This window comes from Pseudarthrobacter cremeus (assembly GCF_051857465.1).
Classification (GTDB): Bacteria; Actinomycetota; Actinomycetes; order Actinomycetales; family Micrococcaceae; genus Arthrobacter.
On sequence record NZ_JBPZHC010000002.1, the window covers coordinates 280,438 to 337,007 of the forward strand.

The 56,570-nt window shown below is 64.6% G+C and carries 54 protein-coding genes (1 of these 54 running past the window's edge); 23 read left to right on the forward strand and 31 right to left on the reverse strand.

Annotated elements, in window-relative coordinates; genetic code table 11:
* The 9 genes from ACS5PJ_RS04960 to ACS5PJ_RS05000 form a co-directional block, all read right to left on the reverse strand.
* Positions 1–37 carry the 5' portion of an aldolase gene (locus ACS5PJ_RS04960; RefSeq protein ID WP_439433801.1) on the reverse strand. It extends 836 nt beyond the left edge of the window, so the window shows 37 of its 873 coding nt (coding positions 1–37); it begins with the start codon at positions 35–37; its stop codon lies off the left edge, out of view.
* Positions 27–977 (reverse strand): PfkB family carbohydrate kinase, encoded by a 951-nt coding sequence (locus ACS5PJ_RS04965; protein WP_439433802.1) that lies wholly within the window; start codon positions 975–977, stop codon positions 27–29. The genes ACS5PJ_RS04960 and ACS5PJ_RS04965 overlap by 11 nt, the downstream gene beginning before the upstream one ends.
* Positions 978–1,080: 103 nt before the next feature.
* Entirely contained in the window at positions 1,081–1,950 is an 870-nt protein-coding gene (locus tag ACS5PJ_RS04970) for an SMP-30/gluconolactonase/LRE family protein (RefSeq protein WP_439433803.1), read from the reverse strand.
* On the reverse strand, positions 1,950–2,873 hold the full coding sequence (locus tag ACS5PJ_RS04975; RefSeq protein ID WP_439433804.1) for a dihydrodipicolinate synthase family protein: 924 nt from the start codon (positions 2,871–2,873) through the stop codon (positions 1,950–1,952). Before ACS5PJ_RS04975 ends, ACS5PJ_RS04970 begins: the two co-directional genes overlap by 1 nt.
* Complete coding sequence (gene dgoD / locus ACS5PJ_RS04980) at positions 2,867–4,036, reverse strand: galactonate dehydratase (RefSeq protein ID WP_439433805.1); 1,170 nt, start codon at positions 4,034–4,036, stop codon at positions 2,867–2,869. Before dgoD ends, ACS5PJ_RS04975 begins: the two co-directional genes overlap by 7 nt.
* The gene (locus ACS5PJ_RS04985) at positions 4,033–4,896 is read right to left on the reverse strand and encodes an SDR family NAD(P)-dependent oxidoreductase (protein WP_439433806.1); all 864 of its coding nucleotides are present in this window, start codon (positions 4,894–4,896) and stop codon (positions 4,033–4,035) included. The genes dgoD and ACS5PJ_RS04985 overlap by 4 nt, the downstream gene beginning before the upstream one ends.
* A gap of 66 nt (positions 4,897–4,962) precedes the next feature.
* Positions 4,963–5,793, reverse strand: coding sequence for a carbohydrate ABC transporter permease (locus ACS5PJ_RS04990; protein ID WP_439433807.1), 831 nt, complete (start codon positions 5,791–5,793; stop codon positions 4,963–4,965).
* Positions 5,790–6,722 carry a carbohydrate ABC transporter permease gene (locus ACS5PJ_RS04995; RefSeq protein ID WP_439433808.1) on the reverse strand — a complete coding sequence of 311 codons (933 nt, stop codon included), beginning with the start codon at positions 6,720–6,722 and terminating at the stop codon, positions 5,790–5,792. Before ACS5PJ_RS04995 ends, ACS5PJ_RS04990 begins: the two co-directional genes overlap by 4 nt.
* A 79-nt stretch (positions 6,723–6,801) precedes the next feature.
* Positions 6,802–8,052, reverse strand: a complete 1,251-nt coding sequence (locus ACS5PJ_RS05000) for an ABC transporter substrate-binding protein (RefSeq protein ID WP_439433809.1) — start codon at positions 8,050–8,052, stop codon at positions 6,802–6,804.
* Between the two features lie 230 nt (positions 8,053–8,282).
* Between ACS5PJ_RS05000 and ACS5PJ_RS05005 the strand changes: the two genes are divergently transcribed.
* The 3 genes from ACS5PJ_RS05005 to ACS5PJ_RS05015 all read left to right on the forward strand — a co-directional run bounded on the left by ACS5PJ_RS05005 (position 8,283) and on the right by ACS5PJ_RS05015 (position 10,702).
* Positions 8,283–9,422, forward strand: coding sequence for a Gfo/Idh/MocA family protein (locus tag ACS5PJ_RS05005; protein ID WP_439433810.1), 1,140 nt, complete (start codon positions 8,283–8,285; stop codon positions 9,420–9,422).
* 108 nt (positions 9,423–9,530) lie between these two features.
* Positions 9,531–10,313: a DeoR/GlpR family DNA-binding transcription regulator gene (locus ACS5PJ_RS05010; RefSeq protein ID WP_439433811.1), complete on the forward strand. Its 783-nt coding sequence runs from the start codon at positions 9,531–9,533 to the stop codon at positions 10,311–10,313.
* 116 nt (positions 10,314–10,429) lie between these two features.
* Positions 10,430–10,702, forward strand: coding sequence for an ArsR/SmtB family transcription factor (locus ACS5PJ_RS05015; protein ID WP_439433812.1), 273 nt, complete (start codon positions 10,430–10,432; stop codon positions 10,700–10,702).
* Positions 10,703–10,853: 151 nt separating this feature from the next.
* Here ACS5PJ_RS05015 and ACS5PJ_RS05020 read toward each other — a convergent pair whose 3' ends face one another.
* The 3 genes from ACS5PJ_RS05020 to ACS5PJ_RS05030 form a co-directional block, all read right to left on the reverse strand.
* On the reverse strand, positions 10,854–11,678 hold the full coding sequence (locus ACS5PJ_RS05020) for an alpha/beta fold hydrolase (protein ID WP_439434115.1): 825 nt from the start codon (positions 11,676–11,678) through the stop codon (positions 10,854–10,856).
* 111 nt (positions 11,679–11,789) lie between these two features.
* On the reverse strand, positions 11,790–14,660 hold the full coding sequence (locus ACS5PJ_RS05025; RefSeq protein WP_439433813.1) for an ATP-binding cassette domain-containing protein: 2,871 nt from the start codon (positions 14,658–14,660) through the stop codon (positions 11,790–11,792).
* Positions 14,657–15,214, reverse strand: coding sequence for a hypothetical protein (locus tag ACS5PJ_RS05030; protein WP_439433814.1), 558 nt, complete (start codon positions 15,212–15,214; stop codon positions 14,657–14,659). The genes ACS5PJ_RS05025 and ACS5PJ_RS05030 overlap by 4 nt, the downstream gene beginning before the upstream one ends.
* Positions 15,215–15,384: 170 nt before the next feature.
* Between ACS5PJ_RS05030 and ACS5PJ_RS05035 the strand changes: the two genes are divergently transcribed.
* Positions 15,385–16,881, forward strand: coding sequence for an HNH endonuclease signature motif containing protein (locus tag ACS5PJ_RS05035; protein WP_439433815.1), 1,497 nt, complete (start codon positions 15,385–15,387; stop codon positions 16,879–16,881).
* Between the two features lie 87 nt (positions 16,882–16,968).
* On the opposite strand, the gene ACS5PJ_RS05040 is transcribed toward ACS5PJ_RS05035, so the two are convergent.
* Positions 16,969–17,892, reverse strand: a complete 924-nt coding sequence (locus tag ACS5PJ_RS05040; protein ID WP_439433816.1) for a LysR family transcriptional regulator — start codon at positions 17,890–17,892, stop codon at positions 16,969–16,971.
* 102 nt (positions 17,893–17,994) lie between these two features.
* On the opposite strand from ACS5PJ_RS05040, the gene ACS5PJ_RS05045 reads away from it, so the two are divergent.
* A complete protein-coding gene (locus ACS5PJ_RS05045; protein WP_439433817.1) occupies positions 17,995–18,426 on the forward strand; it encodes a CBU_0592 family membrane protein in 432 nt (143 codons plus the stop codon).
* 251 nt (positions 18,427–18,677) lie between these two features.
* The gene (locus tag ACS5PJ_RS05050) at positions 18,678–18,800 is read left to right on the forward strand and encodes a hypothetical protein (protein WP_439433818.1); all 123 of its coding nucleotides are present in this window, start codon (positions 18,678–18,680) and stop codon (positions 18,798–18,800) included.
* Here the strand turns inward: ACS5PJ_RS05050 and ACS5PJ_RS05055 are convergent.
* Positions 18,797–20,410 (reverse strand): phospholipase D family protein, encoded by a 1,614-nt coding sequence (locus ACS5PJ_RS05055; protein WP_439433819.1) that lies wholly within the window; start codon positions 20,408–20,410, stop codon positions 18,797–18,799. The genes ACS5PJ_RS05050 and ACS5PJ_RS05055 overlap by 4 nt on opposite strands.
* Before the next feature lie 197 nt (positions 20,411–20,607).
* On the opposite strand from ACS5PJ_RS05055, the gene ACS5PJ_RS05060 reads away from it, so the two are divergent.
* The 7 genes from ACS5PJ_RS05060 (at position 20,608) to arfA (ending at position 27,723) form a co-directional block, all read left to right on the forward strand.
* Complete coding sequence (locus ACS5PJ_RS05060) at positions 20,608–21,081, forward strand: SRPBCC family protein (RefSeq protein ID WP_439433820.1); 474 nt, start codon at positions 20,608–20,610, stop codon at positions 21,079–21,081.
* A gap of 129 nt (positions 21,082–21,210) precedes the next feature.
* The gene (locus tag ACS5PJ_RS05065; RefSeq protein WP_439433821.1) at positions 21,211–21,696 is read left to right on the forward strand and encodes a RidA family protein; all 486 of its coding nucleotides are present in this window, start codon (positions 21,211–21,213) and stop codon (positions 21,694–21,696) included.
* A gap of 71 nt (positions 21,697–21,767) precedes the next feature.
* A complete protein-coding gene (locus tag ACS5PJ_RS05070; protein ID WP_439433822.1) occupies positions 21,768–22,769 on the forward strand; it encodes a LacI family DNA-binding transcriptional regulator in 1,002 nt (333 codons plus the stop codon).
* Between the two features lie 184 nt (positions 22,770–22,953).
* Positions 22,954–24,288, forward strand: coding sequence for an extracellular solute-binding protein (locus ACS5PJ_RS05075; protein ID WP_439433823.1), 1,335 nt, complete (start codon positions 22,954–22,956; stop codon positions 24,286–24,288).
* Positions 24,289–24,315: 27 nt separating this feature from the next.
* Positions 24,316–25,218 (forward strand): carbohydrate ABC transporter permease, encoded by a 903-nt coding sequence (locus ACS5PJ_RS05080; protein ID WP_439433824.1) that lies wholly within the window; start codon positions 24,316–24,318, stop codon positions 25,216–25,218.
* A 2-nt stretch (positions 25,219–25,220) separates the two neighbouring features.
* Positions 25,221–26,117 (forward strand): carbohydrate ABC transporter permease, encoded by an 897-nt coding sequence (locus ACS5PJ_RS05085; RefSeq protein ID WP_439433825.1) that lies wholly within the window; start codon positions 25,221–25,223, stop codon positions 26,115–26,117.
* A 67-nt stretch (positions 26,118–26,184) separates the two neighbouring features.
* A complete protein-coding gene (gene arfA / locus ACS5PJ_RS05090) occupies positions 26,185–27,723 on the forward strand; it encodes an arabinosylfuranosidase ArfA (protein WP_439433826.1) in 1,539 nt (512 codons plus the stop codon).
* Between the two features lie 79 nt (positions 27,724–27,802).
* Here arfA and ACS5PJ_RS05095 read toward each other — a convergent pair whose 3' ends face one another.
* The 7 genes from ACS5PJ_RS05095 to ACS5PJ_RS05125 all read right to left on the reverse strand — a co-directional run bounded on the left by ACS5PJ_RS05095 (position 27,803) and on the right by ACS5PJ_RS05125 (position 35,566).
* Positions 27,803–28,657 carry a fumarylacetoacetate hydrolase family protein gene (locus ACS5PJ_RS05095; protein WP_439433827.1) on the reverse strand — a complete coding sequence of 285 codons (855 nt, stop codon included), beginning with the start codon at positions 28,655–28,657 and terminating at the stop codon, positions 27,803–27,805.
* Between the two features lie 53 nt (positions 28,658–28,710).
* Entirely contained in the window at positions 28,711–29,892 is a 1,182-nt protein-coding gene (gene rhmD / locus ACS5PJ_RS05100) for an L-rhamnonate dehydratase (RefSeq protein WP_439433828.1), read from the reverse strand.
* On the reverse strand, positions 29,889–30,935 hold the full coding sequence (locus ACS5PJ_RS05105) for a zinc-dependent alcohol dehydrogenase (RefSeq protein ID WP_439433829.1): 1,047 nt from the start codon (positions 30,933–30,935) through the stop codon (positions 29,889–29,891). Before ACS5PJ_RS05105 ends, rhmD begins: the two co-directional genes overlap by 4 nt.
* Complete coding sequence (locus tag ACS5PJ_RS05110) at positions 30,935–32,275, reverse strand: MFS transporter (RefSeq protein ID WP_439433830.1); 1,341 nt, start codon at positions 32,273–32,275, stop codon at positions 30,935–30,937. The genes ACS5PJ_RS05105 and ACS5PJ_RS05110 overlap by 1 nt, the downstream gene beginning before the upstream one ends.
* 102 nt (positions 32,276–32,377) lie before the next feature.
* Positions 32,378–33,220: an IclR family transcriptional regulator gene (locus ACS5PJ_RS05115; protein WP_439433831.1), complete on the reverse strand. Its 843-nt coding sequence runs from the start codon at positions 33,218–33,220 to the stop codon at positions 32,378–32,380.
* 113 nt (positions 33,221–33,333) lie between these two features.
* Positions 33,334–34,521: an acyl-CoA dehydrogenase family protein gene (locus ACS5PJ_RS05120; RefSeq protein WP_439433832.1), complete on the reverse strand. Its 1,188-nt coding sequence runs from the start codon at positions 34,519–34,521 to the stop codon at positions 33,334–33,336.
* A 136-nt stretch (positions 34,522–34,657) separates the two neighbouring features.
* Complete coding sequence (locus ACS5PJ_RS05125; RefSeq protein WP_439433833.1) at positions 34,658–35,566, reverse strand: LysR substrate-binding domain-containing protein; 909 nt, start codon at positions 35,564–35,566, stop codon at positions 34,658–34,660.
* 161 nt (positions 35,567–35,727) lie between these two features.
* Here ACS5PJ_RS05125 and ACS5PJ_RS05130 point away from each other — a divergent pair, with 161 nt between their 5' ends.
* From ACS5PJ_RS05130 to ACS5PJ_RS05160, 7 genes are all read left to right on the forward strand, one after another.
* Positions 35,728–36,975: a CaiB/BaiF CoA transferase family protein gene (locus ACS5PJ_RS05130; protein ID WP_439433834.1), complete on the forward strand. Its 1,248-nt coding sequence runs from the start codon at positions 35,728–35,730 to the stop codon at positions 36,973–36,975.
* Positions 36,968–37,432: an acyl-CoA thioesterase gene (locus tag ACS5PJ_RS05135; protein ID WP_439433835.1), complete on the forward strand. Its 465-nt coding sequence runs from the start codon at positions 36,968–36,970 to the stop codon at positions 37,430–37,432. Before ACS5PJ_RS05130 ends, ACS5PJ_RS05135 begins: the two co-directional genes overlap by 8 nt.
* The gene (locus tag ACS5PJ_RS05140; protein ID WP_439433836.1) at positions 37,429–38,625 is read left to right on the forward strand and encodes an acyl-CoA dehydrogenase family protein; all 1,197 of its coding nucleotides are present in this window, start codon (positions 37,429–37,431) and stop codon (positions 38,623–38,625) included. The genes ACS5PJ_RS05135 and ACS5PJ_RS05140 overlap by 4 nt, the downstream gene beginning before the upstream one ends.
* Positions 38,626–38,685: 60 nt before the next feature.
* On the forward strand, positions 38,686–39,462 hold the full coding sequence (gene fabG, locus ACS5PJ_RS05145; RefSeq protein WP_439433837.1) for a 3-oxoacyl-ACP reductase FabG: 777 nt from the start codon (positions 38,686–38,688) through the stop codon (positions 39,460–39,462).
* A complete protein-coding gene (locus ACS5PJ_RS05150) occupies positions 39,462–40,655 on the forward strand; it encodes a thiolase family protein (RefSeq protein ID WP_439433838.1) in 1,194 nt (397 codons plus the stop codon). The genes fabG and ACS5PJ_RS05150 overlap by 1 nt, the downstream gene beginning before the upstream one ends.
* On the forward strand, positions 40,656–41,108 hold the full coding sequence (locus ACS5PJ_RS05155) for a MaoC family dehydratase (RefSeq protein ID WP_439433839.1): 453 nt from the start codon (positions 40,656–40,658) through the stop codon (positions 41,106–41,108).
* A gap of 88 nt (positions 41,109–41,196) precedes the next feature.
* Complete coding sequence (locus tag ACS5PJ_RS05160; protein WP_439433840.1) at positions 41,197–42,573, forward strand: MFS transporter; 1,377 nt, start codon at positions 41,197–41,199, stop codon at positions 42,571–42,573.
* 92 nt (positions 42,574–42,665) lie between these two features.
* On the opposite strand, the gene ACS5PJ_RS05165 is transcribed toward ACS5PJ_RS05160, so the two are convergent.
* The 10 genes from ACS5PJ_RS05165 to ACS5PJ_RS05210 form a co-directional block, all read right to left on the reverse strand.
* Entirely contained in the window at positions 42,666–43,394 is a 729-nt protein-coding gene (locus ACS5PJ_RS05165; RefSeq protein ID WP_439433841.1) for an amino acid ABC transporter ATP-binding protein, read from the reverse strand.
* A gap of 8 nt (positions 43,395–43,402) precedes the next feature.
* Entirely contained in the window at positions 43,403–44,092 is a 690-nt protein-coding gene (locus ACS5PJ_RS05170) for an amino acid ABC transporter permease (RefSeq protein ID WP_439433842.1), read from the reverse strand.
* Positions 44,085–44,756: an amino acid ABC transporter permease gene (locus ACS5PJ_RS05175; RefSeq protein ID WP_439433843.1), complete on the reverse strand. Its 672-nt coding sequence runs from the start codon at positions 44,754–44,756 to the stop codon at positions 44,085–44,087. Before ACS5PJ_RS05175 ends, ACS5PJ_RS05170 begins: the two co-directional genes overlap by 8 nt.
* 85 nt (positions 44,757–44,841) lie before the next feature.
* Positions 44,842–45,681 (reverse strand): transporter substrate-binding domain-containing protein, encoded by an 840-nt coding sequence (locus ACS5PJ_RS05180; protein WP_439433844.1) that lies wholly within the window; start codon positions 45,679–45,681, stop codon positions 44,842–44,844.
* 151 nt (positions 45,682–45,832) lie between these two features.
* A complete protein-coding gene (locus tag ACS5PJ_RS05185; RefSeq protein WP_439434116.1) occupies positions 45,833–46,582 on the reverse strand; it encodes an SDR family NAD(P)-dependent oxidoreductase in 750 nt (249 codons plus the stop codon).
* A gap of 14 nt (positions 46,583–46,596) precedes the next feature.
* Positions 46,597–47,439 (reverse strand): fumarylacetoacetate hydrolase family protein, encoded by an 843-nt coding sequence (locus ACS5PJ_RS05190; protein ID WP_439433845.1) that lies wholly within the window; start codon positions 47,437–47,439, stop codon positions 46,597–46,599.
* Positions 47,436–48,656: a fumarylacetoacetate hydrolase family protein gene (locus tag ACS5PJ_RS05195; protein WP_439433846.1), complete on the reverse strand. Its 1,221-nt coding sequence runs from the start codon at positions 48,654–48,656 to the stop codon at positions 47,436–47,438. The genes ACS5PJ_RS05190 and ACS5PJ_RS05195 overlap by 4 nt, the downstream gene beginning before the upstream one ends.
* Positions 48,653–50,140, reverse strand: coding sequence for an aldehyde dehydrogenase (NADP(+)) (locus ACS5PJ_RS05200; protein WP_439433847.1), 1,488 nt, complete (start codon positions 50,138–50,140; stop codon positions 48,653–48,655). Before ACS5PJ_RS05200 ends, ACS5PJ_RS05195 begins: the two co-directional genes overlap by 4 nt.
* Positions 50,137–51,483 (reverse strand): L-fuconate dehydratase, encoded by a 1,347-nt coding sequence (locus tag ACS5PJ_RS05205; RefSeq protein ID WP_439433848.1) that lies wholly within the window; start codon positions 51,481–51,483, stop codon positions 50,137–50,139. Before ACS5PJ_RS05205 ends, ACS5PJ_RS05200 begins: the two co-directional genes overlap by 4 nt.
* A 137-nt stretch (positions 51,484–51,620) precedes the next feature.
* Positions 51,621–52,349, reverse strand: coding sequence for a GntR family transcriptional regulator (locus tag ACS5PJ_RS05210; protein ID WP_439433849.1), 729 nt, complete (start codon positions 52,347–52,349; stop codon positions 51,621–51,623).
* A gap of 220 nt (positions 52,350–52,569) precedes the next feature.
* Here ACS5PJ_RS05210 and ACS5PJ_RS05215 point away from each other — a divergent pair, with 220 nt between their 5' ends.
* From ACS5PJ_RS05215 to ACS5PJ_RS05225, 3 genes are all read left to right on the forward strand, one after another.
* Positions 52,570–53,907: an MFS transporter gene (locus tag ACS5PJ_RS05215; protein ID WP_439433850.1), complete on the forward strand. Its 1,338-nt coding sequence runs from the start codon at positions 52,570–52,572 to the stop codon at positions 53,905–53,907.
* A gap of 266 nt (positions 53,908–54,173) precedes the next feature.
* Positions 54,174–54,770, forward strand: coding sequence for an RNA polymerase sigma factor (locus ACS5PJ_RS05220; protein ID WP_439433851.1), 597 nt, complete (start codon positions 54,174–54,176; stop codon positions 54,768–54,770).
* Entirely contained in the window at positions 54,733–55,758 is a 1,026-nt protein-coding gene (locus ACS5PJ_RS05225) for a CU044_5270 family protein (RefSeq protein ID WP_439433852.1), read from the forward strand. Before ACS5PJ_RS05220 ends, ACS5PJ_RS05225 begins: the two co-directional genes overlap by 38 nt.
* The last annotated feature ends 812 nt before the right edge of the window (positions 55,759–56,570 follow it).

The window sequence follows — 56,570 nt, forward strand, 5'->3', positions numbered from 1 at the left end:
GTCGCGTCAGCTGCGCCAGGTGTGAATTATTCAGCATGGGTCTGCCCCTGCGTTCTGTTGGTCGGGACCGTCCACGACATTCCGGCGGGTGTCCGGCGCGGTATCCCGGAGCGTCCGTCCAGGGCCTCACAGGATTTGGCGGCAGCTTCGCCCGCGTATTCCATCGCCTCCTGCAAGCCGGTCCCGGCCGCCAGCGATGTGAGCAGGATCCCGTGAAAAACGTCCCCGGCGCCAAGGGTTGAACGGATATTTGCCGCGGACGCCGGAACGTGTATGACGGCTTTGTCCGGACCGAGTCCCCAGCAGCCTCGGGAACCCTGCGTGGCCACCACCATCGCGGCGCCGGCGTCTTTGGCGAGACGAAGGAGAACATCCGGATCGGAAGAGCGGCTGTCCGCAAATCTTGCCGCCAACCGGTCAAGGGACGGGACGTAAAGGTCGACGCCGCGCAGGTTGAGCTCAGGGATGGGGTTGCCTTCGTCCACGCTGAGCCGGAGGGCTCCGGCGCCGTCTGGGAGGGTTTTGAGTGCGGGCCAGCCCATATGGTCTGCATGGACCCAGGCGGCCTCGGACAACAGGGCCCGGGCGTTGTTCCCACCCAGGTCCAGGGGAGGTCCCGGGCGGGTGATGATCGCCCTGCTGCTCCCGCTCCGGGTAACGACAATGATGCTCGTCCCGGACGGATGGCCGGTTGAACGGCTGACAGCACTCACATCGACGCCCTCGGCTGAGAGGTCCGCGATGATGCGGTCCCCGTCCGCGTCGGCTCCAACACTTCCGATGAAAGCGGCGCGTGCGCCTGCCCTGGCTGCGGCCACTGCGGCGGTGGCTGCCGGACCGCCGCCGGCGTGGACGAGTTCTTCCGCCACTGTCCTGCTGTCCGGGTGCGGATATTTTTCAACCAGGGCAATGGCATCGGTCGTGGCGGCGCCCACGAACACCAGAAGTGGCGGTCCGTCTGACTTCGGCGCATTCATGGGAATCCCCTCATGGAGTCGGGCTAGAGCTACTAGAAAGAAGTATCACAGAAAATGTGCGAATATCAACAATCAGTGTTGAAAAACGTGCATTCTGTAGTGGTCAACCGCCGAAGCGGTGAGCTGGGAGACCTCGGGCGCCCGTACCGACCACCCGGAAGACGGCTCCGGCGTGGGGGTAGTCGTCCAATTGGTCTGTTGTAGCGGGCCATTCGCCGGTGGTGATGTAAAGGTCGGCGAGGTCTGGTCCGCCGAAGGTGCAACTGGTGGCGATGGGTGCCGGGATCGGGATGAGATGCTTCAGGCGGCCGTGGGCGTCGTAGCAGCGGATGGTTTTGCCTTGAGCCATCGCGACCCATAGGTTGCCGTCGGCGTCGATGGTCAGCCCGTCCGGCCGGCCTGGAATTTCGTTCAGGTCCACGATGGTGCGCCGGGCCGTGAGGGTTGCGGTGGTGATGTCGTAGTCGAAGGCATCGATCCGTTCAAGTACCGTGTCCACGAAGTACATCATGGCTCCGTCCGGGGTCCAGGCCAGTCCGTTGGAGAGGGTCACGTTGGGGAGTATTTCGCGTGTTTGGCGGGATGCGGGGTCCAGAACGTAGAGGGATGCCGCCCCGGGGACCAGTCCGTTGGTGAGGGTTCCGGCCAGGAACCGCCCGGCAGGGTCGCAGGCTCCGTCGTTCATGCGGTCTCCGTGGGCAACTGCGGTCCACTCGGTGTATTGCATGGAGTCTTCATCCAACTCGCCGAAACCCATCCCGACGGCGGCGACAAGGCCGCTGCCGTTCCGAAGGGCGACTGCGCCGGGAGGTTGGTCCAGGACGATGCGCCGGTCGGCTCCGGTGGTGGGGCAGAGGCGGTGGATTTCGTGGCGGTGGATGTCGATCCATACCAGTGTTCCGGTACGATCGTCCCACACAGGGCACTCACCGAGAATGGCGTGTGCGTCGAGGGCGACCTCCAATGCCTCCATCAACTGATGTTCCTTAGATCAGGTTCGAAAACACCGGCACGTTGCAGGTCCTCCCAGATTTGCGCGGCCTGGTCATCGTCAAGGGCCGCCGCAGGGGGAACGAGCGAGCGGCCGCAGATGCCGGCAAGCGAGAGCGCCGTCTTCCATCCTGCGGGCGGGCTTCCTTTCCGGCAGGCTGCCACGACCATCGCAAGTTGCTTTTGGAGGATTATCGCCTGGGGCAGGTCTGTGGAGACGAGGCGTAGGATGCGGACGCCCAGTTGTGGGACGAGGTTGGCGCTGGCCGCGATTGTTCCGTCGGCTCCGGCCAGTGCGCTGGCGACGAGCAGCGTATCGGTTCCCGTGTAGATGCGGAACTTACCGGTCATCCGCGCATCCTCAGCAGCATGGATGATGTTTTGCAGGTATTCCAGGTCGCGGCTGCTGTCTTTGAGGCCGACGATGTTCGGGTGGCGCATGAGCCGCCCAACAACGGAAGGACTTACGGGGGCATTGGTGAAAGCCGGGATGTTGTACAGCACAAGGGGGATCGGGGACTGGTCCGCCAAACGGACGTACAGGTCTTCGGTTTCAGCGTCGGTTGAGGGGAAGTACGATGGCGGTGCGACCAGGGCTGCGGTAGCACCGAGATCGGCGATGGCTGCAAGTTCACAGTGGGCCTCGGGCAGGGATGTGACGGCCACCCCAGGGATGACCGGCAGCCCGGGGGCATGTTCCGTGACCTGCCGGGTGATGCGCAGGCGCTGGTCTGAAGTAAGCCGTGCTCCTTCGCCGGTGGAGCCGCAAGGAGAGATTCCTGCGATCCCGCCGGAGATGACGCGGTCCAGGAGCCTTTCCAGGCCCTGCGGATCCGGTGACCCGTCCTGGGTCACTGGCGTGGCGAGGGCCACCATGGCTCCTGCGGGCAGGGTCGAGGTCACCATTCTGCTGTCCTTCCGTCGGCGTGGCGCCAGTCCGGGTCGCGCAGCGACCACGGTCGGGAGTCTTTGACGGCCGCTTCATTCACGGTGATCCCGAGGCCCGGGCCGGTGGTGAGGGCCAGGTGGCCATCGAGGGGTGTCAGAGGTGCCGGGTCGGAGAGGTAATCGAACATTTCCGCTGCTGGCAGACCGGCATAGCCTTGGTTGTAGTGCAGGCCCACGCTTTGTTCCTGAACGACGACGTTACTGGCAGCGAAACCTACTTGGAGGGAAGCGGCCAGGGAGATGGGACCGTTGGGGCAATGCGGGGCGACGGCGACGTCGTAGGCTTCGGCCATGTGGCCGATTTTCGCCAGTTCGAAGATCCCTGTGAGCGAGACATCGGGTTGAATGATATCCACAACGCCTTGCTGCAGGAGTCGGCGGAACTCAGTTCTGTGGGTCAGCCGCTCTCCGGTAGCGATGGGGATGGAACAGTCCGGCGAGATCAGGTGGACAAGTTCGCTTTCATACCCGGGCGCGACCGGCTCCTCGATCCATGCCAGGTGGAACGGCTCGAGCTCACGGATCAGGACCTTGACCATGGCACGGTGTACACGGCCGTGAAAGTCCAGAGCGATCTCGACCTTATCGCCGACCGCGTCCCGGATGGACCCGACCCGGTCGATCACCTCTGAGACCCGGGCCCGCGTCTCGATGAAGTCCAGTTCTTCCGTGGCGTTCATTTTCACCATGGTGAAGCCCTGGTCGATCCGCTGGTGCACATGTTCGACAACCCCGCTGGGGCGGTCCCCACCGATCCATGCGTACAGCCGGGTCCGGTCCCTGACAGCGCCGCCGAGGAACTCGTAGATGGGGAGTCCGTAGCGGTGGCCTTTGATATCCCAGAGTGCTTGTTCGATGCCGGCGGAGGCGGCTGCCAGGACGGAACCGTCCCGGAAGAACCCTCCGTTGCGCATCCGCAGGGCCAATTCCTCGATCCGGTCGGGATCGCAACCGACGATGTTGTCAGCGAGGTCGGCGACTGCGCCTGCGACAGCGCGGGCTCGCTTGGGCACGATGGCTTCTCCCCAGCCGACTAGTCCCTGCTGCGTCTCGAGCCGGATGAAGATCCAACGGGGGGCCACGGGGTGGCATTCAACGGACAGGATCTGGTCGGCGCTCACTGGGCGGCTCCTTGGGGCGTTGCCGGCCGCGTCTGCTGCCGGCTGGGGGACGGGCGGTTGAACAGGCCGGCGGCCAAGGGATCGGGTTTACGGCTCAGGCTTCGGCCACCGTCAACCGTGAGTGTCGAACCGGTGATGAAGGACGCTTCATCGGAAGCCAGGAACGCCACGGCGGCGGCAACGTCCTCAGGCAGTCCCGTACGAGGCAGCAGGGTCGGTGCGCTCTCGGAGCCTGGGTCTGATTGCAGGCCGACGTGCAGGCGCTCCCCGGCCATTCCTTCAGTCTGAATCACACCGGGCACCACGGCGTTGACGCGGATCCCGAAGGGTCCAAGTTCGATGGCATGGGAACGGGTGAGGGCCGTTATGCCGCCCTTGCTGGAGATATAGGAGACATGGGCGGGCAACGGCAGGCGTTCCTGGATGGTGGCCATGTTGATGATGGCACCGCTGCCGGCTGCTGTCATCTCCCGGGCAGCGTCCCGGCTGAGAAACGCGGTGGCGGTCAGGTTCGTTTCGATGACCGAATCCCAGTCGTCCTCGGTGAGCTCCAGAAGACTCAGGCGTGTGCCGACCACGGCGGCGTTGTTCACCAGAAGATCAATGCCACCCCACGCCTCTACCACCGAGCTGACGAGTGTTCCCCGCTGGGCACGGTTGGCCAGGTCGACATGGTGGAACCGGCAGGCCCCTCCCCCGGCATTGATCCTGCGCGCCAACTCGGTTCCTGCCCCGTTGTCGATGTCGGCGAACGAGACGGCCCATCCGTCGTGGCAGAGCCGTTCGACAACCGCCTTACCGATGCCGGCCGCGCCGCCGGTGACGAGGGCGGAGCGGTCCCGTGCCGTCGGGGCGCCCATCAGCTGTGCTCCGGCATCGATGTCAGGGCAGCGTCCTGTCGATACGAGGACTTTGCACCATGGGATCTATTTTTCCGCACCGGCGACCATACCTTTCATAAAGAATTTCTGGAGGAACAAGTAGGCGATAAGTACCGGGGTGAGCGCCATCAGGGAGGCTGCGGCAGCCGCGCCGAGGTTGCTGCTTTCCTGGGAGAAGAAGGCTCCTACCGCAGGTGCGATGGTGCGGACCGCCGGATCGGTCAGGATGAATACGGACAGGGAATAGTCGTTCCAGATGGACACTCCTGCCAGTATCGCGACTGTTGCGGTGACGGGTTTGAGCAGGGGGAACACGATCCGAAACAGGGTCTGGATGAGGTTGGCACCGTCGATGGTCGCCGCTTCCTCGAGGGACAGAGGAATGTTGCGGAGGAAGGATGAATACAGGAAGACGCTCAGCGGCAGATGCCCCGTGACCATGACGAGAATGATGCCCCAATAAGTGTTTACCCCGTGCAGCTGGGTCAACATGGCATAGAGCGGAACCATGATGCTCAGCGGAGGGATCATGAGCAGGCTGAGGATGAACAGCATGACCCCTTTGTTCAGCCGGGTCAGCCTGCGGGCCAACGGATAGGCCGCCAGAGCGCCGAGGAAGCAGACCAGCACCGTCGAGATCCCGGTGACGAGGATGCTGTTGAGTACCGCCTGCACGATGTTGCCCTCCGCCATTGCGGTGGAGAAATTGCCGAGGTAGATCTCGGCGGGCATGAACAGCTGCGGGGACAGGTCGGTCATCGGTTTGAGGGCGGTGGTGAGGGCTACCCAGAACGGCAGAAGCTGGAGGACAACCATTAAGAGCAGGCCAAGTACGGCTGCCGCGGCGCCGAGACGCTTTTTGGTGAGCTGCATCATGCCTCCACTCGGTTGCGGTTCAGTGCAGCGTTAACGCTGAGACTGACCAGGATGATCAGGATGAACAGGACGACCCCCATCGCGGAGGCATAGCCTGCTGTCTGGTCCTCAAAGTAGGCGACGCTGATCAGTGTCGAGACTGAGTTGGTGGAATACCCTGGGCCGCCTGAGGTCAGGACCTTGATGACGTCAAAAAGCTTCAGGCCGCCGATCAGGTTCAGCACAATGCTGGCAGCGAATGCCGGCTGCAGTAGAGGTACCGTGATATTTGTGAATTGCTTCCAGCCGGTGGCACCGTCCAGGCTGGACGCTTCGTAGTATTCTCCCGGGATGGACTGCAAACCGGCCAGGTAGATGATCATCGAGATCCCGGTGAACTGAAGGCTGTTGACCGCCACGATGATGCCGGTCGCCACGCCGGGGTTGCTCAGCCAGGCGGTGCGTTGACCCCCCAAGGCAACCATGATGTCGTTGAACGTGCCGTCGTTGTATTGGAAGAGGAGGTAATACATCGTGCCCATGATCACCGGTGAGACCAGTACCGGCAGGTAGATGATCGCCCTTGCTGCGTTTCGGCTTCGTGATGGGCGGTCGAGGGCGACTGCGAGGGCCAGACCCAGGATCTGCTGGATGATCGTGCTGCCCACGCCGTAGATAAGGGTGTTGAACAAGACCGTGTGGAAGGTGGAGTCACTAAGCAAGCGCAAATAGTTGGTCATGCCGACGAAGGCCTGGTCGGGGCTGTACCCATCCCAGTTCGTGAAAGACAGGCCGACACCGCGAAACAAGGGGTAGACCGTGAAGACGGCGAACAGAAGCAGGACGGGCGCGTACAGAAGATTGACCAGCCCGCCGCGCCGACGCGGTTTCCGGGGAGCGCGGCCAGACTGATGGTCCTGAGGGGTTCGTGCGGCAAGAACTTGAGTCATGCGACTTTCCTTCGAATGATCGGTCACGGCGGGGAGGGACGTCGCCCGACGCCCCTTCCCGCCAGGAGAGAGACTGAGCCTACTTGCCCTGACCGTAGAGGCTCTTATAGGTAGCTTCCATCTGCTGGACCGCCCCGTTGACGTCCGACTGTTTCGTGATGATGGAATCCGAGTTGGTGCCCATTGTGCTCCACGCGCCGTTAGGCAGGTAAACCCGGTCGAAGTACGGAACTGCCGGCGTCTTGGCCTGGGTTACGTAAGTGTCATAGCTCGAGTTGAGGGGTCCGTCTGACATCTGTGCATCAGCCAGTCCCGGAGGAGCAGCAGACGCGGCCGCCATCTTGGTTTCGTTCTCGGGCTTGGCCAGGAACGCCAGGAAGGCTTTCGCCCCCGCCGGGTCCTTGGTGGTCTTGGAGACGCCATAAGCTGTTCTTTCCCCGGTGTCCAGGTACGACGGCCCGCCGTTCAGCGTGGGAATCGGGATAAACCCGACCTTGGCCTGGGGGTTGAACTTCAGTGCGTCGTTGGCAATCGGTGAGGGCCCGAACTCGAACAGGGCCTGGCCCTGTGCCAGGGCCTTGGACATGTCCGTCTTGGTGGCCGAGGAGTAGTCCGGGTTGAAAAGTCCGGCATCGCGCCACTGGGCGATCAGCTCCAAAGCCTTCCCGTACTTGTCACCAACGAACGTCCCGGACTTCATCTTCGACAGATCGTCTTCACTGTAAGCGCCCGAAATCACGTGATCCAGGATCGTGCCGGCCATCGACTTTCCGCCTGCGTAAATGGCCGAGGCCCCGTTTGCCTTTGCTTTCAAGGACGCTTTCATGAAGTCATCCCAGCTCTTGATGTCCTCCGGCTTGAACCCGGCCTTTTCGAGGACGTCTTTGTTATACATGATGCCCGTGATGTCCACGTTGGTGGGCATGGCATACAGGGATCCGTCTTTGTCCCTCATGACGGGGTCCAGCGCCGGAACGACGTTCTTGGCCCAGGGCTCGTCCTGCAGGGGAGTAAGGAACTTACTGTAACGAAGCAAGGACCACCCATGGGTCATCCAGATGTCGGGCACGTTTCCCGATGACAGTCGGACCTTGATGTCATTCTCGTAGTTGGTCCCGGCAGCAACGAGGTTGATTTTCTTGCCAGGATTAGCCTTTTCGAAATCAGCGGCAATGGACTTCAAGGTCGTCATCTCGCTGGTGTCGGCAGCGACTCCGGTCTGAAGTTCCAGCGTGGACGACGCCCCGGAGTCAGAACTTCCGCCTCCACAGGCGGCCAACGAGATGGAGAGAGCGGCAGTGGCCGCGACGAACGCTAATCGAGACTTCATTGTCATTCCTTACATACGGGAGCACGGACATACACCTACAGTTCAGTCGCGACGGAGTGTGAGTGTGCCGCACCGCTCACTGGGAGCAATGCGTATCTCAAGCCGCTTCGACGCGTGACCTGCAACACATAAGTTATGAATATCACACTTTGTGTTGGAGAACCAACATTTTTTGTGTATATCTAGATATGTGAGCTGGACCACGCCAGCCGACAACCAAGGAGACAGGAATGGCAATGCCTACCGCACCCAAAACTGAGGAACAGGCGCGAACGCTGAGGTACGGCCTGATCGGCGTCGGAAACATGGGGCAGGAACATATCCGCAATCTGGCACTGATTCCAGGTAGTGAAGTTGTTGCGGTTGCGGATCCCGCCGAATCATCCCGGGCTGAGGCAGTCCGCCAGCTCGGCCACCCAGTTGCTGAGTACTCCGGCCATCTGGAGATGCTGGATTCCGAAGCTGTGGACGCGATCGTCATTGCAACTCCAAACGACACCCACTGGGGAATCTTGAAGGACATCTTCGCCAGCGGCAAGAAGCTCCCGATTCTCATCGAAAAGCCGCTGTGTTCCTCCACAGAGGACTGCGATGCCCTAGAGAGGGCCGTAGAGGGGTATGACGCGCCGGTATGGGTTGCCATGGAGTACCGCTACATGCCCCCGGTCCAGGCCATGCTCGAAGCCGTGAAGAAAGGTGAGGTCGGAAAAGTCCGCATGTTCACCCTTACCGAGCACCGGCAGCCGTTCCTTGACAAGGTCGAACAATGGAACCGTTTCAACGAGCGAACCGGAGGCACCCTGGTCGAAAAGGCATGCCACTTTTTCGACCTGATGCGCTATGTCCTTGGCGACGAGCCTGTTCGCATCTATGCCTCCGGCTCCGCCGACGTTAACCATCAGGACGAAAGCTACGACGGCCGCGTGCCTGACATCATCGACAACGCCTACGTGATCGTAGACTTCGAACACGGCGCCCGTGCGATGTTCGACCTCTGCATGTTTGCAGAAGGTTCGGAATTCCAGGAGCACCTGTCAATCATTGGAGACAGGGCAAAAGTCGAATGCTTCGTCCCTGTATCCCCCGAGCACTGGCCCGGCCATGAGGATGTGCCAGCCGAAGTCGTGCTCAGTCCGCGCAGCACCCTGAACCCGGTGCGCCAGGCCATTGAGGTGGACGCGAAGATCCTCGCCGCCGGCGGCCACCATGGCTCGACCTACTACGAGCACCTCGGGTTCCGCAATGCAGTCCTCGGTGCAGGGAGAGTTGAGGTGACCGTCCAGGACGGGCTCCGTGCCGTTCGGATGGGGCTTGCCGCGGAGCAGTCAGCACGTGAAGGCAAAGCAGTGGAGCTCAATTTTTCGCGCTAGAACACCCTTGCGACGTAACGGCCGATCAACAGGGAATGTTGCATACCGAACATTTCCTGTTGATCCGGCTATCCTAAAACTAATACCCACACGAGACGGAGCGTCAGTATGAGCAACACGGTTGGACTAAGCTCCCGGCAGACCGAGATCATCAACCGCCTCGGCAGAAACGGTTTCGTCTCAACCGCCGAGCTGGCGACTTCACTCGCCGTTTCTGACATGACCATCCGGCGTGACACGCGTGACTTGGCGGCACGCGGTATCGTCCGGGTCGTGCATGGGGGCGTCAGTCTGCTCCATGGGGCGCTGCACACCACCGATTTCGCGGAACGCGCCGACCACGAATCATTGGCCAAGGAGGTTATAGCAACGGCCTGCCAGGCCCTCATTTCCCCTCGTGAGACGATCATCATCGACGCGGGGACGACCGCATTCGAGGTTGCGCGCTGCCTGCCTAACGACTTTCGCGGCACGATCATCACCAACTCCGCACCGGTGATCCAACAGGGGCTACGCCTAAGATCAGCGCGGACCATCTGCCTCGGCGGTGAACTGTTGCAGGACAGCCATGCCTTCGCGGGCGAAATGACACTCGCCGCCGTGAATCACCTTCGCGCCCAGAAAGCCTTCATGGGGGTCGCCGCCCTGCATGCAGACGGACTGTACGTGGACAGGGATCTGGAACTACCGGTCAAGAGAGCATTGATTCAGGCGGCAGACGAGGTCATCGTCGTTGCAACAAGTGGCAAGATGAACCACTCTGCAATCGTTCACCTCATGGACTTCAACGCAGTCGACGTCCTCGTCACAGACGCCCCGGTCCCCGCCGCGATCGCGAAGGCACTCGAACGGGCCTCCGTCCGGGTAATTGTCGCCGGGCCTGCCGCCTGAGCTGGCAACGTCAAGCCGGCCCGCCTCAGCCCCGGGAACCGCATGGACGGACGGGCCCCGACCCCTGCGGCAATCTATGCCCGCAACAGCGATCGATCCCGACAATGGAGGACTCTTTGGACGACTACCCTGATTACGTATCCGAGCGGATCCTGGTCAGCCCGCAAAAAATCCGCATCCTTCAATTGCTGGCGGAAAACCCGGCCACACCGTGCTCACTCGCCGTGGCCCTCCGAGTTGCACCGGCAACGGCGTCAAATCATCTGGCCGCCCTTCACGGACTCGGCACCGTCACCTCAATAGCCAGGGGCAGACACCGGATCTATTCCATTTCTTCCACCGAATTCGTGGCTAACCTGCAGCAGAAACTGGACAAAAACAAACGATGACCCTGGTACGCGCAGCACCCACGGCATCCCAATGCGGTTGCTGTGCGCATCTAGAGCTGCTCGGCAAATCGGCCGGGCAAATCCTTGATACATGCCCATGGCATCCAGCGACGAGCCTTCATCCGCGAAGCAGATTTTCCAGTGCCGCCTGTCACGAGCGGGTGTCGAGGTAGTGCCGAATCGCCCGGGCCGTTTCCTCCGGAGCGCTGACGTGGGGGCAGTGCCCGGTGGCGTGGAGCTGCACCAGGGTGCTGTGATCCAGATTCGTGTGCAGGTAGGCGCCCACTTCCGGCGGGGCAAGGCGATCGTCGGAGCACTGCAGAATCAGGCAGTTGGTGTGCAACTTTTTCAGTGCAGGGCGGGTATCGGAGAAAAAGGTTACCCCGGCGAAGTGCCGTGCGATGGTCGGATCTGTCCGGCAGAAGCTGGCACGCAGGTCCTCCGCTAATTCCGGCTCCTGCGGGTTGCCCATGACCACGGGCGCCAAGGCCGCGGCCCAGGCGAAATAGTTGCTGTCCAGAGATGCCAGCATGCCCTCGATGTCTTCCCGCGAAAACCCGCCCACGTAGCCGTCGTACGGGTCATCCGTATGACGGGGCGAAGGAGCAAGCAGGACCAGATGGGAGAAACGGTTGGGCTCCTGCACGGCGGCGATCACCCCGATCATCGTGCTGACACTGTGGCCCACCAGGATGACGTCCTCCAGTTCAAGGGCGGCGCAAATCTCCAGCAGGTCCGACGCGTACCCATTCAGGGACCCGTACTTCTCCCAGTCATAGGCGCTGATATCGGAGTGCCCTGCACCAACATGATCAAAAAGCACCAGCCGGTAATCATCAGCGAAATAGGGCAGCAGCTTCCGCCACATAGCCTGATCGCAGCCAAAACCGTGGGCAAACATCATCACAGGCCCATCATCCCGGCCGGATATGGTGACGTTGTTCCGGCCGATTACCGCAGCAACTGCTTCGATCACGTTCTCACTGACCCTCCATTGGGTGGCGTCCTGTCCCAGACTATCCACGGGAAACAGCGAATCCTAGGGATCCTCCCACTGTGACCGTCAAGGTATTCACGGAAGGTGTCCTCAGACTCCGAGATGTAGCCGGTCCCGGGCCTGATCGGAGTGATCCTGCGCGGCCTGCCCGCCCGTGCTGGATACCGGCTTCACCCGCCGGAGGGCGGCGAGAATGGCCCGGCCAACCACGGCGATTCCGATGATGGTGGTGATAGCACGCAGGGTGTCCCAGCCCGCCGTCGACGTCACCAGCGAGTAGAGCAGGAAGCTGCTGAGGTTGGTGCCCAGCGGCGCGCCGGGCATGTAGGAGATGCCGGTGCCGGCGCCCACCGCGAAGGGCCAGAACCACAGGTTGGTCAGCAGGCCGAACAGGTAGGACGCCACGATCCCGTAGCCGGCCAGCATCCACAGTTCGGCTTTGCCCCGCACGCTGCGGGGGAGCAGGCCGGCCCCCGCGCCCACCCACGCGCAGGCGAAGATCTGGAACGGTGTCCACGGCCCGATGCCGCCCCACAGGGCGCTGGAGAGGGCGATCGTGGCGGCGCCAAGGAGCATGCCGAAGCGCGGACCGAAGGCCCTGCCGGCCAGGATCAGCAGGATAAACACTGCTTCAACGCCCCCGACGCCGGTACTCGCCACCCGCACCGCGGAACCTACTGCGGCCAGGACACCTAGCAGCGCCACCGTGTGCGCGGAGCGCACGGAACCGTCGAGGGACACGACGACGGCGACGGCGGCGAGCGGCGCGATGGCCAGCGCCGCGTAGGGGAGCGCCGCGGCGGCATCCTGTGGAAGGGCGGCGGCGAGCAGCGGCCAGCAGAACGCCGCGAGGGCCACAAGGTTTGCGGCAGCGAGGACTGCAAGCTCGACGCCCCGCGGCATCCGGAGGCGGTGCTGCCTTGCCGGGTTCTGGATGTCTGTTGGTTCGCTGGCCCTCGGTGTTGGTCCGGCATGTGCCTGCCGGGTGAGTAGGAGGTCTGGCTCCGGTGTATGGGCCGGGACGGAGGAAGGCGCGACGCCGTCCCGCATCGGGAGGATCCGGGCGCCGAGGCCGTGGGCAAAGTCGAGGTCGTGCGTGGCGATCAGGACCGCCGCGCCGGAGTCCGCTGCCGCCCGCAGCGCCGCCGAGACTGCTGTGCGTGCCGCGGGATCCAGGCCGCGGGTGGGCTCATCGATCAGGAGTACCTCGGGGTGGTCCATGGTCTGCAGCGCAATGGCAAGGATCCTGCGCTCGCCGGCCGACAGGTCCCGGGGATGTTCGTGCCCGGTCGGGATCCGAACGTCACCGCGCAGACGGGCCAGGTGTGAGGCTGCAGGCGTTGGGGGAAATTGGTGAGTGCCACGGTCGGTGGACCGGTCTGCGTTGCGCTGGGCGCGTGCCTGGCGCCGTTCTGCCGCGCGGAGCTCTCCCGCCACGGTGTCCCTGGTGAAGAGGTCGTCCGAGGCGTCCGGCACGAGGGCGACCCGGCCGCCGTCGAGCGTACCGCCGTCGGCCGTCCCCTCAGCTGCCGTTCCTCCACCGAGCGCGAGAGCCACCAGGAGGGACGACTTCCCGGCCCCGTTCGGCCCCACCAGGGCCACCACTTCGCCGCGGTGCAGGGTCAGGGACGCCTCGCGCACCAGCGGCTTGCCCTTGCGGAACACCGCGAGGTTTGTAGCAGTCAGTACGGGCGCGTGCTCAGCTGGCCGGGCCGGCGTTGGGCGGACCTCAAGAGGCACAGAAGGGGAGGGGGTGGCACCCGGTACCAGGGCGCCGTCGTCGATGGTCCACCACGAATCGGCAACCGGGACGAACTGAGCCGCCCGGTGCTCCGCCACAATCACGCAGGCACCATCGTCGTGGGCGAGCTGGTTGAGCACGGAGATGACGTGCCCGCGGGCTGCGGGGTCGAGGTCGGCCAGGGGCTCATCCACCAGGAGCAGGGCCGGATGATCCACCACCGCGGCCGCGATGGCCACGAGCGTTGCCTCACCCGCCGAGAGGGTGCTGATATTCCGGTCCAGCAGTTCCGAGACCCCGATCCGCTCTGCAACCTCCAGCACCCGGGCCTTGGCCGTGCCGGATGCTATGCCGCGCAGCTCAAGGGCAAGGGAGATTTCGTCCCGGACCCGCGTGCTGGCGAATGCTGCGCGGGGATTCTGGAGGACGACGCCGATGAGGCGGGCGGTGTCGCGCGGCGGCGTGGTGGCGCGGTCTGTTCCGGCGACGCGTACGGTGCCGGAGATTCCGCCGCCGTCAACGTGGGAGAGGAGGCCGGCGATGCCCCGCAGGATGGTGGATTTGCCGTAGCCGGTTGGGCCGGTGATGACCGTGATGGAACCGCTCGACGGCGTGAAGCCGGCGACGCGGACCTGCGCGTCGCCGATGCGGAATTGGGCGTCCCGCACCAGGAGCGGGCCGCCGTCGTCGCGCACGGGGTGGTGTGCTGCCCGGCTCCCGAAGCCGCGCAGCTCCAGGGCCGCGGCGACCCGGCTCGCGTGCTCCAGGGTGCGCTCGAGAACGGGCACCAGGGCACGCGGTCCGAAACGTTCGCCCCGCAACCGGAAGGCCAGGCGGACGGAGGACACGGCGTCGGCGAGTGCCGGGAGGGCCGCCCACGCCACCACGAGTGTCCGGGCCAGGCCCTGCATGGGGCCGCGGCGGGCCAGGTGCACGAAGCCGCGGGCCACGTCCACAAACGAGTTGAGCAGGCCGAAAGCGACGAACATCCCGGCAATCGGCAGGGCAGACAGGACCGCCGCCCACAGGCCGGGCGCCGTGACCGGGCCGAGGAAGACCACGTGGGCATACGGTGCGGGTAGCCGGATCCCCGGCAGGTCGAGCAGAAGCGGTTCACCAATGCCCGCGCCGTTGAAGAGGACGCGGTAGATGACCCGCGCCGCGATGAACACGACGGCGAGGACTGCCGCCGCGCGTAACGGCGCGGGTCGGAAGGTCATGCCGCGGGGGCGGCCGGTTCGCCGTCGATCGTGAAGAGCAGTTCCAGGCTCTGGCCCGGGTTCACCTGAAGGGTGGCGAGGCCTTCCTGGGCGTATTCCCAGGCGCCGGCGGCGCTTGGCTTAACCCAGAGGGACCAGTAGGCAAAGGCGGCGGGCATGCCCTTGCACTCTTCCTTGTACGTTCCGGCCTTGTGGGTGATGTCGAAGTCTGCGGCGGGCACGCCGTTCACACGGCACACAAGTTCGGTGGGGTACTGGGTGGTGCCTTCGGTTTTGATCTTGGCCTCGTCGAGGACCTTGGAAGCTGCGGTGGGGGCGTTCACAGGCACGCACACGGACTGATCAGCTGCATCCTGCTTCAGGGAGCCCGAATCGACGACGACCTTCACGCCGGCGCACGGCCCGGAGTCACTGGAGGGGGCCGTTGCCGAGGAGGCCGGTGCGGAGATGGTGGGCTGGGAGGCGACCGGTGCGGAGCAGGCGGCGAGAGTAAACAGGAGACCGGCGGCGGCGAGGGAAGTCGCGGCGGCGGTGCGGATCGTAGTCAAAGTCACCTGTCAAGGGTAGGGCGTTGCCTGCCCTGAGCGGGATGCCGTCGCGTTGTGTGACGTAAAGTCTCCGGGCGGTGACGCACAGCGCCGCGGTGCCACCTGTGCTGGCTCTCCCAGCAGTAGCACAAACCGGAACTTCCCTTATTGTCGGACCCTCCTGCCATGCTTTGGTTATGGAAACCGATGTGGTTGTCGATGCGGGAGGCAGGGCCGCGGTTGCGGCTGCCATTGCGTCGGTGGCCGGGCTGGTTGATGAGCTTGCCGGTGTTTGTGCCTGGCCGCCGGCCTCCCCGGCTGGGCCTCTGCGTGTTCCCGATCTCGAAGCTGGTCCCAGTGCTGATCCCGATGCCGATACTGATCCGATGCTGGAGTTTTCCGAGGCGTGCCTGGACGGGTTAGGCGTGCTGGCCCGGGTCGAGGCCGCGACGGCGGCGGTAAAGATCCGGCTGGTGGCCGCCTACGCGGAGGCCGTGGCCGGGATGGAGGCCCCAATGGTCGGTGCGTATGAGGCGTCCGCGCGGGAGATGAGCCTGGTGGCAGAAGTCGCTTGCGTGCTCACCGTCGGTGAACGCGCCGCATCCGCCCTCCTTGGAGAAGCCCACGCGCTGACCACCTCGTTGCCGGCGGCACTCGATGCACTCCAAACTGGCACCATCGCCTGGCAGCATGCCCGCATCATGGTCGAGGAAACTGCCGGCCTCACCCCCGGAGCAGTCTCTGTCCTGGAGGCACACTTCTTCGGCCAGGACGCACCGGACCCGGACGAAACCAACCTAGTCCCCGCTGCCGGGCCCGGAAAGATGGTGCCCGCCCGGTTCCGCCGGAAGGTCCGGGCCTGGCGCGAACGCCACCACCCCGAGTCCCTTGAGGCGCGCCACGCGATGAGCATGGCGGACCGGCGGATGGAGTACAGCCCGGACCGGGATGGCATGGCCTGGATCTCGCTCTATCTTCCCGGGGTCACTGCCTGCGCCATCTGGAACAAAACGACCGCTCTCGCCCGCGGCCTCCAAGGCCCGCACGAACCACGCAACCTCACCCAGCTGCGCGCCGACACCGCAGCAGGGCTGCTGCTGGGCAGCGCGAACCGGGACGCCGGTGACATGCCCACGCCTAAGGCTGATGTGCTTGTCACCGTCCCGGTTTTCGCCCTCCTCGGCATCACAGACGAACCCGCCGAGGTCGACGGGCTGGGTCCGGTCCCGCCATCCGTGGCCCGCAGGCTGGTTGCTGACGGTGCCAGCTCGTTGTACCGCGTCCTGATAGACCCGAGGAATGGGGCACCGCTGGAAATCGGGCGCACCAGCTACCGGCTCCCGGAAGCATTGAAGCGCTGGCTCAAGATGCGGGACGGCACATGCACCTTCCCCGGCTGCAGCAACCAGTCCCTCGACAATGACGTGGATCATCTCACCGCCTGGCAGCACGGCGGGACCACCGGGATCAGCAACCTTGGGCAGGTATGCCCGAAGCACCACCGCCTCAAACACCGGCGGCCCTGGACACCCGCGGCGGCTACCAAAAATGAGCCACCCGGTTGGATTTCACCAACCGGCCGATACTATCCAGCCGAGCACCCGGACCGGGAGTCGCCACTCATGCCGCCAGGCTGCCAGCCCATGACCGTTAGCCTCCTGGAACAGGCAATCCTGACCAGCCTCGCTGCTTGACGCGCATGGGATCGGGCTGCTCGGATTCCTGATGCGCCGCTACAACATCCCGCACATCCGCCGTGCTCCCCACAGTGCGCCGCATTCTCAGGATGCCGCGCGGGTGTCGAACGCGGCGGCCGATTCCCGCAGCAGGCGTGCGACGGTGTCCACCGGGGTGCTGGTTGACCTTCGCCGGTCGAACCTTCGCAGCACGATCCGCCGCGTTCCGAGGCCGGGGACGTCCAGGACATCGACGCCGTCGTGGACGACGCCGCTCAGTGCCAAGGTAGGCAGGATCGCAATACCCTCTCCCGCGGCGACGAGGGCGAGGGCCGTGAGCGTCTCCTGGTACTGATGCACCGTTTCCATCTGGGTGCCAGTGGACTGGCGGAGGCGGCCGAGCACCGAGGCGTTCGCGGCTGTGGGCTCGACGCCGATCCACGGTAGCGGCAGCCGGGCAAGATCGATGTTGTCTGTGGTGAGCAGGGCCCCGGCGGGAACCACCAGTTTCCATGGCTCGTCCAGCAGGGGCTCCTCGGTCAGTCCGGCGGGAAGCGAACGCTGCCCGGCTGTCGTCGAATCGAGCTCCACCACCACGGCGTCGAGTTGGCGTTGGCGGAGAAGCCGCATCATGGCAGGCAGATCGTCCTCGACAATCCGGATCTGCAACTGCGGGTACAGGGCGCGCCATTCAGGCAGGCGGGGGATCACCACAGTCCGGATAAAGCTGGTGAATCCGCCCACGCGGACCACTCCGGCGATCCTGGCACCGCCTTCGATGCGGGCCCGGGCGACGTTGAGTGCGCGTTCAATCTCCTCGCCGGCCTCCGCCACGGCAAGGCCTGCCGGTGTCAGTACCGAGCCCTTGGGCGTGCGCACCACCAATGCGTGCCCCGTCTCATCCTCCAGTTTGGTGAGCTGCTGGGAGACGGCCGACGGGCTGATTCCCAGTTCGTCAGCCGCGGCGAGCACCCCGCCGGTGCGGGCAATCGCGAGGAGGACGCGGAGTCTGCGCGGATCGATATCCATGTTAAGCAGTTCTAAACCATATCTTCAGTGGAATGCAATTGCTCTAAAGGTGCGTCGTGCTCATAATTGCTGTTAAACCACATCACCTCTGAAAGGGACATCATGGAACTGCTGTGGGAAATTGCGGGCTGGTCAGGGGCGGTTCTGATCCTGTCGGCCTACCTGTCGGTCTCCATGGGCTGGTTGAAGGCCGGCAAACGCTTCCAGGTGGCCAACCTCATCGGTGCATGTGCGTTCATCATCAATGGTGCAGTCCACCAAGCGTGGCCCTCAGTGGTCACCAACATCGCCTGGTGCCTGATCTCGGCCATTGCGATCCTCCGCATGCGCACCACGAACGAGGCGCCCGCAGCTGCAGCCGAAGCTCCGCAGGTACAGTTTCCCGGCGTTCCTGACACCACCGGCCAAATCGCTGTTGTCGAGGCCATAACGTCCGCCGTCCACGGCGATGTCGCCGGGCGGGCGGCTGAGTGCCAGGCCAGCCTGCGTGAGGGGCGGGCTAGGGATTCGGCGATCCTCAGTGCCCACCACTAGGTGAGCGAACGACGGCGGGACGTCCCACCGTCGTACGTCCTGTCCGCCACGGCGAACAGTCCGCAACGGCGAACCAGGAAGGCGGACCCTATGGGTGTCATGCCACCAGCCACGGTGGAAGTGGATGACACGATCGTGCGGGGCCTCCTCCGGGACCAGCAGCCCGACCTCGGCGGGCTTCCTCTGGCCCGGGTTGCGAACGGCTGGGACAACGCGACCTTCCGGCTGGGCGACCATCTGGCCGTCCGGCTGTGCGGGCCCGCGGCTGGGCCCTCATCCTGTCCACGGCCCTGCTGAGCAACTCAGACGACAACCCGCGGATGTACGCCGTAGGCGAGTTCGGGATCGGGCAGGTCCTGGACTGGCTTGCCTAGAACCGGGTGGTACCCCGCAGTTTGCGGGGGCGCCCGTCCGGGTCCACCAGGAAGCGGTTCATAGGATCCGCCCAGAGCCGTTGGAGGCGTGTCACCGGTTCTGTGGTGTGGTGGCGGACTTGGCCCGCCGGGCGGGGCGGGCTGCTGCCGGTGGTGTGCCAATCGTCCAGAGCGTCGGCGGCGGCGTTCCACAGTTTCAGCGCGGCCCCCGGGGCGTGCAGCTGGGGGTCATCCTGGTCCAGGCCCAGGTGTTCGGCCCAGAGCTGTAGCCGGAGTTTGTGGGCCAACGGCCGGGCGGCTCCCGGATCGGCGTCTGCGCCGGTCGCTTCCCCCAGGCCGGCTGTAGTGTCGATGACCGCGCAGGTCAGCTCGCTGTCCGTGGTCCAGGACCGCCGGTTGAAGTTGTCCGAGCCGCACGTGAACCAGGTGTCGTCGATGATGCAGACCTTGGCATGGACATAGATCGGAGTCCCGGCCCTGTTCTCCAGATTGAAGACGCCGAATCTGTCCGGCGCAACGCGGCGTATCCTCTCGATGGCCCGCAGCTGCCCGAGCCGCTTGGGTGGGCCTCCGAACGCGCCGTCGGAGTCCGGGTACCGCGGCACCACGGCGATAACGTTCAGCCCGGGGTTCTGCTCGAGGGCAGCTGCGATTCCGTCTGCGACCTCTGCCGACCACAGGTACTGGTCCTCGATGTAAATCAGGGAGCGGGCCAGGGCGAAAGCCTTCGTGTAGGCCCGGGCAACGCTCCGCTCACCGCCGGGCGCGAACGGGAACGGCGGATGCTTCACACCGTAGGTGCGCAGCAGCTGCACGGCGTGCGGGCCGGCCGGTGGCGGCGGCGGCGCAGTCTCCGGCAGGGCCTCGGGGTGCCGGGGCATATCGGCCATGCGCTGCAGCAGCATCCGGTACGGCGTGCGCCGGTCCAGGGGATGGGGGTCGTTCCACCTTTCAGCAAACAATTCCAGCACGTCCGCCACCACCGGGCCGCGGAGTTCGAGCGCGGCATCGTGCCACGGCGGTTGTTTCCCGTACCGCGGATCCATGGCCACCGCCTGCGGGTCTCCCGCGTGGTCGGCGTCGTCCCGGCGGCTGTGCGAAAGGTCGATCCCGCCCACGAACGCGACGTCCCGCGAAGGGTCATCGCGACGGCGGATGACGAACAGTTTCTGGTGATGGCAGCCGAAAAGCCGCACCCGCTGGTCCAGCAGCACCTCGCCGCCGGCGTCGTTGATCTTGCGGCTGAGGAGCTCATTGGACCGCCAACTCATCGGGGCAGACACGCGCTCCCCGTGGGATCTCCAGATCAGGCCGCGAACTTCCACTCCCGCCCGGGCCAACCCCGCCAGCAGGTCACCGATCGCCGGTCCGTCCTCCGTAAGCCGCTCGTCCGCATCTCCGCGCCAGTCGGTGAACCACACCCGGTCTCCGGCCTGCAAGGCAGACAGCTCCTCATGCAGCCGGGCGAAGTACGTGGCGCCGTGAACGAGTGGCTTGACGAGGTTGCCCTCCGACCACGACGGCGATCCTGCACCTTCCGCGTGCACATGGGTGGCGGAGTTCCCCCGCTCGCTGCCGCTTAAGAACCAAGTACCTGGATTACTGTCCACTTGATGTTCCCTTCGGGAGGCGGGGCCGGTCATGAGGCGTCCGGCCTATTCAGTAGCCTACGTCCCCGGGGATTCCGAACGTCTGGACACAGGTGGCCGCCGGGCTTATCGTCCAGAGGTGGCGGCTGCCTGACTGGCAGGATGGCACGTGCTGCCGGTCCGTTGTTGCGGCCGTCCGTCATGACAGGAGGAAGCAGATGGAACACGTTGAAGAGACCGTTGAAGTCGCAGTTCCGGTGCGGGTCGCGTACAACCAGTGGACCCAGTTCGAATCCTTTCCGCAGTTCATGTCCGGGGTGGAATCCGTAACCCAGCTGACCGACACCACCAACCACTGGGTCACCAAGGTGGGCGGCGTCCAGCGTGAGTTCGATACGGAAATAGTCGACCAGGAGCCTGACGACCGGATCGCCTGGCGCAGCACCGACGGCAAGTCCCACGCCGGCATCATCAGGTTCACGCCATTGGATGCCAATCACACGAAGGTTAAAGTCCATTTCGAATGGGCGCCGGAAACCGTCACTGAAAAGGCAGGCGCCGCGCTGAAGATCGACGAGATGCAGGTCAAGGCCGACCTGCGGAAGTTCAAGGACTTCATTGAATCGCGCGGTACCGAAACCGGGGCCTGGCGTGGCGACGTCAAGGACAGCGGGCCCACCGGGCAGCTCTAGAAGAGGCATGGCCCTGTCCCAACAAACAGAAAGCGGACGACGGCGCGAATCCTCCCGCCGTCGTCCGCTTCCGCTTGTGGTCTCACTGGAGTAGCCTCGCCGCGTGGGCAGCCCGGAAAGGATGCATACATGACACCCGAGCAGAAGCTCGCCGCGGCCGGGTTGACCTTGCCGCCACCTCACCCGCTGGTGGGAACCTTTGCCCTCGTCGCACAGCACGGGGAAATCCTCCAGGTTTCCGGGCACGGGGCGTTCGCGGACGGAGCGCCGATCCATCGCGGCAAGCTGGGAGCGGACCTGACGACGGCGGAAGGAAAGGAAGCGGCGCAGGCCGTCATGCTTTCCCTGCTCAGCACTGTGCGCAACCACCTCGGCGGACTGGACCGGGTGGCCCGGGTCCTGAAGGCCCTCATCTTTGTGAACAGCACACCCGAGTTCACCGAGCACCATCTTGTTGCCAACGGTGCCACCGAAGTGCTGGCCATTGCGTTCGGCGCGGAGCAGCTGCCGGCCCGATCAGCTATCGGGGTCAGTTCCCTTCCGCTGGGCTTCGCGGTGGAAGTAGAGGCAATCGTCGAAATCGCCGCTGCCGCCGCCCGCCCAAACTGGAGGTAACATCGTCAGCAGGCCACCCGCGGCGGCAATCTGGCTGCCGGCCTGGCACGGAAAGTTTTGGAAGGGGAGCATTGCGCGCAACGGTCAAGGATGTCGCCCGCCGCGCCGGTGTTTCACCCAAGACTGTCTCGAACGTGATGAACGGGATCGTCCCGGTGAGCGGGGCCACCCGGTCCAAGGTGGAGCAGGCCATTCTCGAACTGGACTACGTGCCCAACCTTTCCGCCCGCGGGCTCCGGAACGGAAGGTCCGGGGTGATTGCGTTGGCCCTGCCTGACCTTGGCACGCCGTACTCGGCAGAAATTGCCCACCATGTTGTCGAAGTGGCACACGAGCAGGGCTGGATCGTCCAGCTCGAGGAAACCGGCTCGGATCCCCAGCGCGAGCACGAACTTATGGTGCGCGCCCGCTCCAACCTGATCGACGGGCTGATCCTGAACCCCGTGGTGCTGGACGAGAGCGCTGTCCAGGTGGGCGTTGCCCTGCCGCCCGTGGTCCTGCTCGGAGAGGTCAAGCAAAAGCTTGCCGACCGCGTGTCCGTGGACAGTGTCGGGGCCGCGCGGGACATGACCCTTGCCCTGGCCAAACCAGGGCGCCGCCGAATTGCCGTCCTGGGAACCACCCAGGGGCGGGGATCGGCCGCTGCGATCCAGAGAACGCAGGGCTATGAAGAGGCGCTGGCGATCCTCGGCATTGACCGGGACGACTCGCTGCTGATTCCCTGCGAAAAATGGACGCCGCAGACTGCTGCCGATGCACTGACCGACTACCTGGACTCACATCCGCTTCCGGAGGCATTGTTCTGCTTCACGGATTCCATGGCAATCGGCGCCCTGAGCGTGCTCTGGAAGCGGGGCCTGCGGATCCCGGACGACATTGCGGTGGCCGGCTTCGACGACATCGCCGACGGCCGCTATGCCCTGCCCTCGTTGACCACTGTCTCCTTTGACAAGCGCGCCATTGCCAGCGAAGCCCTGCGCCTCCTGACGGAGCGGATGGCGGACAGGGGGCACGAGCAGCGTGTGGTCTCCATTGACTACACGGTTGTGGAGCGCGACAGCAGCCGCGGCTGAAACGAGAGCAGGCCACCAAATTGTTTACGCTAACAATTTTTCCTTGCCGCCTGCTATTACATCGATGTAATGTGAGACCTGCGTCACCTCCTCTGAGGCACTGCCGGGAGCGAAGCGCGCCGGAACCGGAGTTTTGAAACAGCACGTAGCAACCTTTCAGCGGACCCATCCAAAGGAGTGATTGGTGAAGCAGTTTGAATTTTTGCCCGGGAAGCAGTTGTCCCGGCGGCAGTTATTGACGGGAACGGCAGCCCTTGGCAGCGTCCTGGCAGCGGGCGCACTGACTGGCTGCGGCGGAAATGCCCAGGCTGCCGGCGTGCGGGACATCGGGTTCTGGCATTTGCTCTCCGGTGGCGACGGCATCAAAATGCAGGCGATGATCAGCGCCGCCAACCAGGCCAATCCTGACTTCAAGGTGCATCCCACCGTGCTGGCCTGGGGGCCGCCGTACTACACCAAGCTGGCCATGGCCTCGGCAGGTGGGCGGCCGCCGGAACTGGCGATCATGCACGCCAGCCGGGTGCCGGGCTACGCCCCCGGCGGCCTGATCGACCCCTGGGACCTTTCGCTTCTGGCAGAGCACGGCGTGACGGACGCAAGCTTCGCACCGCGGATCTGGGAGAAGAGCCAGCAGAACGGCAAGGTGTTCTCCATCGCCCTGGACTCACACCCGTTCGTCATGTTCTACAACACGGACATTGCCCGCAAGGCCGGCGTCCTGGCCGGCAACGGGCAACTGCAGGAAGTGGCTTCCCCGCAGGAGTTCATGGCCCTGGCCAGGGAAATGCAGAAAGTCACCCAGGCCCATGGGTTGTCCTTTGGCTACCTTGGCAGTGGATCCCAGATGTGGCGGCTTTTCTACACACTCTACAAGCAGCACGGCGCGGACATTACCCTGACACCGGGCCAGCCCATGCAGGTTGACCGGGACGCAGCCATTGAGTCACTGGAATTCATGGCATCGCTTTTTGATGACACCATCGCGGCCAAGAGCGGCGACATCAGCACAGGCATCGCGGAATTCGCCCGCGGCGGCTCGGGAATGCTGTTCAGCGGTGTCTGGGAACTGCCCACGATGAAGAAGGCGGGCCTGCCGGTGGACGCCGCAACCATTCCCACGCTCTACGGCACCCCGGCCGCCTACGCAGACTCGCATTCCTTCGTCCTTCCACGGCAGCTGAACGTGGACGAAGCGAAGCGCCGCGACGTCTACAAGTTCGTCAGCGACGTCCTCAAGGGATCAATCTCCTGGGCGGAGGCGGGCCACATTCCCGCTTACCAGCCCGTGGTGAAGTCGCAGGCCTACAAGGACCTCATGCCGCAGGCGCACTACGCCAATGCAGCAGACGTCATTGCCTACGATCCCGAATCCTGGTTCAGCGGCTCGGGCTCCGACTGGCAGACCTTCTTCGCGGAGAACGTCCAGAACGTCCTCCTGGGACGCGACAAGGCGGCCGCAGGTTGGGACGCCTTCGAAGAGCGCACCAACCACCTTCTTTCCCGGCCCAACCCCGTCTAACCGCACCGAGCGACAAAGGAGTCCTTCATGAGTTCTTCACTAGCAGCCCGGCGGAGCCCCGGGAGCCTCACCAGGAGCAACCTCAGTGGTTGGGGGTTCGCCGCGCCCTTCCTGGTTTTCTTCCTCGTTTTCCTTGTCTGGCCCCTTCTTTACGGCGTCTACATGAGCCTCACCGGCAAGTCCCTCACGGGAGCCAACGACAGCCTGATCGGCTTCGCGAACTACGCCGAAGCCCTGGCCGACGCCGGCATGTGGCGCTCACTCGGCAACACCCTGTACTTCACGGTGATCAGCACGGTCCCGCTGGTACTGGTTGCCCTGGTGATGGCCGCACTGCTCAACGTCGGATTGCCCGCCCAATGGCTCTGGCGGCTCTCCTACTTTGCCCCGTACCTGCTCGCCTCCACCGTGGTCTCGCTGTTCTTCACGTGGATGTACAACCCGCAGCTTGGCCTCATCAACGATTCCCTGTCCAAGATCGGCATCCCCAAAGTCGCCTGGCTGAACGACCCCAACGTGGCCATGTGGGCCATCGTCATCGCCACGCTCTGGTGGACCGTGGGGTTCAACTTCCTGCTGTACCTGGCCGCGATGCAGAACATCCCGCAACAGCACTATGAGGCAGCATCCCTGGACGGCGCAGGCGCCTGGCGCCAGTTCTTCTCCATCACGCTGCCGCAACTGACACCCACCACCGTGATGATCGTGCTCCTCCAGATCCTGGCCTCGCTCAAGATTTTCGATCAGGTGTACCAGATGACCGCCGGCGGCCCCGCAGGATCAACCCGCCCCGTGGTGCAGTACATCTTTGAAACCGGGTTCACCGGCTACCGGCTGGGCTATTCCGCAGCCATCTCCTACATCTTCTTCGGACTGATTGTGCTCGTCTCGGTCATGCAGTTCGTCATCACCCGCCGCAGGAGTGCATAACCATGGCAATTCAGACCCTCGACCGCGCCGAGTCAAGCACAAGCACCAGCCAGGAACTACGCCAACCCCGCAAGAAGATGACGGCAGGCAAGATCGCCGCCGTCGTAGTCGCCGCGCTGATCGCAGTCCTCTGGCTGATCCCTTTCGCCTGGGCAACCGCCACGGCTTTCAAGACCGAAACGGATGCCGCAGCACCCAAGATCACCTGGGTGCCGCCGTCGGGCTTTACTGCCGAAGCGTTCGTGAAGGTTTTCCAGGACGGCAACATCCCTCTGTGGACGTGGAACTCGTTCTACACCTCGGCGGCCATCACGGCCATCACCCTGGTGATCTCGGCACTGGTGGCGTACGCCCTGTCCCGGATCGACTTCAGGGGCAAGAAGGTGCTGATGACGGTGATCATCGCCTCCATCATCATCCCTCCGCCGGTCCTGATCATCCCGCTCTTCTACCAGATGCTCGCCCTGCACATGATCGACACCTCGTGGGCCATCATCCTGCCGCAGGTCATCCACCCGGCCATGGTGTTCGTACTCAAGAAGTTTTTCGACCAGATTCCCCGCGAACTTGAAGAAGCCGCGGTGATGGACGGGGCCAGCCGCATGCGGATCTTCACCCAAATCATCCTGCCGCTGTCCCGGCCCATCCTCGCCGCCGTCGCCATCTTCGTGTTCATCGGCGCCTGGAACAACTTCCTGTGGCCCTTCATTGCCACCAACGACGGCGCGCTCCTGACCCTTCCGGTGGGCCTGCAGACCATCAAGAGCGCCTATGGCATCCAGTACGCACAGAACATGGCGTCCGCCCTGCTCGCGGCGCTGCCGCTCATCCTCGTCTTCCTCTTCTTCCAGCGCCAGATCATCAAGGGCGTCGCGACGACGGGCCTCGCCGGAACCTGAACCGGCACCTTCCGCCTGCCAACCAACGCCACGAACAGACCTGAAAAACAACCTAGGAGTGCTGAACATGTCCCGCGCACGGATCACCCTCGACCGCGACTTCACCATCGGCGAAGTACCCCGCCGCCTCTTTGGCTCCTTCGTGGAGCACATGGGCCGCTGCGTCTACACCGGCATCTACGAGCCGGGCCACCCTGAAGCGGACGACAACGGCTTCCGCCGTGACGTCCTCAAGCTCGTGAAGGAACTCGGCGCCACCGTCATCCGGTATCCCGGCGGCAACTTCGTCTCCGGGTACAACTGGGAGGACGGCATCGGCCCTCGGCAGGACCGTCCCCGCCGGCTGGACGGCGCCTGGCACACCGTGGAGTCCAACGCGTTCGGTCTGCACGAATTCGTTGACTGGTCCCGCCTGGCCGGCACGGAAATCATGGAAGCCATCAACCTGGGCACCAGGGGAGTGGACGCGGCCCGCGAGATCGTGGAATACGCCAACCACCCCGGCGGCAGCTACTGGTCCGATCTCCGCGCCAAGAACGGCCACAAGGATCCGTTCAACATCAAGCTCTGGTGTCTGGGCAACGAGATGGACGGGCCGTGGCAGATCGGCCACAAGACCGCCGAGGAATACGGCCGCCTGGCGCAGGAAGCCGCCAAGGCCATGCGCTTCGTGGACCCGGACATCGAGCTTGTGGCCTGCGGAAGCTCCAACTCGGGCATGCCCACCTTCGGCGCCTGGGAACAGACTGTCCTGACCCACACCTACGAGGAGGTGGACTACGTCTCCCTCCACGCCTACTACCAGGAACACGACGGCGACGTGGGCAGCTTCCTGGCCAGCGCCGTGGACACCGACTACTTCATCGAATCAGTCATCGCCACCGCCGACGCCGTCCGGGCGAAGGGAAAGCACAAGAAGCACATCAACCTTTCCTTCGACGAATGGAACGTCTGGTACCAGCGCGGCCTGGACACCGAGGACCAGCCGCACAACGTCGCCAAGGCCGGCTGGCGCGAGCATCCGCGCGTCATCGAGGACAAGTACAACGTGACGGACGCCGTGGTGGTGGGAACCCTGCTGAACTCGCTGCTCCGCCACGGCGACCGGGTCAAGATCGCCAACCAGGCGCAGCTGGTCAACGTCATCGCGCCGATCCTCAGCGAGGAAAACGGTCCCGCATGGCGGCAGACGATCTTCCACCCGTTCGCCCGCATGGCTGAGCTGGCCAAGGGCCAGATCCTGCGCCTGTCCGTCGACTCGGACAAGTATGAGAACGCCCGCTTCGGCGACACCGACCTCGTGGATGTCAGTGCCACATGGAACGAGGAGACGGGCCGCGTGGCGCTCTTCCTGGCAAACCGCGGCCTTGAGGAAGCGGCGGACATCGAAGTCTCATTGCGCGGGTTTGATGCCCGCCAGGTGCTCCGCGCGGAGGTCCTGGAAATTCCCGACGGCGGGGACCGTTTCACCGTCAACACCCAAAGCCGGCCGGACCAGGTGGGGCTTAAGCCCTTGGAAGGGGCGAAGGCGACAGGCTCGGAGCTCCGGGCAACGCTCCCGGCGCTGTCCTGGGCCGTGATTGAGTTGGACGTCGCAAAGAACTGACTCGAGCGGCTTCAACAGGGAGCGGACGACGGCGGGAACCCACCCGCCGTCGTCCGCTCCGGTCGTCGCGCCTCAGCCGCTACCGCTGGTGGCTGACCAGCTTCTGCTCCTGCCTGCCCAGCTTCTCGATGGAGATTTCCATCGTGTCCCCTTCGCGCAGGTAGGGGAACTTGCCGGACAGCGCCACACCCTGCGGGGTTCCGGTGTTGATGATGTCGCCCGGATCCAGGACCAGGTACTGGGAAAGATGCCAGACGATGTGCGCCACGGAGAAGATCATGTCTGCCGTCGTGGAATCCTGCCTGGTCTCGCCGTTGACGGCTGAGCGCAGGCGCAGCTGCTGCGGATCTCCCACTTCCTCGGCCGGGACCAGCGAGGGGCCCAAAGGGTTGAACGTGGCGCAGCATTTGCCCTTTGACCACTGGCCGCCCGAGTGCTCCACCTGGTAGGCGCGTTCGGAGACGTCATTGCTGACGGCATAGCCGGCAACATAGTCCAGCGCCTCTTCCGGTGAAGCGAGGTACGAGGCCCGTTTGCCGATGACGACGGCGAGCTCCACCTCCCAGTCCACCTTTTCTGCTCCCGGGGGGATGACCAGGTGGTCAAACGCGCCCACCAGGGTGTTGGGGTGCTTGAAGAACAGGATGGGGACCGACGGCGGCGCGTCGCCCGACTCCGCCGCATGCGCGGCGTAGTTCTGGCCGATGCACAGCACGGCACCGGGCTTGGCGACCGGCGCGCCGACGCGGAGCGACGCCGCGCCGACGAGTTCGGGGAGGCCGGATGCGATGGCGGCCCGGGCTTTGGCGATGCCTCCGCCGCCGAGGAATTCGCCGTCTATGTCCGCGGTGATGGAGCGCAGGTCGAAGTATTTTCCGTCCTGCGTGGCTACCGGGATTTCCTGGCCGGGTTCGCCGAGGCGCATGATTTCCATTGAGTGTGTTCCTGTTCGCAAAATTCTTGTAATGACTGTCGGGGTATGGCGGTTCAGTGCGTGTAGGGCCGAAGCTTCTCCAGCGCGGGATTCAGCTCGACGCCGAAGCCCGGCGTCTCCGGGACCTTCAGTTTGCCGTTCACCGGTACCGGCTCGCCGAGCAACATCGGCGAGAACATGGGCACCACTTCTTCAGCCGTTGGGTGCATCATGAGGAACTCGGCGAACGGGCTGTTGGTCCGGGTGACAACGAAATGGTACGAGTACACGGACGATCCGTGCGGGATCACCAGTGCCCCTGCTGCGTCGGCCATCGCTGAGATCTTGGTCAGCTCAGTGATGCCGCCGCACCAGCCGACGTCGGGCTGGAGGATATCCGCGCACTCCATGTCCAGCAGCAGCTTGAAGCCCCAGCGGGTCGCCTCATGCTCGCCGGTGGTCACCAGCATCTTCGGCGGGACCTGCTTCTTGAGCTTGGCGTAGCCCCAGTAGTCATCCGGAGGGAGTGCCTCTTCAATCCATTTGAGGTTGTACTCCGCCGCGCCGTGCGCCAGCCGGGTGGCGTATTCGAGGTCAAGCGACATCCAGCAATCGAGCATGAGCCAGAAATCGTCACCCACCTTCTCCCGCATGTCCCGGATCATCTCCAGGTTCTTGCGCAGCCCCTCCTCACCCTCGGCAGGCCCGTGGTGCAGCGGCATCTTTCCGCCGATGAAGCCGAGCTTCTTGGCGACGTCGGGCCGGGCGCCTGTTGCGTACATCGTCAGCTCATCCCTGACCGGGCCGCCAAGCAGGGCATAGACGGGCTCCTGACGGATCTTCCCGAGGAGGTCATAGAGCGCCAGGTCCACTGCGCTGATGGCGTTGAGCACCACGCCCTTGCGGCCGTAGAAGAGTGTGGACTTGTACATCTGGTCCCAGATTTTTTCGATGTCCGTGACGCGGGCGCCTTCGACAAACCGGGCGAGGTGCTTCTCCACGATGAAGGCGCCGAGTTCGCCTGCCGTGGTGACGGCGAAGCCTACGGTGCCGTCGTCGGCCTCGATCTCGACGACGAGCGTGCCCAGGACGTTCAGCCCGAAGCTCTGGCGGGACTGCCGGTACTCCGGATAGACGGACATGGGCGTGGCGATGTGGTCATCGATCCAGTGCCCGGCATCCTGGTCGTGGTAGTCGGCTCCGCCTCCGCGCAGCGTGTAGGCGCGGACGTGGCGGATGCGGTTTTCGATGCTCATTGGCTGTTCCTTGCTGAATCGAGGCGGATCAGTACTTTGCCGGCTGTGCCGTCGGCTGCCGCGAGCCCGGCGAACGCGGCGTCGGCGTCCTCCATTGAGACCTCACGGCTGATCAGTTCCGCCAGTACCGTGGAGCCCTGGTCCACCCAGGCGGCTGCATCGCGGAAGTCCTGGTTGTTGTAGCAGAAGCTGCCCACGATTTCCCGTTCCTCCGTTGACACACGGTAGGCACTGAAGGCCAGCTCGGGCGAGCCCATGCCGACCAGCGAGACGATGCCGCCGAACTTGGTGGCGTCGAGGGCACTGGCCATCGTGGGTTTGATGCCGACGGCATCCACTGTTGTATCGGCCAGCCGGCCAAAGTGTTTCCTGACCTGCTCATCCAGCTGGCCTGCGGCGGGGTCGAGGGCTGTGGCGCCCAGGCGCTCGCAGAGCGCCCGCCGGGCGGGGTCCATTTCGGATACGAGGACCTGCGCCGCGCCTTCCTGGAGTGCCGCGAGGATGACGGACTGGCCGATGGGGCCGCCGCCGATCACCAGGACTTTCTGGCCAGGCTGGACCCTGGCGCGGCGGACAGCGTGGAAGGCCACTGCCAGAGGCTCGATCAGGGCCCCGTAAACAATGGGCGTGCGGGGGGACAGCGCCACGACATTCTCCGCGGGAACCGCAACCTGTTCGGCAAAGGCGGACACGATCGCGGGGTTCACGCCGATGACGGTGCGCTCCGGGCAGTGCTGTTGCTGCCCGGCGTCGCATGCTTCGCAGGAGTTGCAGCTGATGAGCGGGTTAAAGGTCACCGGCTGCCCGACGGTGAAGCCGAAGCTGTCCGTCCCGGTTTCGAGGGAGGCAATGCGGCCCACTGTTTCGTGGCCCATAACCTGTCCCGGCACGCGGCGTCCGTTTTCCCCCGTGTATCCGTGGATGTCCGATCCGCAGATGCCGGTGGCGACGACGTCGATGAGCACCTCGCCCGGGCCGACGGCCGGTTCGTTGCGGTCCGCCAACACCAGCTGCCGGAAGTTTTTCAGTTCAAGTACTCGCATTAGTGCACCTTTTCGGCGATGGGCTGGGTCAGTGGATTGCTGTCGGCGATCTTGCTGATCCGGTGGCTGTTGAACAGCAGGACTGCTCCCAGGAGTGCCGTGAAGGCCAGGAGGAAAAGCCCCGCGTTGGGGCCGAAGGAGGCCTCCGCCCAGGTCTTGGCAATGGGTGCGACAAACCCGCCGAGGCTTCCGATGGAGTTGATGAGCGCGATTCCGCCCGCGGCGGCGGCGCCCACCAGCATGCCGGTGGGAAGCGTCCAGAACACAGGCTGCACGGAGATGAAGCCGGCCGCGCCGAGGGAGAGCGCCGCCAGTCCCATGACCGGGTTGTCCGTCAGTGCGGAGCCAAGAATGCCGAGTGCTGCCGCAGTCAGTGATGCTGTGGCCACCAGCCGGCGTTTGCCGGTCTTGTCTGCGAGCCGGCTCAGCAGGAACGTGGCAAGCATCGCGATTCCCCAGGGAACAGCCGTCATCAGCCCGACGCCGAGGCCCACCTTCGCGCCTACCAGTTTGGCGATCTGGGTGGGCAGGTAGAACGTGACGCCGTAGACGCTCATCTGGATGGTGAAGTAAATAACGCAGAAGTAGAGGACTTTCGGATTCGCCAAGGCGCGAAGGGCGCCCTTCGGGGAGTGGTCGGCCTTGACCTGGTCTTCCGCATCGAGTGCGGCGGTCAGGGTGGCGCGCTCGCTTTCGTTCAGCCACTTGGCGTCGGCGGGTCCGTTGTCGAGGTAGGAGAAGGCCCAGATTCCGACGGCCACGGTCAGTGCGCCGGTGACGATGAACATGAGTTGCCACCCCTGCAGCCCACCCAGGCCGTCAAGGTCGAGAAGCATGCCGGAGAGCGGACCGCCGAAGATGAACGCCAGGGGCGCGCCGAAGTAGAACAGACCGTTGACGCGGCCCCTGAACTGGGTGGGGATCCAGTAGGTCAGGTAGAGGATGACGCCGGGGAAGAATCCGGCTTCGGTGATTCCGAGGAGCACGCGGAGAACGTAGAACGCCCACTCGGTCTGGGCAAACATCATCAGTGCCGAGACGATGCCCCAGCTGATCATGATCCGGGCCAGCCAGATTTTGGCGCCGAGTTTGCGCATGAGGATGTTGCTGGGAACTTCCAAGGCCGCGTAGCCAAGGAAGAAGATGCCCGCCCCGAGTGCATAGGCTGCATCGGAGAGGCCGGTATCCGCCTGGAAGGCGGCCTTGGCGAATCCCAGGTTGGCGCGGTCCAGGAAGGCCAGGATGTACATCAGCAGGAGTACGGGAATGAGCCTGCGGGTTACACGCCTGACGATCGGCGCCAGCGCTTCGCTGGTGGGAGCTGTCCTTGGAAGTGACACACTAACTCCTCATCGAGTTCATGATTATGAATTGCTGTTCACGGATGTGAACGAAATGAGTATGGCACAGCTCACAGGAGGGTGCAAGCAAGAATTTGAGTGCTACGCAGTGCGCTTCGAACTGTCCCGATCGGCGGCATAGGAACTGTCCGCGGGGATCATCACGTCCGGTTCCCTGACCCCCAGGAGGGCGCGGATTTCCTGGGAGGCGGCCACCAGCGGCCTCAGGATGCTGCCGGGCCACTCGGCGTCGGTCCTTGCAGTGGGCATCGTCACGGAGAGGGCGGCGTACATCCCCCCGCCGGACTTACTGGTCAGGGGAACTGCAACGCAGCGGCAGCCGTCAAGGTATTCCTCATCGTCGAGGGCAAATCCGTTCGTCTTCGCTGCGGCGACGAGCGCCGTGAGGTCCTCGACCTCAGTCACCGTCTTCTCGGTGAGCCTCGGAAGCGCCACTGATTCCAGGCGCCTGCGCGACTCGTCGGGCTCAAGCATGCTGAGCAGGGCTTTGCCGATGCCAGTGGCATGGGCAAGCAGCCGCATGCCCACGGAGGAGCCCAGGCGCATGCCTCCGGGTGCCTGGCTGATGGCGATGTAGACGTTTTCGACGCCGTCCAGGAGGGCAAGCTGAACGGTCTCGCCGAGAGAGGCGGAGAGGCGGTCCATGACGGGTTTGGCCACGTTGGCCAACGTCTGGTGCCCGGTGTAGAGCTGCCCTACCTGCCATGCCCGGAGCCCCAGTGAGTACTGCTTGTTCGCGCTGTTGTGGTCCAACCAGCCGGCAGCGCACAGCGTATTGAGCAGCCCGTGGGCGCTCGAACGCGGAAGGCCTAGCCCCTCAAGGATTTCGGTAAAGCTGGCGGAGCCCTTTCCCGCTACGAACTCCACCACAGTCAGCGCACGGTCCGCTGATTTGACAGTAGGGTTGCCGCGGTCGTCCGTCATGTTTGCTCTTCCGTAATGGTGGTCCGGAGTGTTACCTGCATGCGCCTCTTGTTCACATACTTGAATTATAGTCGGCCGTTCGGGGCAACGTAGTCCGCCGGACCAGCTCAACGTTATCCCTGACGGAACGCGGAGATTCCCGTGATGCGCTGGCCCAGGATGAGGGTATGGACCTCGTCCGTGCCCTCGTAGGTGCGCACGGATTCGAGGTTGTTGGCGTGGCGCATCGGCGAATAATCCAAAGTGATGCCGTTGCCGCCAAGAATGGTGCGGGCCTCGCGGCAGATGGCGATAGCCTCGCGGACGTTGTTGAGCTTCCCCACGGAGATCTGTGCCGGATCCAGCGTCCCCGCATCTTTCAGACGCCCGATGTGGAGCGCCAGGAGGGTGCCCTTCTGGATTTCCAGCAGCATGTTAACAAGTTTCTCCTGTGTCAGCTGGTAACCGGCGAGGGGTTTGCCGAACTGCTGCCGCTCGCCGGAATACGCGAGCGCGGCTTCGTAGGAGTCCCTGGCCGCGCCCATTGCGCCCCACACGATTCCATAGCGGGCTTCGTTGAGGCAGGCGAACGGTCCGCCGAGTCCGCGGGCGCCGGGGAGCAACGCCGTAGCCGGCAGCCGGACGTCGTCCAGGCTGACGTCGCACTGGATTGAGGCACGCATGGACAGCTTTGAGCCGATCGGTGTCGCGGTGAAACCGGGTGTGTCCGTGGGCACGATGAAGCCGCGGACGCCGTCGCGCGTGGCGGCCCAGATGACCGCGATCTGGGCCACGGAGGCAAGCCCGATCCAGCGTTTTGCGCCGTTGATGACCCATCCGCCATTACCGTCAGGCTCCGCGAAGGTGGCCATGCTGGACGGGTCTGAACCGGCGGTAGGCTCGGTCAGCCCGAAGCAGCCGATCATTTCTCCCCGTGCCATCGCCGGGAGGTGTTCTATTTTCTGTTCTTCGGACCCCCACTTGTGGATGGCGCTCATGGCCAGCGATCCTTGGACGCTGACGAAGGTCCGGAGCCCGGAATCCCCCGCTTCCAGTTCCATGGCTGCCAGACCGTATTCGACGGCGCTGCGGCCTGGACAGCCGTAGCCCTTCAGGTGCATCCCGAGGACTCCGAGCTTTCCGAGTTCCGCCACGAGTTCCAAGGGGAAGTGGGCGTCCTCGTACCAGCCTGCGATGTTGGGTCGGATACGTTCGTTCACAAACTCCCGGACAGTGTTTCGCAGCTGCAGCTCATCCGTGCTCAGCAGGCTGTCCAGGTTGAGCACGTCGTCAAGGACCAGGTCGGGTGTGGCTACTGTCACGGCTTGTTCTCCTGGGATGTCATGTGGCTGGATCGTCATGTTCCCGGCTTGAATGCCGGTGGTATCCGACCACTGTGCCAGCCGGATCGCGCCAGATCCAATACCAAGATCGACACCCTGCGATGTCACAGGCGTATCAGGGAACCGCCAAACCCGGGGACGGCAGTACGTCTTCCGAAATCCGCAGGACCTCCCGCAACGCCGGGCTGGCGTTGTCCTTCCGCCAGACCAGCCGCAACTCGATGACATCGACAGGGTCCGCCAGCGGCACGAAGGTGATACCGGGGTGGCTGAAGTTATCCGGGACGGAGGAGACCGTCAGGGCGACACCGATTTCGGCCGCCACGAGAGCCATGAGCGTCATGGAATCCGGGGCCACCTGGATGATCTCGGCCGCGAAGCCAGCCGCGCTGGAAAGTCGCCGGAGATGGTCGTGGAGGATCGCTCCCGGATGCTCCGGCAGGGTGACGAACGGCTGATCCGCAAGCTCGGACATCCACACGCTGCCCTGACCACTCAGGGGATGGCTCTCGTGAAGGGCAACCACCAGCCGTTCCATCGCCACAACCCGGGAGTCCAGGACCGCGGGGATGAAATTCCAGCGGCCCAGACCCACTTCCATGGCGCCGCTCAGGACCTTGTCCATGGCCGGCAGGGCAAAGTTGGAGCTGGACAGCTCGAAATCGATTCCGGGGTGGGTCTCCCGGACGCGCTTGGCGAGCCTGCCTATCATCACATGCGAGGACATGCCCGCGAAAGCAACCCGCACGCGCCCGGTTTCGCCGCGGCCCGCCGAGGCGACGGCGAGGCTCGAGCGGCGGCAGGCTTCCAGAATGTCCCGCGCCGGAGCAAGCAGCGCCTCCCCCTCAGCCGTCAGCTGCACGCTGCGTGTGCCTCGGATGAAGAGCTGTGCATGCAGTTCATGCTCCAGTCTCTGGATGGATCGGCTCAGGGGCGGTTGTGCCATGTGGAGCCGGAGTGCGGCCCTGCCGAAGTGCAGTTCCTCGGCCACGGCCAGGAAGGCCCGGATCTGTTGGATTTCCAAGCCCGTCAGCTCCCACTCGGGCTAGCGTCATTCTTCATAGGCCCAAGATACCCAACGCGGCGAAACCGGCCCGGGTATCAGTCCGGTACCGGATGAGTATTGGACGCGAAGCTGTCCCCTTGTGAGGGTTAGTGATGCAGACCACACATTGGAGGAGCAAAATGGCACAACGCAGTGAGCCGGCGGCTGACGGACAGAACCGCACCGCCGGATCCGGAGACCGGCGGGGTGCTGACGTCCTGGGCCGGGAAGGTACCGGTCCCCTCGCCGGCGTCGTCATAGCGGATTTCAGCCGCGTGCTTGCCGGCCCCTATGCCACGATGCTCTTGGCTGACATGGGCGCCACAGTAATCAAAGTAGAGGGCCCCGACGGCGACGACACCCGCACCTATATGCCCCCCGTGCGGGACGGTGAGGCCACGTTCTTCCTTGCAGTGAACCGCAACAAGCATTCCATCGCGTTGGATCTCAAAGACCCGCAGGACCTGGACGTGGCGCATTCGCTGATCCGTTCCGCGGACGTCCTGATCGAGAATTTCAAGCCCGGCAGCATGGCGCGGCTTGGCCTGGACTACGCTTCCGTTGCCGAGCTGAACCCGGACATCATCTACGCCTCCATCACAGGGTTCGGTACCGGTGGTGGTGCGCACATCCCAGGCTATGACCTGCTCGTGCAGGCCGCCTCGGGGATGATGAGCCTGACAGGGGACCAGGACACGCAGCCCTACCGGGCCGGCATAGCGCTCTTTGACGTCATTACGGGCCTGCACGCGGCCATCGGCGTCCTCGGGGCCCTCCACCATAAAAACCAGACCGGCGAAGGCCAGTTGGTTGAGTTGAACCTCCTGACCTCGGCGTTGTCCGGTATGGTGAACCAGTCCGCGGCGTACGTGACCGGCGGCGTGGTACCAACCCGGATGGGGAACGAGCATCCCAGCATGTACCCGTACGCGCCGATGCAGACGGGCGACGGCATGCTCATTGTCGCGACCGGCAATGATGCCCAGTTCGTCCGGCTGTGCGCGGCACTCGGAATCCCCGGGATCGCCCTGGACCCGAAGTTCGCCAAGACCAGGCAGCGCAACGCGAACCGGGACGAGTTGCGCGAGATCCTCCACACCCGCCTGGCCACTCAGTCCGCCGCCCAATGGTTCAGTGAGCTGACTGCGGCGGGGCTGCCGTGTGCCCCCATCCAGGATGTGCGGGGCGGGGTTGATTTCGCCGAACAGTTGGGGCTGCAGCCCGTGGTGCTGGCAGGCAGCGGGACGCGGAAGATTCCAACGGTCCGGCATCCCGTTGAGTACTCCCGGACCCCCGTGGACTACTCGCTCGCGCCGCCGGAGCTCAATGAAAGCTCCGAACTGGTCCGCCGCTGGCTGTCGCACCAGAAAGCGCTGACCCATGCCTGAACCGTACCGGACCCGCATCTCTCCGCGGTGGTCTGACCAGGACCTCAACGGACACGTCAATCACGCCGCCGTCGTCACGCTGCTGGAGGAATCGAGGATCAAGTGGCGGGCCGAGATGCCCGAAAACCACCAGGCCGGGGCCACCCCCACCGTCGTGGCCGCCCTCGAGCTGAATTACCGGCGTCCGGTACACCACGGGGACGACCTCGACATTGAACTTGCGGTCAGCAGGATCGGCACAAGTTCCTTCACCCTCGAATTCAGCGGCGCCCAGAACGGAGCACTGGCCGTCGAAGGCCGGACAGTGCTCGTCTCGACCTGGCCCGAAACCGGCAAGGCCCGCTCCCTGGCAGAGCACGAGCGGCACTGGCTCGCCCGGTTCCAGCACCCGCCGGCACGCACGGAAGCCCGTGAACCACAGATTCCCCACCGCATACCCCTGGAGCTAGCCCAATGACACCTGAAACGGCCGAACACGGCACCGACTTTTACCTGTTGGACGACCTCCTCACCGCAGAGGACCGGGCGCTGCGGCTGAGGGTCCGGAACTTCGTGGACAAGGATCTGCTGCCCGTTATCAACAACTACTGGGAACGCGCCGAGTTTCCCTTTGAACTGATCCCGAAACTCGCGGCCCTCGGCATCGTGGGAACCACCATCAGCGGATACGGCTGCCCCGGGCTGAGCCGCCGCGCTGCCGGGATTGTCGCGGCGGAAATCTCCCGTGGCGACGGTTCGGTCAACACGTTCCTCGGCGTCCAGTCGGGCCTGGCGATGGGAACCATCAACATGCTTGGCAGCGATGAGCAAAAGGAACGCTGGCTTCCATCGATGGCCACCCTGGACAAAATCGGCGCCTTCGCCCTGACCGAGCCGGATCACGGCTCGGACTCGGTGGCCCTGGAGACCAGCGCCCGGCGGGAAGGCGACAGCTACATCCTCAATGGCCGGAAGCGGTGGATCGGCAACGCCAGCATGGCCGACGTCGTCATCATTTTCGCCCGCGACGAAGAGGACGCCAAGGTCAAAGCCTTTGTGATGGAGCGCAACGACGACGGCAGCTACCCCGACGGGTACACCACCGACGTCATCACCGGCAAGATCGGCAAACGGGCGATCCTCCAGCCGGACATCACCCTGGACAACCTCAGGGTTCCGGCAGGCAACCGCCTCACCGGCTGCCACTCGTTCAAGGACGTCACCCGCGTCCTCACCTCCACCCGCAGCGGAGCCTCCTGGGAATCGCTCGGCCACGCCACGGCGGCGTATGAGATCGCGGTCGACTACGCCAAGACTCGGCAGCAGTTCGGCAAACCGATCGGCAGCTTCCAGCTCGTGCAGAACAAGCTGGCCAACATGCTCGCCGAGCTGACGGCCATGCAACTGGTCTGCTTCCGGCTTGCCGTGCTGGCCGAGGACGGCCGGATGACCGGCCCCATGGCATCGCTGGCAAAAATGCACACAGCCCGGAAGGCCCGATGGATTTGTTCCGAGGCACGGGACATGCTCGGCGGCAACGGCGTGCTCTTGGAAAACCACGTCGCCCGGCACATGACCGATATGGAAGTCGTCTCCACCTACGAGGGCACCGACTCCATCCAGTCCCTGTTGGTCGGCCGCGAGATCACCGGCATCTCCGCCTTCAGCTAGATCCGGCGCCGCCGGCGCCGCACACGAACCAATGAGCTCCACGCAAACAAAGGGAAAACCATGAGCAATTTCACCAACCGGGTGGCTGCAGTCACCGGCGGCGCGCAGGGGATAGGCGCCGCCACTGCGCTGAAGCTGGCCGCCGGAGGTGCCACCGTCGTCGTCCTGGACCTCAACGAAGACGCCGCCAAGGACAGCGCCCAGCGGATCTCGGACCACCCGCAGGTGCTCGCGGCCGGCGGCCGGGCCGTTGCAGCAACCTGCGACGTCACGGATGAGGCAGCCGTGGACAGGGTCTTCGACGACATCCACCGGGAATTCGGCCAGCTGGACATCCTGGTCAACAATGCGGGCATCACCCGCGACAACATGTTTTTCAAAATGGGACGGCCGGACTGGGACGCGGTCCTGACCACCAACCTCACAAGCGCCTATCTTTGCTCCCGCGCCGCCCAGCGGTACATGGTTCCGGCGAAATACGGGAAGATTGTCTCGCTGAGCAGCCGCAGCGCGCTGGGAAACCGCGGCCAGGCAAACTATGCCGCCGCGAAGGCTGGAATCCAAGGGCTGACGGCGACCCTCGCCATCGAACTGGGCCCGTTCAACATCACGGTCAACGCTGTGGCCCCGGGCTATATTGCCACTTCGATGACGGCAGCGACGGCCGAGCGCGTGGGCAGCAGCCCGGCCGAACACCAGGAGGCAGCGGCCGCCCGCACTCCGCTGGGCCGGGTGGGGCAACCCGAGGAAGTGGCCGCCGCGGTGGCCTTCTTCGCCAGCGATGACTCCTCCTACATCTCCGGCCAGACGCTCTACATCAACGGCGGGGCGCGCTGATGCCCGAGGCTTTCCTGGTGGGCGGGGTGCGCACCCCGGTGGGCCGCTACGGAGGTGCGCTCGCCACGGTCCGCCCCGACGACCTCGCCGCCCTTGTGCTAAAGGCCGCGGTGGCCCGGGCCGGAGTCGATCCCGCCGCCCTAGACGAGGTGATCCTGGGCTGCGTGAACCAGGCAGGGGAGGACAACCGGAACGTGGCCCGGATGGCGATGCTGCTTGCCGAGGTGCCCGACGCCGTCCCCGCAGTCACGGTCAACCGTCTCTGCGCCTCCGGCCTGACCGCCATCAGTATGGCCGCGCAGTCCGTGCGGAACGGCGACGCCCACCTTGTGGTGGCCGGCGGCGTTGAGTCCATGACCCGCGCGCCGTGGGTGCTGGCCAAGCCGGAGAAGCCCTTCGCCAAGCCGGGGGAGCTGGCGGACACGTCGATCGGTGCCCGGTTCGTGAACCCTCGGATGAGAGCCGGCGCTGGGTTCTCGATGCCCGAAACCGCCGAAGAAGTGGCCGGGCGGGAGGGGATCTCCCGCGCTGATGCCGACAGTTTCGCGGTGCGCTCCCACGAACTGGCCTTGGCGGCGATCGATGCGGGCCGCTTCCGGGATGAAATCGTCCCGGTCCCGGTCGCCGGTCGCCGCGGTGAAAACACGCTCGTCGACACCGACGAAGGCCCGCGGCGCGGGTCAACCGCCGAGGCGCTGGCCGGTCTGCGGCCTATTGTGAAGCCAGGCGGGGTGGTCACTGCGGGCAACTCAAGTTCCCTCAACGACGGTGCCTCGGCGGTGGTGGTGGCCAGCGGAGAGGCCGTGGCGCGTTATGGCCTGAAGCCGCGGGCGCGCATTGTGGCCAGCCAGGCCGCCGGCGTCGCCCCGGAAGTAATGGGGATCGGCCCGGTCCCGGCAACGCGGAAGGCGCTGGCCAAGGCGAGCTGGAGCTTGGATGACGTGGGCGCCATCGAGCTCAACGAGGCCTTCGCGGCGCAGTCGCTGGCCTGCATGCGGCTGCTCGGCATGGACGCCGGCACAGTCAACAACGACGGCGGCGCGATTTCCCTCGGGCATCCGCTGGGCTCCTCGGGCTCCCGGATTGTCGTTACGCTGCTGGGCCGGATGGAACGGGAAAACGCGGCACGCGGCCTGGCCACAATGTGCGTGGGCCTGGGCCAGGGCGTTGCCATGCTGCTGGAAAGGGTTTAGATGAGACTGTTCGAGAACGTAACCGAGCTGGCAGGCATGACGGGACAGGAGATCGGGGTGAGCGGCTGGCACACCCTGGACCAAAGCCAGATCCAGGCCTTCGCGGATGCGACCCTTGACCAGCAATGGATCCACACCGATCCGGAGCGGGCCGCCGTCGGACCATTCGGCACCACGGTGGCCCACGGCTACCTCAGCCTGTCAATGCTGCCTTACCTGGCGGCCCAGATCTACCGGGTGCAGGGGGCGGTGATGACCATCAACTACGGTTTGAACAAGGTCAGGTTCCCGGCGCCGGCCAGGGTGGCCTCGCGAATCAGGGACCGGCTGACCCTGACCTCGGTAACCGACACGGCCAACGGAAAGCAGCTGCAGTTCCGGCACCTGATCGAGCTTGACGGCTCCGAAAAGCCGGCCTGCACCGCGGAGACCGTCTCCCTCCTTCGGAGCTGAACGGACTCCGCCACAACCTCGCACCACCATCCGAACGACGACGTTACGGCCGAGCCTGGCTGCAGGCTCTTTACAAGGGAGAAACTCCGTGGTCAATGAAAACCTCGACCTGAAATACGCCAGTGCGGCACCTCATGGCGCCGCGCCCCACCCGGTGGTATCGCCGGCCGAATTGCGCCGCACCTCCATCTCGTCCTGGCTGGGGTCTGCCCTGGAATACATGGACTTCACGCTTTACACACTGGCCGCCGCGCTGGTGTTCGGGCCGCTGTTCTTCCCCAACACGGACCCGGCAATGGCACTGCTGGCGAGCTTCGCGGCCTATGGTTCAGGGTTCCTCGTCCGGCCGCTGGGCGGGATCTACTTCGGCTATATCGGGGACAAATACGGCCGCAAGACGGTTCTGGTCGTCACCGTCGGCATGATGGGAATCGCCACGCTTGGGATGGGGCTCCTGCCCACATTCGCCCAAATCGGCGTCATCGCTCCGATCCTCTTGGTGCTCCTGCGGCTCATCCAGGGCTTCGGCGCGGGCGCCGAACTGTCCGGGGCCTCGCTGCTGCTGGTGGAATCCGCCCCGGTTGACCGGCGCGGGTTCTACGGCGCGGTGGTGGCATTGGGGACGGCGACCGGCGTGCTGCTCGCCAGCGGGCTGTGGCTGCTGCTCTCGCAGATGCCGAAAGAGGAGTTCCTTGCGTGGGGGTGGCGGATACCCTTCCTCCTGAGCGTGGTTACCACCCTGGTGGCGCTGTACCTGCGGCGCACGGTCAGCGAATCGCCGGTCTTCGAGACGATCAAAGCGCGGCGCGCGGCGGCGCGCGCCGAGGCGAGGCAGCAGAGCGTCTGGCGTGACGTGGCGGACGCCAGGAAGTCGTTTCTCGTCTCGCTGGGTATCAAGCTTGGCGAGAACGGCTCGGTTTACCTCGTCAAGGGTTTCCTTATTGGCTGGACCGTGTCTGTGGTGAAAATGGACGCAAACCTTGTCACGACCGGCGTGACACTGGGCTCGATCCTTGGCATCATCACAGTTCTGCTGACCGGCAAGCTCACCGACCGGTTCGGCCGGCGGCGGGTTTGGCTCTGGCTGTCCGGATTCCAGTTCGCCTTCACCATCCCCGCGATGCTGATGATTGAGACCAGGGACCCTGTGCTTGTGGCCCTCGTATTCGTTGTCTACGTCGGCGGTCCGCTCCCGAACATGTATGGCGTGGAATCCACCTGGTTGGTGGAGATGTTCGGGTCCAAACGCCGCTTCTCCTTTATGACCACGGTTAAGGAGGTCGGCGCCGTGCTTTCCGGCGGCCTCGGACCCATCCTGGCCGCCGCAGTCGTCGCGGCGACAGGTCCGGGCTGGGTCCCGGTCGCCGCCATCCTGATGAGCTACGCAGCGATTGGCTGGGCGGCGGGGTTCTTCGCCCCGGAGACGCTGGGCCGGGACCTCAACGCGGAGGCCGACGCCTTCTGAACCGTAGGCGGACGCTCAGCCGCCCTCCGGATGCGACAGGGAAGCGGACGACGGCGGGAGGTCCCGCCGTCGTCCGCTCTCCTGATGTCCCGCTAGAGAACCTTGCTGAGAAACGCCTGGGTTCTGGCGTTCCGCGGTGAGGAAAAGATGTCATCGGGCGAGCCTTCCTCGACGATCAGCCCCTGGTCCATGAAGAGCACCCTGTCGGCCACTTCCCGGGCGAAGCCCATTTCGTGGGTAACCACCACCATGGTCATGCCTTCGTTGGCGAGGTCCTTCATGACCGTCAGCACTTCACCCACGATTTCGGGATCCAGGGCGGAGGTGGGCTCGTCAAAGAGCATGATTTTCGGGCCCATGGCAAGCGCGCGCGCAATGGCGACGCGCTGCATCTGGCCGCCGGACAGGCTCCCGGGGAAGGCGTCCATCTTTTCCGCCAGGCCCACCTTTGCCAGCAGCATCTCGGCCTTGGCACGGGCTTCGTCCTTGTTGACCTTGGCCACCTTCAACGGGGCCAGCATGACGTTGTCGATGACCTTCAGGTGCGGAAACAGGTTGAAATGCTGGAAGACCATGCCCGCTTCCTGGCGGACCAGGTTGATGTTCGTTTTGGAATCATCCAACCTGTGCTTGTTGATCACGATGCTGCCGGACGTGATCGACTCCAGGCCGTTCATGCACCGCAGGAACGTGCTCTTGCCCGAACCCGACGGACCGATGACGCACACCACCTCGCGCTCACGGATATGGCAGTCAACGCCTCTGAGCACGTGGTTCGGCCCGAACTTCTTATTCAAATTCTCAACAAAAATCACAGTCATATTCCGATCTAAAGTGCCGCGGGCTCTGGAAGTTTGAGGGGGTCCACCTGGATGCCGGTCCGCTTCTCATACAGGCGTCCGAGCAGGGAGATGCTGTAGCAAATGACGAAGTACATGGCGGCGACCGTCAGGAACGTCAGGATGGGATCGCCGGTGAGGTTGGTGACGATGTTTCCCGCATGCGTCAGCTCAACCAGTCCGGTCACCGTGACCAGGGACGAGTCCTTGACCAGCCCGATCAGGAAGCCGATGCCAGGGGGAACCATGACCTTCCTGGCCTGCGGCATGACCACATACCTGAGTTTCTCCCAGTAGTTGAGGCCCAGGGCGGCTGCCGCTTCACTCTGCCCCCTGGGAACCGCCTCGATGCTGCCCCGGACGATCTCGGCCACATATGCGGCGGCGAAGCAGGTCAGAGCGACGACGGCCGAGGCGAACTTTTCGAGTTCCAGGCCGGAGAAGAGCAGCGGGATCCCGAAGAAAATGAAGAAGATGATGACCAGGATGGGTACCCCGCGTACGCAGCTGATGTAAATAGTGCTGATCCACCGGGCAATCCTGCTGGGGGAGGTTCGTGCAATGCCAAGGATCAGTCCGAAGATGATTCCGAGGATGCCGGACATGGCACAGAGCTGAATGGTCAGCCAGGCACCCTTCGCCAGCGGAAGGAGGTCCTGCCAGTCAAAGGCCCTAAACACGTGCACCCACCGCCCACCGGAACAGCGTTGTTTCGGCCCGCTTGGAGGCCAGGGACAGGAGGGCGGAGACGCCCAGGTAAAGCAGCCCGCCCACCGCGAGCACCTCGACGGTCCGGTACGTGGTGTTGCTGACGCTCATGATCGCGTTGGTCAGTTCAGGAAGCGAGATGATGGATCCAATCGACGAGGCCAGGAACAGCAGAATCAGCTGGTTGGTCAGTGCGGGGAAAACGTTGCGGGTGGCAGGCAGCAGGACGATGTAGCGCACAATCTGCGCAGGCTTCATGCCCAGCGCCTTGCCGGCCTCACGCAGCCCGTGCGGCACCGATTCAAACCCGGCCCGGTAGATTTCCGCCGTGTATGCAGCGTTGTTCAGGGTCAGGCCGATGACGGCCGCCCAGATGGGCTCGAGGTTGATGCCCAGCACGGGAAGGGCAAAGTAGATCAGGTACAGCTGCACCAGCAGGGGCGTGTTGCGGACGGCCTCGATATAGCAGGTGCAGAAGATGCTGAGAGGTTTTCCCGGCCCGGCCTTCCCCAGGTACAGGAAGACGCCGAGGGCGCTTCCCGCCACCATGGCCACGAGCGTGATGTACAGGGCCGTCCAGAGCCCCTCAAGCAATAGAGAGCTGTACGGGAGAAGGTCTCCGAAATATAAAGCCATGAGCAAGGGGTCCTATCGGTGAACGGCGGTGTGGGTGAATGACTGCGGCGCCTCCACCCACACCGGAGAGTGCGTCCGAATACTGTTAGTGGGCGAGGAAGGGGGGAAGCTTCAGCCCGAACCACTTCTGCAGGGAGGCCTCGTTCTGTCCGGAGATGTTGTAGTTCCGGATGAAGTTGTTGAGGTAGTTAAGCCACGTCTGGTCGCCTTGCTTGACGCCGATGGAGAACAGCGCCGGCTTGATCGGGTCGCCCTTGACCACCTGGTATGCGGACGGCTCATTTTTCACGAGCCCACCGACGATCGCGTTGTTCTCAATCAGCGCGTCCACCTTGCCGCTCTTGAGGGCCTGGATGGAGTCGGCCGTTGTATTGAATCCGGCTATCTTGGCATTCGGGAAGGTGGCCTTGAGGATCTGCTCGCCCACGCTGCCGCGGGAAGTAGCCACGGATTTCCCGTCCAGGTCCGCGTAGCTTGAGATCGCGCTTCCGGCAGGCACCATGAAGACCGTGGAGCTGGCGGCGTAGGGCTCGGACATGTCCACCACCTGGGCCCTGGCGTCGGATGCCGTGAACGTGGCAATGACTGCATCCGCCTTGTCGGTCTGCAGCAGCGGGATGCGGCTTTCGTTCGTGGCGGTGACGAACTCAATCTTTGCGCCCAGCGAGGCGCCGAGGGCGTTGGCGACGTCGATGTCGAAACCCTCATGCTCGCCCGATGAGGTCATGACGCCATATCCCGGCGAGTCGGCACTGACGGCGATCTTGATCGTCTTCGACTTGAGGATCTGTGCGAGGTGGCTGTCGGCCACGGCTCCGGTTGTACTGGTGCCGCCGGCGGAGGTGCCCCCTGAGGAGCAGCCTCCCACCGTAAGGGCCAACGCGATAGCCGGAATAAGAAGCAACTTCGGTGTTGCTCTGAACATGGGAGTCTCCTGGAAATTATGGTGCGGATCGGATACGGGAGGGGTGACGGAGTCCGGGGGCCGGTTGCTCGCCGTCGTGGATCATATAGGAATAGTAACTATCATATAGGGGATGTGATGCAGGTCAAGGCTTTTCTCGCCGCCTCACCTTCTAGGTCGCGGGGCGCAGCCTGACCGCCTGCATCCCGCCGTCGACCGCCAGTTCAGTGCCCGTGGTGGAGCCCGCCAGCGGACTGGCCAGGTAGGCAATCGCTGCTGCAACCTCGGCCGGGGTCACCAGCCGGCCATGCGGCTGACGCGCCTCCAGCGCCGCACGTTCCGCCACCGGGTCCTCCGCCTGGCTCAGGAGCCGGGTGATCCACGGAGTGTCCGCCGTGCCCGGATTGACGCAATTGACCCGGATGCCCTCCCGGACATGGTCCGCCGCCATGCTGAGCGTCAGCGACCGGATGGCACCCTTGGTTGCCGCGTAGAGTGCCCGTGCAGGCAGCCCGGCAGTGGCAGCGACGGAGGAAGTGTTGACGATTGCGGCGGCGCGGGACTCCCGGAGATAGGGCAGCGCCGCCCGGCTCACGCGCACAGCGCCAATCACATTGACGTCCAGGACCCGCTGCCACTCGGCGTCGTCATTGTCCGCGACAGTGCCCTGGGCACCTATCCCGGCGTTGTTCACCACCACGTCGATCCCCCCGAATTCCCGGGCGACCCGTTCGACGGCGGCGCGCACCGAGGCGTCATCGGCCACGTCGCATTGGAGTGACAGGGCCGCGTCACGAGCCGAATCCGGGTCCAGATCCAGCACGGCAACCCTCGCTCCGCGGCGGGTCAGGTGCGACGTGGTGGCGGCACCGATGCCGGAGGCGCCGCCGGTGACGATGACACGGATGCCGTCAAACTCCATCGCCGGGTCTGCGCTCATGCCGTGAACTCATGGCGCTGGCGGCCCAGACCGTCGATCTCAATTTCCACGACGTCCCCGGCCTGCAGGTACGGGAAGCGCCCGGACAGTGCGACACCTTCGGGGGTGCCGGTGCAGATGAGGTCACCGGGCTCGAGCGCCATGTACTGGCTCAGACTCCAGACGATGGTTTCCACGTCGAAGATCATGTCCGCCGTGGATGAATCCTGGCGGCCCTCTCCGTTGACCCAGCTGCGCAGCCGGAGATTGCCGGCGTCCACCTCGCCGGGAGTGACCAGGTACGGGCCCGTGGGGCAGAACCCCGGGGAGCTTTTGCCCTTGGACCACTGGCCGCCGGAAACGGTCAGCTGGAAGTCACGCTCGGAGAGATCATCCACCACCACGAAGCCGCCGATGTGTTCGCGGGCGGCTTCGGGGGAGTCCAGGTACGACGCCCGTTTCCCGATGACGATCCCGAGCTCCACTTCCCAGTCGGTCCTGGTGGATCCCCGCGGGATGCTTACGGCATCGTCCGGTCCGCCGACGGTGTTGGGCGTCTTGAGGAAGATCACCGGGTGCTCAGGCGGCCGGGCACCTGATTCCGCTGCGTGGGCGGCATAGTTCAGACCAACGCAGACGACGGCGGACGGGCGCGTCACGGGGGCGCCGTACCGTACGCCGTCGGACCTGACCTCCGGCAGCGTGCCTGCGGCCAGGGCGGCGGCGGCAGCGGCCGGGCCGCCGTTGGCGAGGAACTCACCGTTGATGGCCGGTGTGATGCTGCGCAGCGAGTAGTGCCTGTCCCCGTGGATCAGCACGGGCTGTTCGGCGCCCGGGGCGCCGGTCTGGGCGAATTTCATGAGGCATATTCCTTACTGATTGCTTCGGGACTTTTTGCTTCGGGGAACTGGCGCTGACCATGCAGATAGCCGAAGAGTTGCCGCAGGCCAAACGACCATTCCGGCAGCTCTTCGGCCGCCCCCACGACGTTGATGAGGGCACCGAGGTGGCGGCTGCGAATGGTCACGGTGTCGCCCGGGTGGTGGGTGAAGCCCTGGCCGGGCTGGTCGCGGTCCTGGGTCGGGGCGAACAGCGTGCCGGTGAACAGGGCAAACCCGTCCGGGTACTGGTGGTGCTTTCCACGCGTGGCCGCCACGAGTTCCTCGAACGGCCGGCTGATCCGGGCTACCGAATTGCTGCCTTCCAGTGAGTAGCCGTCCTGGCCTTCCACCCGCAGCAGGATCTCCTCCTGGCGCAGGGTCTCCAGCGTGAAGCCGTCATCGAACAAACGGATCAGCGGGCCCAGGGCACTGGACGCGTTGTTGTCCTTGGCCTTCCCGAGCAGCAGGGCGCTCCGGCCCTCCACATCGCGGAGGTTCACGTCATTGCCCAGCGTGGCGCCCACAACCGTGCCGTCCGAGGTGGCAATGAGCACCAGTTCCGGCTCCGGGTTGTTCCAGGAGGAAAACGCAGGAATCCCGACCCCCGCACCAAGCCCCACAGAGGAGAGCACCGGCGCCTTCGTGAAGACCTCAGGGTCCGGCCCGATCCCGACCTCCAGGTACTGTGACCAGAGCCCTTCGGCGATGAGCACTTTCTTGGCTTCGGCTGACTCGGGGGAGCCGGGCCGGATCGAGCCGAGGCTGCCGCCGAGGGCGCGGCCCACCAGCTCGCGCATCCCGGCCGCCCGGCCGGCGTCTCCGGCGCAGCGCTCCTCGATGACCCGTTCGATCATGCTGTCCACGAACGTCACGCCGCAGGCCTTGATGACCTGAAGGTCCACGGGAGCCAGGAAATGCGGGCGGGCGGAATCCTGCGTCATGGAGGCGTGAACGATTTCGCGGGTCTTCCAGCGGGGAACCGACATGGCGGCGCGGACGTCCGCCACGAGGTGGGGCCGCTCCAAAAGCTCGGAGACGGTGCCGGCCAGGTGCTGGAGGTCGAAGACGTCCTCCTCCTTGACGGCCACCACCCGTGGTCCGCCGGTTTCGACATCCCAGACGCGGCCGATCAGGAGGGCCTGTGCGGCGTCGTCGGGGAGCACCGATGCCCCGCTGATGTCCGGCGCCGCGCTCATGCCTGGTCCGCGCTTTCGGCGGATTGTCCCGGCCGGACAGGCCGTTGCCACACACCATCCACCCGCTGCGGAACGCTCCAGGGATTGGCATCCTGCAAGGGTTCGGGCAGCCGTCCTGCCGGGAACGACTGGTAGGCCACGGGCCGGAGGAAGCGGCGGATGGCAGCGGTTCCCACGGACGTTGTGGCCGAGGTCGTGGCGGGATACGGTCCGCCGTGGTGCTGGGCGTAGCTGACCGTGACTCCGGTGGGCCAGCCGTTCCAGAGAACCCGGCCGCTGATGTCCGCCAGCCGTGCGGCGAGGTCGGAGACGTCGTCGTCCTCTTCTGCTTGGACGGTGGTGGTGAGCTGGCCCTCCAGGAGTCCGGCAAGTTCCAGGAGTTCCGATTCGTCGCCGTACTCCACCACCAGGCTGGCGGGTCCGAACATTTCCTGCCGCAGAAGGGACGGATCATTGCGTACCTCGGCGGAGGTCGTGCGGAGCACTGTGGGCGCCGGGGCCTCGTCGAAGTCGCCTTCGACAAGAACGTCCACGCCCGTGTTGCCGCGCAGGTCCTGCACAGACTGCCGGTAGCCCTCATGCAGGCGGGGGCTCAGCAGCTTCGCCGCGGCAAAGTCGGCCAGCGCGCCGCTGAGAACCTGCCGGACGCCGTCGGTCTGTCCGGCGGGAACAAACAGGAGCCCGGGCTTGGTGCAGAACTGTCCCATCCCCAGGGTGAAGGAGCCGGCATATCCGCTGAGGATCTCGTCGCGCCGTGCCGTCCACGCACTTCCGGTGACGAACACCGCGTTGATGCCGCCCAGCTCGCCGAAGAACGGGATGGGCTCCGGCCGGGCGGCGGCGCGGTTGAACAGGGCGCGGCCGCCCGCCGTCGATCCGGTGAACCCAATGGCCTTGACCAGGGGGTGGTCAACCAGGGCCTCCGCGGCGGCCCGGCCGGTAACCAGCGAGAACAGCCCGGAAGGTGCTCCGGCAGCGTCCAGTGCGGCGATGACAGTCTCGGCGGTGCGGACGGCGAGGTTCCGGTGTCCGTCGTGTGCTTTGTGCACCACGGCGCAGCCGGCGGCCAGTGCCGAGGCGCTGTCGCCGCCCATCACGCTGAAGGCAAACGGGAAGTTGGAGGCGCCAAAGGCACCGACGACGCCGATGGGCACGTTGAGCCGGCGCAGGTCCGGCCGCGGTCCCATGCCCCAGTCCGCGTCCGCCCGGTCGATGGTGGCGTCCAGGTGCTCACCGCTCCCGATTTCGTCGGCGAGGAGCCGGAGCTGGAAGACCGTGCGCTTGAGTTCACCCCGGAGCCGTGGCTCTCCGAGGTGGGTTTCCTGAACGGCGGTTGCCACCAGTGCCTCGGCGTCGTTCTCCAGGCCCGCGGCCACGGCCTCCAGCCATGACGCACGGGTGCCTGGGTCCGCGGTGCGGCCCTTTTCGAACGCGGCGTGGGCGGCGTCCACACTCAGGTTGAGGTCATCAACAGTGGTGGTCATCGGAGTGCACCCGCTCCCGTCACGGATGCGCCCGTCACGGCTGCGCGGTTGCCCACCTCGAGCCATCCCGCTCCGGCGGGGAACTCCCAACGGGAGCGCGAGGCGCTGAGCATCTCGGCGCCGGTGCCCGGGAGTTCCGGGGCGGCGTAGCGGCCGTTGATGATGCGGACCGGCTCGGCGAAGTGCTCGTGCAGGTGGTCCACGTATTCGATCATCCGGCCGTCCTGGCTGCCGGTGATTGCCGCGTAGTCGAAGAAGGAGAAGTGCTGGACGAGTTCGCAGAGCCCCACCCCGCCGGCGTGCGGGCACACCGGAACACCGAACTTGGCAGCCAGCAGGAGGTTGGCGATGTTCTCGTTGACGCCGCCCACCCTGGTGGAGTCCAGCTGGAGGACGTCGATGGAGCCGGCCTGGAGCAGCTGCTTGAACACGATGCGGCTGGCCACGGCTTCGCCGGTGGCCACCCGGACAGGCGAAACGCCCTTGCGGATGTCCGCATGGCCCAGGATGTCGTCCGTGCTGGTGGGCTCCTCGATCCAGTAGGGGTTGAACTCGGCGAGCTGGTTGACCCATTCGATGGCTTCGGACACTTCCCAGCGCTGGTTGGCGTCGATGGCGATGGGAAGATCGCCCACAGCCTTCCGGGCCAGGGCCATGCGGCGGCGGTCGTCATTGATGTTCCCGCCCACCTTCAGCTTGATCATGGAGAAGCCGTCCGCGGCCGCCTCCTTGCTCAGCCGGACGAGCTTTTCGTCGCTGTAGCCCAACCAGCCTGGAGAGGTGGTGTAAGCCGGGTAGCCGTCCGCTTTCAGGGCGGCGATCCGGGCTGCCTTACCGTCTTCGCCGGCCCGGAGGATGTCCAGGGCCTGCTGCGGGTTCAGGGCGTCGCGGATGTGGGTGAAATCGACGACGTCGACGATCTCTTCGGCGGGCATCTCGCTGAGAAGGAGCCACAGCGGTTTGTTTTCCCGGCGGGCGCGGATGTCCCAGAGGGCGCTGACCAGGGCGCCGGCCGCCATCTGGGTGACGCCCTTTTCGGGACCGAGCCAGCGGAACTGGGAGTCGTGGATGAGCCTCTTGGAGGCGCCGCCCAGGTCGTAGATCAGTTCTTCGATGTCGCGGCCCAGGAGCAGGCGGGCGTAGGCATCAATGGCGTGGGTGATGATTTCGTTGCCGCGTCCGCACGTGAAGACGAACCCGTGGCCCTCGTCGCCTGCATCGGTGCGGATGACGACGTAGGCAGCAGAGTAATCCGGGTCGACGTTGACGGCGTCGGACCCGTCAAGCTCCAGGGAAGTCGGGAACCGTACGTCCTGGGTGTGGATGGAAATGATGGAACTCATGGTTTTCTTCTCTCGATCAATTCAAATGAGTGGACACGATTCCTATATGAAGTTCCACAATCATATAGGAAGAGTGACGCAGATCAAGTGTCGGAGAAAATAAAAGAAGCCCCGGCCAGTAGGCCGGAGCTCCAGTTTCAGTTGACGATATGCCTTCCCGGGGGCCCGCCGCTGTCCAGGGGCGGCAGGTCCGCCTTTCCTTCGAAGGCCTGGGCAAAACGCGAGTAGGAATTCCTGATGTGCTCCGCCATGGCTTCCTCGGCGCGGTCCGGCTGGCATGCTGCGATGGCGTCCCGAACCGTGGCGTGTTCAGCAATGGTGATGGCGCCGTCGATATCTGCCGGGTAGAGGCGGAACGTATGCAGGTGGCAGTGGGTCTGGGCGAAGGCGTGCTGCACCACCGGGTTTCCGGCGGCGAGCAGGATGGTGTCGTGGAAGCGGGTGTCATGCGCCACGAGGTCCTGCCGCAGGTCGCCCCCGCCGCTCATGACGCCCCTGAACGCGGCCAGTTCCTTTTCCAGCGCCCGGGCAGGGTTTGCGAGCCGATCCACGGCTGCCGCCCTGGCGGCCCACGGCTCAACCAGCAGCCGGAACTCGAACAGGGAGCGCAGCTCGTCCAAACCGAGCAGCGGCGTGGTGCTGTACCCCCGGCCGGGGCTGTAAACCACCAGGTTGTCACCCTCAAGCCGTTGAAGAACTTCCCGCACCGGCGTCTGCGAGACGCCCAGGCTTCGGGAAACCGCATCAATGTTGATCCGTGCGCCCGGTTCGATCTCGCCTTTGAGGATGGAGGCCCGCATGGAGGCGTAGACGTCGCTGACGGCCGCCTTGCCTTTTGATGCATCGGATGATTGACGTGGGGGCACGCGGCTACCTCTTTGTGCTGGTTGGACGGAGTCACTAGTGGGAATCATAAGCCACCGGCGGCTAAGGTCGGGTGGGGGCGTATCTCGTCCAGAACTTGCTCTGGATCACATCTACTATATGATCATTGCGATTCCTACATGATTTTGACGCCGGGATCCTCGGCGTTTTCCCCGCCCGTGTTTCACGGAAAAAGCAAACGTTTACGTCAAAGGAGACGCTATGACTGTCCTCGACAGCCGGCTCGCCCCCCAAACTTCCCCCAAGGCTCCCCGCACCATGACCCGCAAGCGTTGGATGATTATCTGGCTCGCCTTCATCGGATTGAGCATCAACTACCTGGACCGCTCCAGCCTCAGTGTGGCCCTGCCGTTCATGGGCAAGGACTTCGAGCTCTCGGCAACCCAGCAGGGCCTGATCTTCGCGGCGTTCTTCTGGGCCTACGACTTCTGCCAGCTGGCCGCCGGCTGGTATGTCGACAAGGTGGGTCCGCGGCGGTCGTTCTCGCTGGCGGCCCTCTGGTGGTCCGTCTTCACCATGGTCACCGCGGCGGCCACCAATTTCTGGTCCCTTTTTGCTGCCAGGTTCCTGCTCGGCGTCGGTGAAAGCCCCGCCCCGAGTACTGCGGCCAAAGTGGTTGCCACCTGGTTCCCCGTCCGCGAGCGCGCCTTTGCCACGAGCATCTGGGATTCAGGATCCCGCGTGGGTGCGGTCATCGCCCTGCCCATCGTGACCCTGATCGTTGCGTTCACCTCATGGCATGCCGTGTTTATCATCATCGGAATTGCCGGGCTCATCTGGGCTGCCGTCTGGTGGAAGGTCTACCGCAGCCCGGAAGAGCACCCCACCGCCGACGCCGCCGAGGTGGCTTACATCCAGGAAGGCGGCGCCCGGAGCGCGGCCAGTGATGACGCGGAAGCCGCGAAGCTTCCGTGGCGGTCGCTCTTCAAGTACCGGACTGTACTGAGCATGATGTTCGGCTTCTTCTGCCTGAACAGTGCCATCTACTTCTTCATCACGTTCTTCCCGAGCTACCTGGTGAAGGAGCGGGGCTTCGACCTGCTCAAGCTCGGGATGTTCGGTGCCATTCCCGGCATCTGCGCCGTGGCGTTCGGCTGGCTCGCCGGCTATGTTGCCGACCGTGCCGTGCAACGCGGCATCTCGGTGACCCGCGTCCGCAAGACCGCCATCGCCGGCGGCCTGACCGGCGGTTCGGTGATCATGTTCGCTGCTCTGGTGCCCGAGGCCTGGATGGCCCTGGCCCTCCTGTCCGTGGCGTACTCCAGCCTGACCGTCGCGGCGACCGGGATCTGGTCCCTGCCAGCGGACGTTGCCCCGAGTTCACGCCACGTGGGCTCCATTGGTGGGCTGCAGAACTTCGCGTCCAACCTGGCCGGCATCTTCACCCCCATCCTGATCGGCGTCCTGGTGGACCAGACCGGATCCTTTGTGGCACCCCTTGCCGTCATCGGAGCCGTCTCGCTCATCGGCGCGGCGAACTACCTGTTCGTCATGGGCAAGATCGAACCGCTTAAGGTGGCTGTCCCCGCCCGCGTGTGACCTCCCGCTGAACCCATCATCAAATCCGGGAGCCCCGGCCAGCTCAGCCGGCCGGGGCTCCCGGCCTGTCTTCCCGCACACCCCGTCATAACCGCGGGACGCACCTGCCCGTTCCCAGCAGGGCGAGACCGGCACGGTCGCCGTCCCCAAAGTCGACCTGCCCGCTGTTCTCCTCGTGCCGCCGATAACGCTGGCGCGGGCGGAGCCTCGACTGACCCCAGCTAAGCTTCCGTGAACTCTTTTCTCTCATGGGGGCAATACATCTTGTGACGACTGACAGCGAACTAATACGTAGATCCCGCGATGATCCTCAGGCCTTCGCCTTGCTTTACGACAAGTATTGCCGTTCGGTGCATCGGTATGCCGCTACCAGGGCGGGTGAATCCGTTGCTGATGACGTTATGGCGCAAACCTTCCTGGTGGCATTCGAAAGCCGGGAGTCCTTCGACCATCAGTGGGAAGATGCGAGGCCCTGGCTTTTCGGCATCGCCACAAATCTGCTTCGCCGTCACCATCGCACCGAAGCCAGAAGACTCAAAGCATTCGCTAGGGCCGCCGGCCGGGACAGCTACGGTGACGGAACCGATCGAGTAGCAGAACGTCTGGACGCCGCGGCCGGCACCGCCATGCTTGCCGCGGCCATTCGGAAGCTTTCGCCCGCCGACAGGGAATGTCTCTTGCTCTACGCGTGGGCAGACCTCACGTATGAGGGTATTGCTCTGGCTACCGGCGTGCCGGTGGGAACCGTCAGATCACGCCTCAACAGGGCCCGGCGCACTCTTCGCGATGCCGCCGCCTTTAACCAATTCGATGATAAGGAGATTGATGATGAACGAGTTAACGCTCCTACAAGCAATGCGTGACAAGACCCCTGTCGCCACTGACGCCGCAGTAGAAGATGGGCGTCGCAAACTCCTCCACCACATCGACCCATCCGTGCCAATCGCCCGGCCCGCACATCGTTCGCGGACCGCCAGGAGGGTCGGCATAATCTCCCTGGCCACGGCAGCCCTTGTGGCCACCCTCGTGGCCGGCGACGTGCTCGGCCCCACGGGCTGGCGCGGCGCTGCAACAGCCCAAGCCGCGCAAGTGCTCAATGAGGCCGCTCAAACGACCATCAAAACGGCCGACCCGGTAGTAAACCCAGGCCAATACCTGAAGATTCAAAGCAGCAACCTCTGGGGCACCTTTTCCACAGACGAAGACGGCAAGCAGTACCAGTGGCTCGATACCGAGAACATGACCATGTACATCCCCGCCAACCGAAGCGACGAGTGGGTTTGGGAACGATCGGGCCGAATCCCAACAGTCTTTTTTGATGAAGCATCGAGAGAACACGAGCAGACTCTCCAATACGACGGTCCGAAGGAACACGTGCTTCGAGGACCAAATGGAGCCTTCTATGGTTCGGCACCTGATCAGTCCGGATTTCCTTCGCCCGAATATCTGGCTTCGTTCCCCAGAGACCCGTACCTGCTCTTGAACAACATCTTCAAAAAGACCATAGGCCACGGTCAATCCATCGATGGTGAGGCATTGGTTTTCATTGCCGATTTGCTCCGTGCAGGCGTCGTTCCCGCGGACCTCCGAGCCGCCCTCTATAAGGCCGCAGCACTTATCCCAGGAGTTACAGTCACCGACGAACAAGCCACCCTAAATGGACGCAAAGGCATCGCAATCGGCCGCGTGGAAGAAGTCTCACACACGAGGCAGGACATCATCATCGACCCCCAAACTGGTCTGCTCATCGGAGAACGCCAGGTTCTCACACAGGCACAAGGGATCATGCCAGCCGGAACGGCCATCACGCTGACGACAATCGAAACCTCAGTATCCGACACAGCGCCTTAGAACCGGGACCGGCTAACGCTCAAGCAGCCCCGACAGGGTGTCCTAAACCGGACACGCCGTCGGGGAACCGCCTCGGATAGGACCCGTTCTGGTCCATCGGGAAAGGCCAGAGTTTCGGCCAGGGCCGGCCCGTCAAGCTGCACCTGGCCAGTGACGTAAACGTACGGTTCGCCCTGGATCTGGATGGATGCGCTGCCTCCGGTGCCCGCAACCCTTCCCGCCAGGCTGGGTGCTTCCTCGGGAGTGGACCACGCAATCAGGATCGGCGCCCATTTCTTGCCGTAGCGCTCAGGCTGGTACGCATCGCGGTCTACTGTTGGCGTTTCGGAGGTGGCGCCGGCGTACACGAACTGCAGCCCGGGCGCAGTGGAAACCGCGGCCACGGCCTCCCGGATGAGCTGATCTGAACGGGGCGGCGCGTGGTCCGGCCGGACCACGTAATGGACCGGACGGCACGGGTCGTAGGCAACGAACGGCTGGGCCGGGTCCGGCGACTCCTGCAGGACGTAGGCACCTGATCCGCTGACGGTGGGCGGGAGGCCGAGAGGCGACGACGCAGATTCGAAACCCCGGGGAAGGGACTTCGGGGCCGGGCGGGTGGGGCAGGGCAGCCGAGAACACGAAGCGGTTGAAGAGGGTCGGCGTGAAATGCAGGCCCACCAACAGGGCGAGGCCCAGCACAGTGGCCGACCGCCCCTTCCATGTGCGCGCCCGGGCAGGCAGGCCTGTCGGGTCCTTCCTTTCAAAACCCGATACCACCAATGCCCCCCGTGCTGCCCAGCCATCCCCCTGATGGTCCGCTCAGCATAGTG

Coding starts and splice junctions, on each gene's coding strand:
- ACS5PJ_RS05005 (WP_439433810.1), top strand. CDS start 8,283: ATGGCAATGCCTACCGCACCCAAAACTGAGGAACAGGCGCGAACGCTG.
- ACS5PJ_RS05200 (WP_439433847.1), bottom strand. CDS start 50,140: ATGACCACCACTGTTGATGACCTCAACCTGAGTGTGGACGCCGCCCAC.
- ACS5PJ_RS05000 (WP_439433809.1), bottom strand. CDS start 8,052: ATGAAGTCTCGATTAGCGTTCGTCGCGGCCACTGCCGCTCTCTCCATC.
- ACS5PJ_RS05165 (WP_439433841.1), bottom strand. CDS start 43,394: ATGACTGTGATTTTTGTTGAGAATTTGAATAAGAAGTTCGGGCCGAAC.
- ACS5PJ_RS05205 (WP_439433848.1), bottom strand. CDS start 51,483: ATGAGTTCCATCATTTCCATCCACACCCAGGACGTACGGTTCCCGACT.
- ACS5PJ_RS04985 (WP_439433806.1), bottom strand. CDS start 4,896: ATGGGCGCCCCGACGGCACGGGACCGCTCCGCCCTCGTCACCGGCGGC.
- ACS5PJ_RS05105 (WP_439433829.1), bottom strand. CDS start 30,935: ATGCGAGTACTTGAACTGAAAAACTTCCGGCAGCTGGTGTTGGCGGAC.
- ACS5PJ_RS05025 (WP_439433813.1), bottom strand. CDS start 14,660: ATGACCTTCCGACCCGCGCCGTTACGCGCGGCGGCAGTCCTCGCCGTC.
- ACS5PJ_RS04990 (WP_439433807.1), bottom strand. CDS start 5,793: ATGATGCAGCTCACCAAAAAGCGTCTCGGCGCCGCGGCAGCCGTACTT.
- ACS5PJ_RS05045 (WP_439433817.1), top strand. CDS start 17,995: ATGGAACTGCTGTGGGAAATTGCGGGCTGGTCAGGGGCGGTTCTGATC.
- ACS5PJ_RS04975 (WP_439433804.1), bottom strand. CDS start 2,873: ATGGTGACCTCGACCCTGCCCGCAGGAGCCATGGTGGCCCTCGCCACG.
- ACS5PJ_RS05140 (WP_439433836.1), top strand. CDS start 37,429: ATGACACCTGAAACGGCCGAACACGGCACCGACTTTTACCTGTTGGAC.
- ACS5PJ_RS04995 (WP_439433808.1), bottom strand. CDS start 6,722: ATGACTCAAGTTCTTGCCGCACGAACCCCTCAGGACCATCAGTCTGGC.
- ACS5PJ_RS05150 (WP_439433838.1), top strand. CDS start 39,462: ATGCCCGAGGCTTTCCTGGTGGGCGGGGTGCGCACCCCGGTGGGCCGC.
- ACS5PJ_RS05060 (WP_439433820.1), top strand. CDS start 20,608: ATGGAACACGTTGAAGAGACCGTTGAAGTCGCAGTTCCGGTGCGGGTC.
- ACS5PJ_RS05080 (WP_439433824.1), top strand. CDS start 24,316: ATGAGTTCTTCACTAGCAGCCCGGCGGAGCCCCGGGAGCCTCACCAGG.
- ACS5PJ_RS05195 (WP_439433846.1), bottom strand. CDS start 48,656: ATGAGCGCGGCGCCGGACATCAGCGGGGCATCGGTGCTCCCCGACGAC.
- ACS5PJ_RS05035 (WP_439433815.1), top strand. CDS start 15,385: ATGGAAACCGATGTGGTTGTCGATGCGGGAGGCAGGGCCGCGGTTGCG.
- ACS5PJ_RS04970 (WP_439433803.1), bottom strand. CDS start 1,950: ATGGAGGCATTGGAGGTCGCCCTCGACGCACACGCCATTCTCGGTGAG.
- ACS5PJ_RS05185 (WP_439434116.1), bottom strand. CDS start 46,582: ATGGAGTTTGACGGCATCCGTGTCATCGTCACCGGCGGCGCCTCCGGC.
- ACS5PJ_RS05130 (WP_439433834.1), top strand. CDS start 35,728: ATGGCACAACGCAGTGAGCCGGCGGCTGACGGACAGAACCGCACCGCC.
- ACS5PJ_RS05215 (WP_439433850.1), top strand. CDS start 52,570: ATGACTGTCCTCGACAGCCGGCTCGCCCCCCAAACTTCCCCCAAGGCT.
- ACS5PJ_RS05065 (WP_439433821.1), top strand. CDS start 21,211: ATGACACCCGAGCAGAAGCTCGCCGCGGCCGGGTTGACCTTGCCGCCA.
- ACS5PJ_RS05085 (WP_439433825.1), top strand. CDS start 25,221: ATGGCAATTCAGACCCTCGACCGCGCCGAGTCAAGCACAAGCACCAGC.
- ACS5PJ_RS05190 (WP_439433845.1), bottom strand. CDS start 47,439: ATGAAATTCGCCCAGACCGGCGCCCCGGGCGCCGAACAGCCCGTGCTG.
- ACS5PJ_RS05010 (WP_439433811.1), top strand. CDS start 9,531: ATGAGCAACACGGTTGGACTAAGCTCCCGGCAGACCGAGATCATCAAC.
- ACS5PJ_RS05175 (WP_439433843.1), bottom strand. CDS start 44,756: ATGGCTTTATATTTCGGAGACCTTCTCCCGTACAGCTCTCTATTGCTT.
- ACS5PJ_RS05115 (WP_439433831.1), bottom strand. CDS start 33,220: ATGACGGACGACCGCGGCAACCCTACTGTCAAATCAGCGGACCGTGCG.
- ACS5PJ_RS05095 (WP_439433827.1), bottom strand. CDS start 28,657: ATGGAAATCATGCGCCTCGGCGAACCCGGCCAGGAAATCCCGGTAGCC.
- fabG (WP_439433837.1), top strand. CDS start 38,686: ATGAGCAATTTCACCAACCGGGTGGCTGCAGTCACCGGCGGCGCGCAG.
- arfA (WP_439433826.1), top strand. CDS start 26,185: ATGTCCCGCGCACGGATCACCCTCGACCGCGACTTCACCATCGGCGAA.
- ACS5PJ_RS05225 (WP_439433852.1), top strand. CDS start 54,733: ATGATGAACGAGTTAACGCTCCTACAAGCAATGCGTGACAAGACCCCT.
- ACS5PJ_RS05040 (WP_439433816.1), bottom strand. CDS start 17,892: ATGGATATCGATCCGCGCAGACTCCGCGTCCTCCTCGCGATTGCCCGC.
- ACS5PJ_RS04965 (WP_439433802.1), bottom strand. CDS start 977: ATGAATGCGCCGAAGTCAGACGGACCGCCACTTCTGGTGTTCGTGGGC.
- rhmD (WP_439433828.1), bottom strand. CDS start 29,892: ATGAGCATCGAAAACCGCATCCGCCACGTCCGCGCCTACACGCTGCGC.
- ACS5PJ_RS05155 (WP_439433839.1), top strand. CDS start 40,656: ATGAGACTGTTCGAGAACGTAACCGAGCTGGCAGGCATGACGGGACAG.
- ACS5PJ_RS05180 (WP_439433844.1), bottom strand. CDS start 45,681: ATGTTCAGAGCAACACCGAAGTTGCTTCTTATTCCGGCTATCGCGTTG.
- ACS5PJ_RS05135 (WP_439433835.1), top strand. CDS start 36,968: ATGCCTGAACCGTACCGGACCCGCATCTCTCCGCGGTGGTCTGACCAG.